Consider the following 57,671-nt stretch of genomic DNA (forward strand, 5'->3'; position numbering starts at 1 on the left):
CTAAATAAGGGGTAAGCTTCGCTTACCCCAAAACATATAAATTCTTATCTTTCCAAAAAAACGGCTGCGCCGTCCTTGAACCAGGACAGCGCAGCCGTTTGTGTGTGCAACAAATCTTACAGCAGAATCCGTTCCCGCCGGCGGGCAGAATCGAGGCAGGTCTCAATCAGCCGCATATTCAGCACCGGATCATCTGCAGCTACTCTGGGCTTAGCCCCTGAAACGGCTGCCGCAAAATTATCGGCCTGCCAGACATAAGGATTTGCGCCGGTGGCTTCGATCACCTTCGCTTCGCCGCCCGTATGCAGGATGAATTCCGCATCTTCAAATCTCGCATTGAACGGCATCGGAATTTCAATCCGGCCTTCCGTGCCGAGCACTTCCAGCAGCTGGCGGTTGTAGGCCCACATCCCGCAGTCGAAGATCAGGCTTACTCCGCCTGGAAACTCAACCAGACCCGAAGCCATCATATCCACATTATCATGCTCCGGGGAGAAAATCGCTTGTACCGTTACCGCTTCCGGCTCCGCAGCGAACAGCATACGCGCCGCGCTGAGCGGGTAACAACCGACATCGTACAAAGAGCCCCCGCCCCAAGCCGATTTAAACCGGATATTTGTCGTATCCCCGGCATCATTATATGTAAATGTTCCGCGGATCGAACGCAGTTCACCGATTTCTCCCCGGGCTATAATGTCCTGCAGCTCGGCAATCCGCGGATGATGCCGGTACATGTAGGCCTCAGCCAGATGAACACCGGCCTTCCGGCATGCATCTACCATCTCTGCCGCCTCAGCACTGTTAAGCGCAATAGGCTTCTCACAGAGCACATGCTTGCCAGCTTCCGCAGCGCGGATGACCCATTCCCGGTGAAGATGATTCGGAAGCGGAATATAGACCGCATCAATCTCCTGGTCCGCAAGCAGCTCCTCATAACTACCGTAGGCCTTCTCTATTCCAAACTCGGCAGCCACGGCACTGCTTTTCTCCAGTCCACGGCTCGCTACTGCTGCGATGATGCCGGATTCCGATTCCTGAATTGCCGGCATGACGGAATTTGTGGCAATCTGGGCACATCCCATAATTCCCCAACGAAGTTTCTGCACCATAGATGTACACCTTCCTTGTATTAGATTGTCTATTTATACCTATAGACACCATATCATAGAATAAGGTTTATCTCTATTTACAGAGGTAGGATGATGTTATGAGGTGATCCAAATATCCAGCACAACGGCCAGTCCAAGCACAATAACGCGAGCCATGCTCATCAGCACGAAATTTTTGACCGCCAGGATAAAGGTCGTCGCCTTCTCCTGCTTCTCATAAAACAGGGCAATATTGCGGCGCAGCGGGATCAGTGTCAGCAGCAGCAGCACAACCAGAACAGGATGGACGCCAAGCAGCAGCAGCACGATCAAATCCAGAAAGGAGACATAGTAGAGAAGCTTAAATAGCAGCAGCGCATTGCCGCGGCCGATGTAGACGGGCAGTGTATACCTGCGGTTCTCCATATCATCCTCAATGTCGCAGATGTTGTTCGCCAGCATGATTCCGGCAATTCCCAGAATCGCCGGCACCGAAAACCAGAATAGATACAGGACCTCCACAAAGTTGATATGCAGATCAATCCAGCCTTCCCGGAACAGCAGGGTAACAACACTCTGCTCGGAATGGATGTAAGCCGAAATGAAGATGATGACAAAGCCCATAAACAGGCCGGAGAACAGCTCACCCAGCGGCATCCGCGAGATCGGTATCGGCCCGAATGAATACAAGATCCCGATCAGGAAGGATAATCCGCCGAGCAGAAATATGATCAGACCGGTCTGGGAGACAAGCGCAATCCCGCCCCCGACCGCCAGCACCAGCAGGATGATAATCGTCGCCACCACAGTACTTTCTTTGAGCTTGTAATGAACAATGGCATTATGGGTCTCATAGCCGTAGCCGTGGGTTTTGGCCGCTTTTTTGAAATCGTAATAGTTGTTAATTGCCGTTGTCGCCATATCGAAGCTCAGCAGGGACACGAACATGAGCGCAAAACGCAGAAGATAAAAATCCTCAAACCGGTACAGGGCATACAATGACCCAAGCAGAAACGGGATAACACTAGCCACCTTGGTCGGCAGCTCTACAAATCTCAGAAAACTTTTTACATTCAAGGCGATCCACCCTCATCTGTCAAATAAGCACGGTTATTGTGCGGATGTTGTTATGGTCAGCGGAGACCACTCGGCGATGACTGTCTGGCCATGGGCGGACACACTGCCTTCGGGCGTGAGGTCTTTCTCGGTCATAATGCCCAGCGCTACAGTGAAGCTGTTGAATTTGATTGGCACATGCTGCTCGCGCCGCACCTCTTTGCCGTTGACATAGAACACAGCCTCATCGTTCCCGCGGTTATAGGTAATCTTATACGTGTTGAATTCACGCGGTTTGAAGTCCGTATCTTCCTTAAAAATGCAGAAGTATTTTGTGCCGCCGGTTTCAGGAACCTGCACGCCCGGGAAAGGCAGAACTCCGTAGACGCTGGCATATTTGTCGTTTCCGGCAAAGAAATCAAGCGCTGCCCCCGTCGTGAAATCAAGCAGATTCAGCGAAACATAACCGTCATACAGATCTCCGGGTGCCGTACCCTGCGTGCGGGCGCGAATCTGCAGCTCGAAGCTGATCTCTCCGCTCTCCGGCACCTCGACCGGCTGAGCCGAATAATACATATGCTTGGCATTGTCGAGAATCTGCACCTGGTTGTTCTGGCGGGACAGCTGGGCCCGCACATACAGGTAGCCATTGCGTACAATCACAACAGCCTCCGGCTCACGGTATGCCCAGAAAGAGCCGTCCGGCAAGGTGAACCCTCCGGTCTTCCAGACCTTGCCCTCCGACAATATAGTATGAAAGTCTCCGAGTACGACCGGGTTATTCTGTGCAGCCTGTGTATCTTCACTGCTTGTTTTATTCTTGTCCATGGGGTTCACTCTCTTTCTATCATCTAATCTTCAGCAATTTTTACATTAAGCCTTGAATCAGCAGTGCTACCGCCATAATTGCACCGCAGCGCACGGAGGCCTGCTGCGAGGCGCCCATCAGCGGCAGATAGGCTGGTGAGGCATTTTGCGGCTGCAGGCCACGGTATACATGCACAGGGGCAATCGCAGTGAGCAGTGCGAGCAGCGCATAAACCGGAAGCACGCCAAAGCCCACGCAGATGATCAGAGAAACGTAGGAAATATAAAGCAGCACACGTGAGAAGATCAGCGACTTGCGCTCTCCCCAGACGACAACAAGCGTACGCTTGCCTGCCTGCTCGTCCGCTTTCCAGTGCAGAAAATGATGGTTGAACAGCAGCAGCGTCGTCAGAAGCCCAACCGGAACCGAAAGCAGTACCGGCTTCAGGCTGAATTCGCCGGTCTGCACGAAATAAGAGCCGAGTACAGGCATAATGCCAAACGCAACGAAAATGGCGAATTCACTATAGCCCTTGCCCCGGTACCCAAAACGCAGCGGTGGAGCGACATAGAAATAGGCGATAAGTGCCCCTGCCGCTACAAACCAGAGAATCTCCCAGCCGCTATAAATACTGAGCACCGCGCCGCAAAGCACGGCGACTGCAAGCAAGCTCCAGGTCAATACTGCGAAAACGGTCTCCGAGAGCAGACCTCCGGACAAAAAACCGGAGTTTGTGGAAATCATCCCCGGTGTATTTTTTGCCTCCATATCGGTCCCGTTGCGAAAGTCCCATAAATCATTCACCATGTTGGAGAACAGATGCGCAGATATTGCACCGATGATCGTTATAACAAACAAAAACGGATGGAACTCTCCTCCCCATACATATGCCCCGACAGTTCCCAAGACAACCGGTATGAGCATAACTGGGATGGTTCCAAACCGTGTAGCTTTCTTAAAAAATATCCATTTGTTCATAACCAAGCTGGTCCCCTTCTATTATAATGTGATAATTATTATTGCTTATATATTATACATCAAATTTCGACAGCTAGGGTAGAAAAGCGCTGCAAAATATTCCCTAATCATGGTACACTGGTTTTAATGGTACTTATTTCCTATCAAGTCTAAAGATACTAAGGGGAACAACATGAAGCTGCGCAAAAAATTAGTGATCTTCATCTGTGTTGTTGCCCTATTCGGCTTAGGGCTGACTTATCTGCTCCTGCACCTGATACTGCTGGGCCGCTTCGAGAAGCTGGATGAAGCCGCACTTCGGTACAAGCTGGAGAATGCCGTCTCTTCTTATCAGAATGAGCTGCAGAGTATGAAGACCCAGTTGCTCAAATATTCGGTTTGGGATGAAACCTACCGGTTTGCGGAATCCACGGACCCCGCAGATTCTATTAGTGATGCCTACCTAAGCAGTAACTATAGCCGGACAACTTATGAGATTAACCATTTTGATATGATGGCCCTGCTGAACCCTTCGGGCACCCCCTTGTACGGTGGCACTTACAACCCGGACTCCCGCAGTATAACTCCGCTAACAACGGAGATTCTCGCCTTATTCAGGGATATTCATCAACGGCTGCCGGAATTTTCGGGCGCAGAGGACAGCACAAGCGGCATTGTATTACTGGATAAAGGGCCTATGCTGATCACCTTCACCCCTATTGTGAACAGCGACAAAACAAAACCGGTTATTGGAACTGCTGTAGCCGGCAGAATGCTGCTGCAGGAGCAGATCACACAAATCTGGAACGAGACACCGTCCACCATCCAGATCACTCCAGTGAACCCCGGCATACTCGCGGAGAGCAAAAGCAGCAATATCTGGATGAGCCCTGCCTCGAACAACGTGATGTCCATTCACACAACTATATATGACCTGTTCGGCAACCCCGGTGTGGTTCTCACCCTCAAGCATCCGCGGCAGATTTACTTAAGCGGCCTGCAGTCGATCACCAGCTTCCAGCGGTGTTTCTTTGCCGTCACTATGCTGATGTGTGTGGCCAGTCTCCTCTTCGTCAATCGCTCTATCCTCGGAAGAATGTCCTTGCTGACCCGGAATATCCGGGCTATCGGCAACAGCAAGGATTTATCCATCCGGATCGGCTCTTCCGGCAAAGACGAATTCAGCGATGTGGAGCATGAGTTCAACCGGATGATTGATTCCTTGGAACAGGCGCAGGAAGAGCTGCAGCTGCAAGCGATGCTTGACCCTCTGACTCAGCTGCCCAACCGTTCGCTGTTCTTCGCGAAGCTTAATGAAGCGATTGCTTCAATTAAGGGAACCGGCAGACAGATCGGGCTGGTATTTATTGATCTGGATCACTTCAAGACCGTAAACGATACACTCGGCCACGACTTCGGTGATGCCATGCTGAAAGAGATCGCTTTGCGGATTTCCCAAGTTATCGGACGTTATGATGTGGTGTCCCGTCTGGGCGGCGATGAGTTCACGATCCTGCTCGCCGACATCCCCGATTCAGACAGCATTTCCGAGCAGCTGCTGCGCATACGGGAGACGCTATCGCTGCCCCACCGCATACAGGGACATCTCCTCTATAATACGGCCAGCATCGGCGTCAGCATCTATCCGCAGAACGGTGAAGACGCCGACTTTCTGGTCAAACAGGCTGATCTGGCCATGTTCCATGTCAAAGAAACAGGCCGCAACAATATTTTTCAATACTCTGAGGATCTTGAAGAAAGTATCCGCCGCAAAAAAGTACTCTCCCAGCTGCTGCTGTCCGCAGCCGTTAATCATGAATTTGAAGTCCATTATCAGCCGATCCTCAGCTCCGGCAACCTGAAGGTTTCGAAGCTGGAGGCGCTGCTGCGCTGGACAAGTCCTGCATACGGCCTTATCTCTCCCGGTGAGTTTATCCCGCTCGCCGAAACCAGCGGCTCTATTGTAAACATCGGGAGCTGGGTGCTGCGGCAAGTCTGCTCCGATCTGCGTACTTTCCGGCAGAATGGGCTGGAGCTGACCGTGGCGGTCAACATTTCCGCCATGCAGCTGATGCAGCCGGGACTGTCTGAGCTGCTGCTGGAGCTACTTCATGAATACGGGCTGCCCAGCTCAAGCCTGGAGCTGGAGATTACGGAGAGCGTGCTGGTGTCGGGCGACAGCATTTTCCATTCGCTGCAACAGCTTAGGGGACATGGGTTCCGCATTTCCCTGGACGACTTTGGCACAGGTTTCTCTTCCCTCAGTTACCTGCGGCGTTTTCCCGTTGATGTAATCAAAATCGACCGTTCTTTTGTTTCCGAGATGACACTGGGCCCGCAGGGTGACGTGCTGATCAAGGCCATTATCGAGCTTAGCCACACCCTCGGACTGCAGGTAGTCTCCGAAGGGATCGAGCTGAAAGAGCAGTTCGACATCCTGCGCCACCTGGGCAGCGATGAGCTGCAGGGCTACTATATAAGCAGGCCGGTAAAATTCCAGGAGATCCCTGACTTTTTAACGCAAAATAATCTCCTTTACCACAGTAAATGAGCACTCTTTTTTTGTAGGCAAGCTCAAAACGATATGATATGATAGGCAAGCTGATCACAGCACCCATTTCCGGGTGCTGTGATCCTATGCGAACACTTATGAAAATTGGAGGCTTTAATTGCTATGTCAGCGCAACCGCAAACACAATCCGTCAAAATCGTCACTGCCGACCCCAGCGCCATCGGCTTGTTCGGATTGGCTATCGTCACCTTGGTCGCTTCTTCACAAAAGCTCGAAATTACAACAGGTCTCAGCTACTGTATTCCATGGGCTATATTCCTCGGAGCCTTCGCCCAGCTGTTCGCTTCTATCCAAGATGCCAAGCACAACAACACCTTCGGGATGACCGCTTTTGGCGCTTATGCGTTCTTCTGGTTCGGTATGGCCGCAAGCTGGCTGATCAAGCTGGGTGTATTCGGTACGGTTCTGGCGGAAGGCGTTGATCCCAAGCAGCTCGGCTTTGTTTTTGCGGGTTATTTGGTCTTCACGCTGTTCATGACCCTCGGCGCTGTGGAAGCCAATAGAGTGCTGCTTGTTATTTTTATACTGATCGATTTCCTGTTTCTCGGCTTGACCTTTGATGCGTTCGGAGTGGCTGCGGAATTCTTCCACAAGCTGGCTGCCGTATCGGAACTGGCCATTGGTATCGTATCACTGTACGGCTGCGGCGCATCCGTGCTCAACGCTCATTTCGGCCGGACGTTCCTGCCAATCGGCGCACCGCTGGGTATTTTCAAGAAATAATCCCGTCTCTTCACTTGCACAAAGTTCATAATGTACTCATTTCTAGAGCAACGGATAAATACAGGCTGCCTTTAGGCGGAACGTATTTATCCGTTTTGGATTTTATAGGGTTCTTGTTAGGTTTTCCCTTGCACAAAGGCGATAAAAATGACATGCTAAAGAAACACCCACGACATATCTCGACATTTTTCTGCGGTGCTGGAACAGCTTCTAATGAATTATAAATATAATGTTGAATTTCGGGTATCGGAGGCATTCCATGGCTTTCTTTAATAAAAAGCCTTTAACGATCATCCTCGGCTTCTTAGTCGCGCTGCAGCTCTCTCTGTTCTATTATTACTCCTTATCAGTGAACCGGGAATACCGGGCTGAAAAAGCCGACTTGTCCTCAAAGGCAGTCATGTTATCATCGAACATTGAAGAGAAGGTTTCGATTGTCAAAGGTGTTAGTTCTTTTATTCAAACGGTCGGCTTTGATGCTGAACCAGCGCTTATTAATCAATATTTAATGAAGGCTTATAACAATTCAAGCAATATTATGAATATTATGATCGCTCCGGACGGCCTCATCCGTTATCTCTATCCTCTCTCAGGCAATACAGCGATTCTTAATAAAAGTCTCCTGCTCGATCCCAACTTGTCCTCGCCCGGTTTGATTCAAGAAACGATCACTTCCCGGGGCATTACGGTGGACGGTCCCCGGATACTTGCCCAGGGCGCCCCCGGCATGGTGATCAGGCAAGCTATTTATAACGGCAACTCATTCTCCGGCATCGTTTCCGTCACACTGAAGATCGATGATATTGAGAACCAGCTGCTGCTTAAAGACTCCCCCATGTACGTAACTGATGAAGATCATACCTTTTTGTTTGGCAATCAAGCTCATGGGAACGAAGAGCAGGTCACGGTCCCCATTGAAATTAAAAATCAGCATTGGCTGATGGGAATCCCTTTTTCTTCGCACAAGAAATGGGAGATCTTCCGCAGCGTTCTGTGGATCGACATTTCCTTTCTGCTCGTTATGGCCTTTATTCTGTATATCTTCTGGCATCAGGCCCGGTTCAACCGTGAACTGGAGCGTGTGGTCAGTATCCGCACCCGGGATCTACGAATATCCAAACGGCTGTATGAAAAACTTGCCCATTACGACAGTTTGACGGAAATTCCGAACCGGCGTTACTTCATGGATGAATTCGGGCGGCTGCTGCAATGCGCCGAGCCTACGCAGACCTATACGCTGTTCTTTTTTGATCTGAACCGGTTTAAGGAGATCAATGATACCCTCGGCCACTCCACGGGCGATCAGGTCATCAAGACACTGGCCAGCCGGCTGAAGGACAGCGGTCTGCCCTTTAAGCTGTTCGCGCGCACCGGCGGCGATGAATTCGTGATGATCTTCTCCAATTTGCCGCGGGAGCAGATCCCGGAAATTGCCGGGCATATCAGCCTGCTGATCTCGGAAACACTGCTGATTGCCGGGGCATATTTAAGTCTATCGACCAGCATAGGGATCTCTCTTTATCCGGAACATTCCCTCCACAAGGAGGATTTGCTGAAATTCGCCGACATGTCCATGTATCAGGCGAAATCGCAGGAAGACAGCAATTATTTTGTGTTCGACTGGGAGCTGCGCGAGAAGCTTGAGCAGAAGACGATGATCTCCAAGTACCTGCATTCCGCGCTGGAACGTGAAGAATTTGTGCTCCATTATCAGCCGCAGATCAATGCCGTGACCGGCCAATTGGTTGGTATGGAGGCCTTGATCCGCTGGAATCATCCGGAGAAGGGGCTGATCGGGCCCGGAGCCTTCATCACTGCTGTGGAAGACGCCGGGCTAATGATTCAGCTCACCGACTGGGTGCTGCAGGAAGTATGCCGCCAGCTCTGCGAATGGAGAACGATGGGCATGCCGCTGCTGCGGACATCCATCAACATCTCCAACAGCTGGTTCTATAACCGGAATCTGATAGATAACCTGCTTGGCGTGCTTGAGCAATATGGGCTGGAGACAAATATGCTGGAATTCGAGATCACGGAAAGCACCGCCCTGCTGGAGGAGCATTATCCGCTGCTGCAGCAGATGCGCGACCATGGGATTGTCGTTTCGATTGACGACTTTGGCACCAAATATTCTTCACTGAACTATTTGAAGCATTTCCCTGTCAACAAGATCAAGATTGACCGCACCTTCATCACCGGCATAGGTGTCAGCTCCATTGATGAGACGATTATTAAGTCAATTGTTTATGTCGCCTCCCAGCTTGGTTATGACCTGATTGCGGAAGGCGTAGAGACGCCTGAACAGGCCCAGTTCCTGATTAAGCATGACTGCCCTTATATCCAGGGATTTCTTTATTTCCCTCCGCTTCCTGCGGATGAGATCTTCAAGCTTGCTTCCTGACGTTGCCCGGGAAGATACTGTACCGTATGTCTCAGGCTCCCTTTGGGGAGCTTTTTCTGTACTATATATAATAAGTAAGCACTACCGGAGGTGGGATTCTGTGAAAAATGAAAAGGCCTTAGGGGTGTATGGCTTCCGCTTTAGCGAGCCGGAGCAGTTGCCGCTCTGCAACCTCTTTGCAGTCGGGCATGAGATTGTGAGTGATGCTTCTTACCACTGGAATGGAATGGAGCGCCGTGACGGGCCCCTGTTACTCTTCCAATATACAGTTGATGGCGCAGGGGGATTCAGCACGGAACACGAGAGCTTCAAAATCAGCTCCGGACGGGCATTTCTGGCGGAAATCCCCAGCAGCCACAGCTATTATTATCCCGGCGGTTCCCAGCCGTGGGAGTTTTATTTCCTGCTCTTCAGACCGCAGCTGGTACAGCCCCTCTGGGAGGAGATCAAGGCCAAGCTCGGTCCGGCTCCGGTCATCGACGCGGGAAGCCTGCCCATCCGCATGCTGCGGGATATTACCCGGGAAGCCCATAGCGGAAAAATCACCGATCCTTACATTGCCTCCTCGCTGCTGTATCAATTCATGATGGAGCTCGGCAGACTGTCCTCCAGCGGGCCACGCCATGAAACGGAATGGCCGGCGGCGGTTAGGGATGCCGTTAATTTTATCGAAGGCCATTACAACTCCATGATTGGCCAGGAAGAGCTTGCGGAGAAGCTCGGACTTTCCAAATTTCATCTGCTGCGGACATTCAGCAAATATGTCGGTGTAACACCCAATGAATACCTGAACCGCATCCGCATCGAGCGGGCGGTGGACCTGCTGCGGACAACAGACCACAGTATTGAGGCCATCGCGGTTCAGGTCGGATATTCCACCGGAAGCTATTTCATCAAAGTGTTTCACAAGCTGACGGGACAAACACCTGGCAATTTCCGCACCGGAAACGGCAGCCTTCAGTATAACCGTTTGTTCTTCAGCTAAATTCCCGTTATGCGCAATTTTGTGCTATCCAGACAACTATTTTATTGTAGAAATAGGTTTTGAAAGTGTTTTATGATGGATCTATTAGAGCAAATTTATTCTACAACCCTCATCCGGGGGTTTAAGGAGCGAGATCATCATAATGAGCCACTTACAGTATGCGAAGACACCGCCTATGGGCTGGAACAGCTGGGATTGCTATGGAGCTGCAGTTACGGAACAGGAAATCCGCGGAAATGCTGAATATATGGCGGCGAACCTGAAGTCCTTCGGCTGGGAATATGTCGTTGTGGATATTCAGTGGTATGAGCCGGGGGCAATTTCTTCGCAGTACCGTCCTTTTGTTCCGCTGGAAATGGACGAATATTCCCGGCTGATGCCGGCAGTGAACCGTTTCCCCTCGGCAGAAGGCGGCAAGGGGTTTCTCCCTTTGTCTGATTATGTACACAGTCTGGGCCTTAAATTCGGCATTCATCTGATGCGCGGAATCCCAAGACAGGCGGCGCATGCCGCCACCCCGGTCAAAGGTTCAGCGGCGACCGCCCGGGACATCGCCCACCCCAACTCCATCTGCCCCTGGAACACCGATATGTATGGGGTTGATGCTGCCAAGGAAGGCGCCCAGGCGTACTACAATTCCCTATTTGAGCTGTATGCCGAATGGGGCGTAGACTTTGTGAAGGTGGATGATATTGCTGCGTCCAGACTGTACGATACACACCAGCCCGAGATTGAGCTGATCCAGAATGCGATCCGGCACTGCGGACGCCCGATGGTTCTAAGCCTCTCCCCGGGACCGGCACCGGTTTCTTATGGAGATTTCCTCGGCCAACACGCCAATATGTGGCGGATCACCGATGACTTCTGGGATCATTGGGACCTGCTCCTGGATATGTTTGACCGCTGTGAGGCGTGGGCAGGCAAAGCCGAAGCCGGCAGCTGGCCGGATTGCGACATGCTGCCGCTGGGCCATATCGGCATCCGCTCCGTAGACGGCGGCGGCGCTGACCGCTGGACTCGCTTCACGCCTGATGAGCAGGTCACCATGATGACCTTGTGGAGCATCTTCCGCTCGCCCCTGTTCTTCGGCGGCGAACTTCGCGATAACGACGCTTGGACCCTTTCCTTGCTGACCAACCCCGATGTACTGGAGATGCACCGCAACAGCAACGGTGCAGGCCTCATCAGCCGGGCAGGAGACCGCGTGGTCTGGACGGCGGAAGGAGACTCCGGGTGCCGCTATGCCGCGATGTTTAATACCGGTGAAAACACCCAGAAGGTCAGCGTAACTCTCGCGGAGCTGGGCCTTGAGAGACCAGTCACTGCCAGGGAGCTTTGGAGCGGGGCGGAGGTTGGCCCCGTGCAAGACCAGCTCGCTTGCGAGATTGCCCCGCATGGCACAGTGCTGTATCGTCTGGCGTAACTCTTGCTGCAGTGATAACAGGCAGGATGGAATAACAGTTGAATAAACCAAGTGATTCATCTTACGGCAGACCCGGATTAACGGGCCTGCCGTTTTGCTGCAAATATATGCCGACAAATCCAACCAGGCATAGCACATCCCCTCGCAGGACAGTCACAGAATAGATCCATTCGAGTCAATCCCCCACACGCTTAGCGGCATTTGGAACATCCTGTGACAGCAGGCATACTTCTCCTCGCAGCAACCATACTAAGGTCATTCTATGATGTGACGGAGGAATGCAGCGATGGGCAAAAAGATGAATCTGCTGATGTTCAGCGGGGAATATGACAAAGCGATGGCCGGGTTGATTCTGGCCAATACCGCAAGGGATATTGAGGTTGAGGTCACAATGTTTTTCGCCTTTTGGGGCCTTTTCCTGGTCCGCGACCCGGAGAAGATGACACTTGAGGATAAGACAATTTATGAAAAGCTGATGGATGTCATTACACCGAAGGGACCACAGCACCTCCCGCTTTCGCGGATGAACTTCAGCGGCCTTGGACGGATGATGCTGGAGGAAATGATGGAGGATCAGGGTGCGCCGAAGCTGATTCATTTTCTCAAGGGCGCCCGCAAAAAAAACATTAAATTCTACGCCTGCAAGCTGTCCGTAGAGATCATGGGCTTCAAGCCGGAGGAGTTTCTGCCCGAGGTGGAGATCATTGATGCGGCCACCTATCTGAAGGATGCGCTGGAAAGCGATATGCAGCTCTTTATTTAGAGGAGCCCCTCAATGAATGCAGACAATAGGCTTTAACCCATTGCCTCCACCGGGCATATACTGAGCCTGGGAATATAACCCCACTCTTAATTAGCAAGAAGAAACGGCCGTGCGTCCTTTGTGAGAGGGCGTGATCCGTATCTTGCGAGAAATCACCGGGCTGGAGGGATTGTCTGTGCTGAGCATCAACCACGCTTCTTCTGCGGAGGAGCCCGCTTCACTGCAAGAGCATTTCGCAACGTTTCGCGAGCATACCATCGGCAACCGGCATTCTATCTCCACACCTTATGGACGGCAGCCGCTGCTGTATGCCGACTGGACCGCCAGCGGGCGCTTGTATGAGCCGATTGAGCGCAAAATGCAGGAGACGTTCGGCCCCTATGTCAGCAATCCGCATACCGAGTCCAATACAACCGGTTTAACTATAACACTGGCCTATGCCGAGGCGCAGAACATCATTAAGCGGCATGTTCATGCCGGGCCGGGAGACGCCCTGCTCTTCTGCGGCAACGGCACAACCGGAGCAGTGAACAAGCTGCTGCGGCTGATGGGCCTAAAGCTGCCGGAATGGATGCGGGATCATTACCTCTGTCTTCCAGAGGAACGCCCGGTTATCTTCATCAGCCACATGGAGCATCATTCCAACCTGCTGCCTTGGCAGGAGGGCATCGGCGACGTGGTCACCGTACCGGCCGGGGCGGATGGAAGCATGGACCTCCGGGAACTGGAGGAGCTGCTGATCCGCTACCGGAACCGCCGCTTCAAGATCGGCTCCTTTACCGCCTGCTCCAACGTAACCGGCATACAGACCCCGTACCACAAGCTCGCTGCGGTGATGCACCGGCACGGAGGCCTCTGTTTTGTCGATTTTGCCGCCAGCGCGGCTTATGAAGAGATCGACATGCATCCTGCCTCCCCGCTGGAGAAGCTCGATGCCATCTTCTTCTCTCCCCATAAATTCCTTGGAGGCCCCGGTTCAAGCGGGGTGCTGGTATTCGATGCCGCGCTTTGCAGGGGCCAGCTCCCGGATGAGCCCGGCGGCGGCACGGTGGTCTGGGTCAATCCCTGGGGCGGACGCCGCTACATAGATGAAGTGGAGGTCCGCGAGGACGGTGGAACACCGGGGTTCCTGCAGGCCTTTCGCACAGCGCTCTGCCTGAAACTGAAGGAGAAGATGAATGGCAACGGACAGTTCATGATGCGGAGGGAACAGGAACTGTGCCGCCAGCTTCTGACCGGGCTTGCCGGAATCCCCGGATGTTACATCCTGGCGGGTGAGCATACCAAACGCCACGGCATCGTATCCTTTATCTTGAAGGACATCCATTATAATCTGGCCGTCAAGCTGCTGAATGACCGTTTTGGCATTCAGGCCCGCGGAGGCTGCTCCTGCGCCGGCCCCTACGGACATTATCTGCTTGGACTTGACGCCAAGCTCTCCCAGCATTTCATTCAGGCGATTCAGGCCGGAGACCAGTCTTTGAAGCCGGGTTGGATCCGCCTTTCGCTGCACCCCATCATGACAGACCGTGAAGTCCAAACGATCATCTCTGCAGTGCAGAGCATTGTCCGCCATATAGAGGAATGGAGACAGGATTACCGCTATAACGCCTCTACAAACAGCTGGGTTCATCTCAGCGGAAACCATGAGACCGATGCTGACATCAGCGGACTATTCGTGGTGTGAAGAATTCCCCGCGGCAAGCGGCTTCTCCTGTCCCCGCGCCGCCCGGGCAAACCGGGCCTCTATGGCCTTGACGCACCATAGGGAAATACCGATGAACAGCAGCACATAGATGATCTCCCACGGATTGCGGATAAACCGATCCAAGTCATTTCCGATATAGGAAACTGCAAACACCATGATGGCTTTGCCAGCACACAAAGCAAGCAGATAAGACCGCAGGCGCATGCCGGCAAGCCCGGCTGCCATATTGATGACCACAAAAGGCCCTACCGGAAATATACTGAGCAGAAAGACATAACTGAACCCGCTCTGGCGGACCCATGTCATGCTTCTCGCTACTTTTGGCCGCTGCGCCCACTTCCGCAGATAGCGGTGGGATGCAATTTTGCGGATAATCATAAACGTGGTCACACAACCGGCAACCAGCCCGATCCAGGAATACAGGAATCCGAGCCATAAGCCATAAACCGCACCGTTTAATCCCACAATCGCAATCGTAGGCAGCGGCGGTACAAAAGATTTCATAAAAGTCAGCCCGATCCCGGGCAGCGGCCCGAGCGAGCGGTACTGCTCCAGCAACAGCCGCAGACGTTCCTCTGTCAGCCATGATACCGTATCCAGAAAGTACATACCCTCCCGCACTCCTCATCCTTGCTAAATTTAGATCTGTTACATTTGTGGCACCGAGCCTCAATTATACAATACATTGACATAGGATGGCCTTTTCTGTTGGCAGCATCCTGTTCTTCTTGTACTATGTTGCTATGATTAACAATGTAAGGGGGAGAGATTCATGTTAATAACATCAGGGCTTCTGGATATACGGAAAACAGCGCTTCATGATTTGGATTTTGTCCTGGCTGCCGAGCAAGCCGAAACTAACCGCCGCTTTATCGGACAATGGAGCAGGGAACAGCATGATGCAGCACTACAGGACGGGGACATTCTGCATCTCATCATTGAGGATAAATCGGGGAAACAAGCAGGCTATGTGATTATAACGGGGCTGCAGGACCCTAATCTTAGTGTCTGCATTAAGCGGCTTGTCATACAAACCAAGGAACGAGGCTATGGGAAAACAACCCTCTCGATGCTGACGGATTGGATCTTCGCCCGAACCGAAACCCACCGGCTGTGGCTGGACGTTAAAGAACATAACTCCAGAGCCCGTCATGTCTATGAAGGTGCGGGGTTCACACTGGAAGGCACCCTTAGGGACTGTGTAAAGACTGGAGATTCTTTCGAGTCGCTGCACATCATGTCGATTCTGCGGTTCGAGTATTTGGACAAGCTATCGCTGCAGGCATAGTCTTCTTGGCGCCAATTCCCTCTGCAGCGCCCTTTAGCAGGGCAAGTTCTCTACATAAATCTGCCTGACTGCACAAAAAAGACTGCCGGATAGGAGCCAATGTTTCTTGGCCTACCGGCAGTCTTTTTCAGACAGGTGCGGGATGTGCAGATTTAAAATACCGCAACTATGGCTGCACCATATTTATCCCCGTTTTTTTTGACACGCGGACCCTGTATCTTAGAATTGTCGCGCCTTACGTATGCGTTTCCATGGGGGTGGCCGGTCTCTGACCCGATATAACCACCGTCGTCACATGCTTGCGCGCATCCGCCGTCAGCAGCTGCAGCTCCACCGGCACCCTGCCCGGGCTGCTGTGAATAAATTTTACTCTGGCACCGTCCAAATCCTCTTCAATACTGACGATGGAGTAGCCTTGCAGCAGCAAATCGTCAATCTCCTGCCGCTCTTGGTCAAACTCATCAAATGCAGACATCTCAGACCACTCCTCCGCTGATTTCCGCCTTGGCCGGACGCGGCGCTTCCGCTGCAAAGCGTTTGCGGTGCAGGTATTTGCCAGAACCCGCCTGGCCGACAAACTGCTTGTCGCGGATCACGAATTCACCCCGGCTGAGTACGGATACCGGTTCGCCTTTAACCTCAAAGCCTTCAAACGCATTGTAATCAACATTCATATGATGGGTTTCAGCAGAAAGTGTTCTTTCCACCGACGGGTCGAAAATCACGATGTCGGCGTCGCTGCCCACAGCTATGGTGCCCTTTTGTGGAAATAGGCCAAACAGCTTGGCGCTGGAGGTTGAGATGATATCCACGAATTTATTAAGCGAAATCCGTCCCTTCTGCACCCCTTCGGAGTAAAGCAGGCTGAACCGGTCTTCAATCGTCGGCCCGCCGTTCGGGATCTTGGAGAAGTCGCCCAGACCCAGATCCTTCTGCCCCTTAAAGTCAAAGGAGCACTGATCGGAACCGATCGTTTGCAGCGTGCCGCTCCACAGCGCATCCCACAGCACCTCCTGGTTCCACTGCTCACGCAGCGGCGGAGACCAGACATATTTGGCGCCTTCAAAATCAGGCTTCGCAAGCGCGGTTTGATCCAGCACCAGATATTGCGGGCAGGTTTCACCGTAGACACGAAGCCCTTTCTTGCGGGCTTCGGCAATCTTCCAGGCCGCTTCGGCGCAGGTGACATGCACGACATAGAGCTGCGAATCGGTCAGCTCCGTCAGGTAAGCAGCCCGGCCCGTGGCTTCGCCCTCCAGCTCCGGAGGGCGGGTCAGCGCATGGTAGATCGGATCGGTGTTGCCTGCGGCCAGAGCCTGCTCCACCAGATATTCGATCACATCGCCGTTCTCGGCATGGACCATAACGAGTGCACCTTCCCGCTTGGCCGCCTGCAGAGTCTTGTACAGTACGCCGTCATCGGCCTGAAAAGTGTTCTTGTAGGCCATGAACACCTTCAGCGAAGTGATGCCTTCGTCTTCAATAATTTGCGGCAGCTCGCCCAGCACCTTGTCATTCAGCTCCGAAACCATCAGGTGAAAGCTGTAATCAATCACCGCTTTATCCTGTGATTTGTTATGCCAGGCATCGACAGCCTGCTGAAGCGGCTGGCCTTTGGTCGTCAGGCAGAAGTCGATGACCGTTGTCGTTCCGCCATAGGCGGCGGCAATCGTGCCGGTCTCGAAGTCATCAGCCGTCACGGTTCCCCCGAAAGGCATATCCAGATGTGTATGGGGATCTATCCCTCCCGGAAAGACATAACAGCCGGAAGCGTCAATAATCTCCGCACCCGGCGCTTCCAGATTCAGCCCTATTCCGGTAATAATGCCGTCCTCAAACAGCACATCTCCCGTATAAGTATCCGCTGCGGTAACGATAATGCCATTTTTGATTATCTTCTTCATGCTAGACCACCTCCGCTTCTGAATACGAGCCGTTCAAGCCGCTGATGACCTTCTGACGCTGATTCCAGGTTAGAGGCGCCGCGCCGCTGTCCAGGGCAACCATATCAATGGCTCCGTCTGCCGGGCAGACAATGGAGCACAAATTGCAGCCCACACAGTCTTCTTCACGCACTTGCAGAATCGCCTTTCCTGCGGCATCCGTTAACATGTCGATACATTGATGCGAAGCATCCTCACAGGCAATATGGCATTTGTTGCAGTTGATGCAGTTCTCCTCGTTAATCCTTGCAACGACTTTATAGTTGAGGTCCAGATCACCCCAATTGGAGTACTTAGACACCGATTTACCGATCAGCTCAGTGACCGAAGCCAGCCCTTTATCATCCAGATAATTGTTCAGGCCGTCGATCATCTCCTCGACAATCCGGAAGCCGTGATGCATGACTGCCGTGCACACCTGAATGCCCGTAGAGCCCATTAGCATGAACTCAACTACATCCTGCCAGGTGGAAATGCCTCCAATTCCGGAGATCGGCACGCCAACCCCCCGGTCGCGGGCGCATTCGGCCACCATGCTGAGCGCAATCGGCTTCACCGCCGGGCCGCAATAACCGCCATGCGCGCCTTGGCCGCCGACATTCGGAATCGTGTTCCAGCTGTGAATGTCCACGCCAGCCAGGCTGTTGATTGTATTAATCAGGCTTATCGCATCGGCGCCGCCTTTGACGGCATGGCGGGCAACGACTGTAATATCCGTTATATTCGGGGTCAGTTTCACAATGACCGGCGTGGTCGCGACTTCTTTAACCCAGGTCGTCTGCGCCTGTACGAGGTCGGGCTGCTGGCCGGAGGCTGCGCCCATGCCGCGTTCCGCCATCCCATGCGGGCAGCCAAAGTTAAGCTCCAGGCCGTCTACGCCGACAGCCTCTACCCGTTTGACGATTTCATGCCATTTGTCCTGCCTCGGTTCGACCATCAGGGAGGCAATAATCGCATGACCCGGAAATTTTTTCTTCGTTTCATAGATCTCCTTCAGGTTCACCTCAAGCGGGCGGTCCGTAATCAGCTCGATATTGTTGAAGCCAGCTACACGCTGACCGTTGAAATGCACGGCCGCAAACCGGGAGGAGGTGTTAATAATCGGATCACCGAGTGTCTTCCACACCGCCCCTCCCCAGCCGGCCTCGAACGCCCGCTGCACTTGATAGCCTGTATTGGTGGGCGGCGCGGACGCCAGCCAGAATGGATTAGGTGACTTGATACCTGCAAGATCAATACTCAAATCTGCCATTATATTCCCTCCCTGTCATATAAAGTCCGGTTGAAGCCGCCGGTCTTGTATTGCTTGGCACTCCCCGTTTAGACAGCAGAACCCACCACGCTGTCCTGCAGGCCCGACAATTGCTTCACAATGGCATAAGCAGCATCTTTGCCCTGCTGGGCGGCGGATACGACCATCGCTTCGCCTTTGCCGGAACCAAACACAATATCACCGGCGGCATAAATCTGCGGATCGGACGTCCGTCCGGTCTTCTCATCAATTTTGACAACCCCATAGTTGTGCTCAAGACCGAGCGCTTCAATCAGGTCCAACCGCCGCTTCTGTCCGATCGCCACCACAACCGCATCCACCGGTATCAGGAATTCAGAGCCATCAACAGGCATCGGCGCAAGGCGGCCGTCTTTGCCGGTCTCCCCGGTCAGCTTCATCTGCACGCACTCCAGTGCCGTAACATTGCCGAGCTCGTCCCCGACAATGCGCTTCGGCAAAGTCAGCCAGTTGAATTCCACACCTTCCTGCTTGGCAAATTCATATTCGAAATCGTAGGCCGTCATCTCCGAGCGTGTACGGCGGTAGACCATCTTCACATTCGCTGCCCCCAGCCGCACCGAGCAGGTTGCCGCATCAATGGCCGTATTGCCTGCGCCGATGACAGCGACGCGCTGGCCCATCAGCTCCAGTGTCGGAATGCCTGTCTTGGTGGTTTCCACCAGCTCTATCGCATCGTATACCCCGGACAGCTTCTCGCCTTCAATCCCAAGCGGAGGAACATACCCCATCCCTGCAGCCAGCACAACGGCATCATACTCCGCCTTCAGCTCCTCCACGGAGACGTCAACGCCAACCTTTGTTCCGGTGCGGATCTCCACGCCCAGCTCCTCCACCTGCTCCACTTCCCACAGCGATATAGACTGCGGCAGCCGGAAAGAGACAATACCATGCGTATCCAGCCCGCCGGCGAGCGGCTTCGCCTCATAGATCACCACCTGGAAGCCTTCACGCGCCAGCTCTCTAGCCGCAGACAGCCCGGCAGGACCGCTCCCGATGACAGCGACCTTTTTGTCATTAGGAGCACCAGCTTTGAATAACTGAACACCGCTGTTTATAGCCCAGTCCGTGGCATAACGCTGCAGCAGTCCGATCTGGATCGGTGCCGAAGCATCATTCAGAACGCATGCGCCTTCGCACAACTCCTCGGTTGGACAGACACGGGCGCAACTGGCGCCTACAGGATTGGAGTCCATGATCGTCTGCGCCGAGCCTTTTAAATTATCGGTGGCGATCCGCTTAATAAAGGAAGGAATATTAATGCTGGTCGGGCAGGCTTTAATACAGGGGGCGTCATAACAATACAGACAACGGTTGGATTCTTCGATTGCACCTTTGCGGGTTAAACCCGGCTCAGCCTCGGCGAAGTTGCGCATGAACATATCAGGCGTAAACGTGGTTAACGGAGAAGAATGCTCCATCAGATCTCCCTCCTTCTGGACGAGTGGTGTTCCCAGGCATTGCCGGATAAAAAATAAACATTTTCATCATCGAAATCATTTTTGTGTTATATAATATAACATTATTTCAATGATCGCCTTAATATTTTACTTACTTATCAGGCTTAATGTAGTAAAATGGACAATAAATCAAAGAATCCATTCTATTTTCTTTCTGAACGAGTTATATTTCCTCACATATTATATTCAAACTATAGTCATTTTGATTTTTCGTTACATTAGACACATTGTCTAATTTCAAAAGTGTATTTTTTACCTGCCTGACGACATAGCGAGGGGGAAGCTTATGGATTGGGAACTTGTATTTACGGTCCGCGATGCGCTGAAAAGACCGCTGTTTGCGGAAGCGGAGCTTATCGGCGGAAAAAACGGCCTGAACCGGGCGATTCGCTGGGTGCATGTACTGGAAAGCGCCAGTTTTGAAAGGCTGATCCACGGGGAAGAGATGATATTGACTACGGGGATGGGTGTAAGTGTTGATTTGCCTTCCTCCTTATCGTTTATGCACAATTTGATCGATAAGAATGCCGCCTGTTTGTGCATCGAGCTGGGAGAGTATTTCTGCAAAATCCCCCAGGAGATGATCGACCTGGCGAACAGCCACGATTTCCCGCTGATTATTTTCACCCGTACGGTACGTTTCGTGGATATCACGCTTGATCTGCATTCCCTCATCATCAACCGCCATCACCGCATGCTGCAGGAGCTGGAGAGCATCTCCCGTGAATTCCACCGCCTGACGCTGACTTCCCAAGGGACCCTTAAGGTTCTGCAGCTATTATGTAAAAGCACCCGCACGCAAATTGTATATATGCAGCTGCAGGGCAAACCCCTGTTCTTCCCGGCGCTGCCGCCCGAGGATCAGGCCCCATTGCTTCAGTTCTTCGAAGCCTTCAGCGAGGAGATGGAGGGCGTACAACCCGATGCCGCACCTTACATCCGCGAATTCGGCCATAAGCTGATCGCGCTGAAGCCGGTGGGCGCGCTCGACCAGACCTGGGCTTATATCCTGATGGTCAGCAGCCACAAACCCCAGGAGTTCGACTGCCTGCTGCTGGATTCCGCCTCCCTGTCGATTGCCCAGGAGCTGCTGCGCACACGGTATATGGAGGAACGCAAGCTGTTCTCCGAGAACCTGTGGGTGGATGAGCTGATCAGCGGCCGCACCCAGGATGACAACCGGCTCAAGGGACTGGCAGGACCCGACTTCAATGTCGTGAATGAGCTGCCGTACCGCGTATGCCTGATTGAGATCGAGAATCCCCGCGATGTTAAATGGAACAGCTCGGAGAATGATTGGGAATCCATCACCTTCCATCTGTCGCTCATTCTCCGCTCCATTTTCGAGAAATACTCGCTGCGCCCGCTGATCACACTCAAGAACAACCGGCTCACTGTCATCGCGCTCGATATCCAGTCCAAGCTGCCCGGCAAGCTGCGGCTGCAGCAGGCGCTTGATTCCCTGCTACATATCCGCTCCGACGAGAAATTGAAGGACCTGCAGCTCGTTATTGGAGTCAGCAAGTCCCAAAGGGGCCTGAAACATGCCTATGCCGGTTATCAGGAAGCCGTACAAGCGTTGTCTCTCTATACTTGTTACCAGAAGTCTGTGTTGTTCTACGAAGAGCTCGGCGTATTCCAGCTGCTGCTGAACCTGAATGACGGCAAGACGCTGGAGAATTTCATCCGCAGCTATCTCGGCCCGCTGATCGATCACGACCAGTCTAAAGGGAGCGAGCTCCTGCTGACGCTGCGTGTCTATCTCGACCATGACGGCTCAAAGCAAATCGCCGCCCGCAATTTGTTCATCGTCAGACAATCGCTCTACTACCGGCTGGACAAAATCACCGAACTGCTGGGCGAAGACTTCATGCTGCCGGAGAACCGCATCTCCATTCAGGTCGCCCTCCGTGCCTACCAGTTCCTGTACCCGGAGAAATTCACTCTGCCCAGCTCCCGTTCAGCACAGCTTTGAACGTGTCGATTATAAACTGCACATCCTCATCGGTGGAGGATAACGGCGGTGCGAAGGTAAGCACATTATTGAATCCTGCCACCGTATCTCCGTTTTTGCCGATGATCAGCCCTTTGGATTTGCATTCGGCAATAATGCCTTTGACGACAGCCAGATCGGCAGGCTGCTTGGTGGTTTTATCTGCCACCAGCTCAATGCCGATGACCAGCCCAAAGCTGCGGACATCTCCTACCAGCTTGTGATCCCGTAACCCGAAAAATGCACCCGCCAGCCTTTGTCCGAGGATTTCAGCACGCTCCACCAAATGCTCCTGCTCCAGAATCTCCAGGTTGCGCAGCGCAAGCGCACAAGCCGCAGGGTTGCCGCCGAACGTATTCACATGGCGGAAATATCCGTAATCATCACTGTTGTCCTTGAAGACCTCATAAATATCCTTGCGCACCGCCGTTGCCGACAGCGGAAGATAGGCGCTGGTCAGCCCTTTGGCCATCGTCACTATATCAGGTTTGATGCCGAAATTGTGATGGCCGAAGTTGCGGCCGGAACGCCCGAAGCCGCAGATGACCTCATCAATAATCAGCAGTACTCCATGCTTGCGGCAGATTTCCTGCACCCGGTCCATATACACCTGATGCGGCACAATGACTCCGCCTCCGGTAATCACCGGCTCCATAATTACTGCCGCAACCGTCTCTGCCCCCTCCCAGACAATCGTATCCTCAATGGCCTGCGCACACTGGAGGTTGAACGCCTCCACGGTCATGCCGTCAGGACGGCGGTAGCTGTCGGGCGGTGCCACATGGAGGAATCCGCCGGTCAGTGGCTCATATTTATATTTGCGCTGCGCCTGGCCGGTCGCTGACAGGGCGCCGAGCGAGCTGCCATGATAACCGCGGTAGCGGGCAATGAATTTATGCCGGTAATGCTGGCCGATTTGCTGCTGGTATTGGCGGGCCATTTTGAAGGCCGCTTCGTTCGCTTCCGATCCGCTGTTGGAGAAGAAAATGACATAGTCGTCGCCCAGCCATTCATTCAACTTCTCGGCAAGCGCGATAGCCGGCCTATGGCTCTGCGTGAGCGGAAAATAAGGCAGGGTGAGCAGCTGCTGATAGGCCGCATCAGCCAGCTCCTTGCGCCCATATCCGACATTGACGCACCACAGCCCGGACATCCCGTCCAGAAATTTATTCCCGTCAATATCGGTAACCCATGATCCGCTTGCCGTCGCCGCGATCATCGGCGGATGGCTCTCGCTGTAAGGTGTAATGTTATGCCATAGATACTGCTGATCTTTCTTGACGGCCAGCTCGCTTTCGTTCTCCAGGCTCTGCACCGCAATCTCTCCTCTCAACATTCCATTCTGGTCAATAACGCGCAGTGATCATTTTCTTGCGGGTGTAGAATTCCACACCGTCACGGCCGTTGGCGTGCAGGTCTCCATAGAACGATTTCTTATAACCCGAGAAAGGGAAAAAGGCCATCGGCGCAGGCACACCGAGATTCACACCAAGCATTCCCGCATCAATCTCTTCCCGGAATTCCCGGACCGCCTTGGCGCTGTCCGTATAAATGCAGGCTCCATTGGCAAACGGGGACTGATTCGTTACGTTTATCGCCTCCGCCAGATCCTTGACACGCATCACAGACAGCAGCGGAGCAAAAATCTCATCGCGCCAGATCGTCATTCCCGGCTCTACACGGTCGAAGATGGTCGGCCCGAGAAAGTAGCCCTTGCCTCCCGCCGCTGCATCTTTCCGGCCGTCCCGCACCAGCTCCGCCTTCTCCTGTACACCTGCCTCAATATAAGCCAGCGTGCGGTCCTTGTTCGACTGGCGGATGACCGGTCCGAGAAATACTCCGGCTTCCCTGCCGTCGCCGATCTTCAGCCCGTCGGCCGCCTCAAGGAGACGGCGCACCAGTTCGTCGGCAATCGTCTCCTGCACGACGACCACCGAGCAGGCCATGCAACGCTCGCCCGCCGACCCGAAGGCAGCAGCGATAATATTCTTCACCGCATTGCCCAGATCGGCATCTTGAAGCACAATCGAATGGTTTTTGGCCCCGGCCAGTGCCTGCACCCGTTTGCCATGTGCAGTCCCTTGCTTATACACATATTCCGCTACCGGCTGTGAGCCGACAAAGGAAATCGCCTTCACCTCGTCGTGTTCAATTAATCCACCCACCACATCATGTGCTCCATGCACCACATTCAGCACACCCGGCGGAAACCCCGCTTCCGCAAACAGCTCAGCCAGCCGGTTCATCAGCAGCGGCGTCCGTTCGGAAGGCTTCAGCACAAAGGTATTGCCGCAGGCCACTGCCAGCGGAAACATCCAGCAGGGCACCATCATCGGGAAGTTAAAGGGCGCGATCCCGCCGATCACCCCCAGGGGGTAGCGGTACATGCCCGATTCAATTCCGGTGGCAATATCCGGCAGCTGGCTGCCCATCATCAGTGTGGGGATGCAGGAGGCAAACTCCACACATTCAATACCGCGCTGCACTTCGCCCAGCGCTTCCTCCAGGCTTTTGCCGTTCTCCAGCGTAATCAGCTCAGCCAGCTCATTCCAGTGCTGCACCAGCAGCTGCTGGTACTGGAAGAAATAGCGGGCCCTCCGCGGAACGGCAACCCTTTTCCATGAATGAAATGCCTCTGCCGCAGCTTGCACCGCAGTATCCAGCTCTTCGCGGCTGGAAATCGGCACATAAGCAATCACTTCTCCGGTTGCCGGGTTGAAAACTTCCTCCTCCCGCCCGGATGATGACGCCACCCAAACCCCGTTTATATAATTTCTGACCTTTTCAGTCTGCTTCGCCAGCAGAGACATAGCCCGCACCTCTTTCACTGTTTCTGGATGCCGATGATAATAGATGACCGCCAAAACGGGCGGCCATCTATCATCAATATGAGGAAAACCGCTTATTTTGCTGCCATTTCAACAATCTCGTTCGTATAGGCTTCCTCCACGTTGGCCGCCTCTTTGATTACACCGAATTTGAGCGCGATGTCTGCCGTCTGCTGGAATGCAGCTGCATCGGTATACCCCAGCTTGGAAACGTCAAAGCCCTCCGGCTGGATCAGCTTGGCAACCTCCGTCATCATCGTGAGCTGATGCTCTCTTGAAGTACTGCCTTCTTCAGCGAGCTTCATTACACTATCTACAGCCGCCTCAGGATCGGCGATAGCATCTTTCCAGCCCTTCAAGGAAGCGCGGACGAATTTGGCCGCTGTCTCCTTATTGTCTGCAAGCCATTCTTTATTGGCGAACAGATTGTCTTCGAGCATCGCCACGCCTTCATCATTCATATCAATCACATTCAGCTCTTCGGTCTTGATGCCCGATTCCAGCACAACCTGATATTCGTTATACGTCATCGCCGAAGCCGCGTCGATTTCGCCGCCAAGGAATTGGTCCATCGTGAAGCCCTGCTTCGTGAAGTTTAGGTCCTTATTGGAATCCAGCTTGTATTTATCAAAAAGTGCAAGGATTTCAAACTCGTTGCCACCCATCCAGTTGCCGACTTTTTTGCCTTTCAGATCCGCTGCACTGCTGATTCCCGCCTCCTTCTTGGATACCAGCACGAGTCCGCTCTTTTGGTAGATTTGCGCAATCTGCACCAGCGGCATTTCCTGTTCCTGGCTGGTCAGCAGACTCGCCACCCAATCCACGCCGATATCGGCTGAGCCGCCCGCGACCTGTTGTTCAGGCACTATATCCGGGCCGCCGGGCAGGATCTCCACATTAAGACCTTCTTCAGCATAGTACCCCTTGTCCCGGGCCAGGAAGTATCCGGCAAATTGGGCCTGCGGCACCCATTTCAGCTGGAGCTTGACCGTCACCGGCTCCGCAGCCGGTTCTGTGGCCGCCGCCGTTTCCGGTGAAGCCGAAGCTCCCGTGCCTGCCGTCGCTTCAGCCGCCGGAGCATTATTATTGTTATTACCTCCACAACCTGCCAGCAAAGAGATTGCCATGATCATTACCGCCATCAACAGCCCACCGTGAAATTTGCCTTTATTCCTTTTCATCACGCAGCTCCCCCTACCCATTTGAGTTTGTAGTTTGGTGTAACAGATTTAAGATGACGCACGCTGGGAGGAATGCCACTTGATGAATACCTTCTCCAGCCGCTCCACTACCAGATAGAAGATGACTCCGGCTATAGCTGCAAGTACGATGCAGGACCAGCCCAGCGGCATCTTGGCCACCTTGATCGAGTTGGATAGCAGGTAGCCAAGCCCTCTGGAGGAGAAGAAAAACTCTCCGACAATCGCTCCGATCATACTTGCGGTAGCGTTGATCTTCAGCGCCGTGAACACATACGGCAGACTGTTCTGAATCCGCAGATAGCGGAATACCGCCGGCTTGCCGGCTGCGTAGGAATGCATTAAATCCAGCGCCAGCGGATCGACTGATGCCATCCCTTTATAGGCATTGATAGCCATCGCCGCCATGGTCGTTGCCGTAACGATTGCGGCACGCGAGCCGATCCCGTCGCCGAACCACAGATTCATAATCGGTGCCAGCGCAACAATCGGCACAGCATTCAGTGCAGCGACCAGTGTCAGGCTGCCACCGCCCCAGCGGGGCCAGGCCGTTGCGACCAGGGCGATCAGGAAGCCGCAGGCCGAACCGATCTGCATTCCTACCACAGCTTCAGTCAGCGTATAGCCGGTATAGGACAAGAGCAGGCTGAAATTATCCCTTATTGCCTCCGCTATGGCCGATGGCAGCGGCAGCTGGTATTTTTTCAGATCGAACAGCTTGTGGAAAATTTGTGCTTCCCAGAGAACCAGAAAAAGCACACCGGCCAGCAGAGGCAGAATCACTCCAGCGTTCAGCCATCTCATAGAGCGGCGGCCAAACTTCCGCTTGCTCCGTCCGGTAAATACGCCATCCTTCGTTGTTATACGAGATGGTGCAGATCCCTCATTCCCTGCAGAAGCTATCAACGTTGCTTCACGCACAGCATTTCCCTCCATTAGCGGCGGCCCCCCTTCGGGCGGAATTCAGGCTGCCATGGCGCAACCAGGCGTTCGGCGAGACTCATCAGCCCGTAGCTCGCTACTCCGAGCAGAGCGCCGACAATTACCGTGGACCAGAACATATACGTATGGGAAGGACCATAATAGAGATTGCGCAGCATGATCACACCAATGCCGTGCTGCGCCCCCATAAGCTCTACCAGAATCGCACCGGTCACGGCAAGCGGGGCTGCGACCTTGAGGCCGCTGAACAGTGCCGGCAGTGCAGCCGGAAAGCGCAGCTTCCAGTACACCGCCCAAGGTTTGGCGGCATAAGAATGCATCAGCTCCAGCGCCGGCAGATCGACGCTGCGCAGACCGCGCAGCATGTTGAGCGCAACCGGGAAAAAGGTAATGTATCCGGAAATAATGATCCGGGACACCTGCTCATCACGTACAATACCGTAAATAATGGGCGCAAGCCCCAGAATCGGGATCATCTGCGAGGTAATGGCATACGGAAAGGCAAGCTGCTCGATCGTCTTCGACAGACTCATCAGCACAGCGAGAACCACTCCGGCAGAGGCACCGATTAGAAACCCGACTCCCGCATTACCAAAGGTAGCTCCCCCCTCCTTAACCAGTGTGCCGCTGTACTTCCATAAGGTAGCCGCCACTTCATGAACATAAGGCAGCTTCGACTGGGCCAGCGGCGTTTGTGCCACATGGAGCAGCATCCAGGAGCCAGCCTCCCACACCATCAGCAGCCCAAGGAGCCAGACGGACAGCGGCAGCACGCGGCTGCGCATAAACGCACTGTTCCCCTTCATCGTTACACCCCTTCAAAGCTGTCGCGGATCGTGGCGATCAGTTCAAAAAACTGCGGGCTGTTTCTCATTTCCGCCGTACGCGGACGCGGCAGCGGAATATCAACAATGGCCGACAGCCTTCCCGGATGCGGAGAAAGCACGAATACGCGGTCAGACAGAAAAATGGATTCAGGAATGCTGTGGGTGACAAAAACGATGGTGCTCTGCACCTTGCTCCAGACAGCCAGCAGCTCTTCATTCAGGCGCTCGCGGGTAAACTCATCCAGCGCGGAGAACGGTTCATCCATGAGCAGTATCTCCGGTTCCATCGACAGCGCTCTGGCAATTGCAACCCGCTGCTGCATGCCGCCGCTGAGCTGCCAGGGATATTTGTCCGCGAAGCCTTGCAGCCCGACGAGATCCAGCAGCTCCAGCGCCTTGTCCTCACGGATCGACTTCTTGACGCCCATCAGCTCCAGCGGCAGGGTAATGTTGTGTTTCACCTTGCGCCAGTCATAAAGTACCGGACTCTGGAAAACTATGCCGTACTTTTGGGCCAGTCTGGCTTCCTTGGCGCTCTTGCCAGCCACCGTAATGTTTCCGCCGGTTGGTGTAATAAGATCTGCCATCAATCTCAGCAGTGTGGTTTTGCCGCACCCCGATGGACCCAGCAGGGAGACGAATTCTCCTTTGGCAATATCAAGGCTCACCTGATGCAGTGCAAGTACGTCGGCAGTCTCCGCCACATAACGCATTTCAACGTTTTCCAGCTGTATTTCAGGAATTCTTGTCGCTACTAATGACATTTCCAGCTCCCCCTTCATCCCTGAGTCTGATCGTTTAATGTTAATTAACATAACGCAATTTCTCATGAAATGCTGACTTTCTTTTCGAAATGTAGTATTAACTAACATGGTACACTTTGCTCCCGGTACACTCACTAGACAAATAGTAAAATTGGATCTGTGAAATTCCGTCACTTTGTCTAGGAGGGACACTTTCATTGTTAACAATGAAGAAATATGCCGATAAAAGAAGGTAGCGGTATTCACGCTTCACTGCGTTCAATCCCGAATGTTATCCATGAAGATATGTGGTACTATTTATCTATATTCTTGCTGAAACAGGAGACAATACGTGATGTTTAATGCTTATAATAACGCCTCATGGCTATATGCCCCGTTGTCCCTGCTCCCATGGCCAACCTCGGCAGCCCGCACTACCTGGAGGCCCGGCCGATGGAATCTATGATCTCGAATTATATTATCATTGTCTCCATCTCCGGTGTGCTGAGCGCACTTCTCGCGCTGTTCGCCTATTACAGAAGAACGGATTTCTCCGGAATCAATGCCTTCATCCTCAGCTCCATCACTACCGCGATCTATACCTTTGGCTTCGCGCTGGAATTGTCGGGCAGCACCATGCAGGAGATTGGCTTTTGGGTCAAGGTGGAGTATCTGGGAATGCCCTATATCGCTCCTTCCAGCCTGATTATGATCATGCATTTCGTCGGCCTGGACCGGCTGGTTAAGAAAGGGCTGCTGACCGCGCTGTACTCCATCCCCTTAATCTCTACCGTGCTCGTATGGACCAACGATTATCACCATCTGTTCTATCAGTCGATGCATTTCCGGGAGGGTGCCCCCACCCCGCTGATCGACATCGTGATGGGACCTTGGTATATTGTGCAGGGCAGTTTGACCTTCGGCTGCATGCTTGCGGGAATGTGTCTCATTCTCTGGCAGTGGAACCGGATGAAGCGGGCCTACCGCCGGCAGATGCTGACGATCTTCATCGGACAGTTCCTCCCGGCTTTGGGAGCCTTCCTCTATTTAATGAACATGACCCCTTATGGAATGGACCCTGTGCCGGTGATTATGAGCGTGACTTCGACCCTCTATATTTGGGCAATTCTTTCCAGGGGCATGCTTACCGCGGCCCCCATCGCCCGGGAGAATTTGTTCGAGAGCATGCGTGACGGAGTGCTGGTCACGGACCGCAAAGATACGCTCGTCGACTATAACCGTGCTGCCACGGAAATGCTTGAAGGCCTGGATTCATCGGCCATCGGCAGACCGCTCGCCCAGCTGTTCCTGCCTGCGGGCAAAGACGCTGTAGATTATGTAATGAATTCCGACCCTCTGCTCAGCGAGGAACGCGAGCTGGCCTGGAATATCAATGGGGAGACCAGCTATTACCAGGTCAGATCCTCTCCGGTGCAGAAGCATGACGGTCATCTGGCCGGGCGGATGATTATGCTGATTGATGTGACAGAGCGGACACTGCTTCAGGCCAAGCTGCTGCAGCTTGCCACTGTCGACAGCCTGACCGGCATCTATAACCGTACGCACTTCATGGAGCGGAGCCGGTCTCTGCTGGAGGAAGCAGTTGGCAGCAAGCGCCCCTTGTGCATCATTCTGCTCGATATCGACTTTTTCAAGAGCATCAACGACCGCTACGGACATCAATATGGCGATATGGCGCTCCAGCATATAGTCGGCGTATGCAGCAAGCATGTGCGCGAAGGGGATATTTTCGGACGTTACGGAGGCGAAGAATTCGTCATTTGTCTGCCTGACACTTCCTTGAAGCAGGCGGCTCTGCTCTCCGAAGCTATCCGTGACAGCATTGAGCACAGCGAAGTCTACACCTCGTCCGGTCCGATCCATGTAACGGCAAGCTTCGGGGTGGCGGAGGCGTTCAGAGAACCTATTTCGCTTGAAGAGCTGCTCTCGGAAGCGGATCATGCGCTCTACAGCTCCAAACGCAACGGACGCAATACCGTACATTTGTCTAGCGGAGGATCGATCACCCCCTTTTCACCTGTTTAAACGAACAGCCCTGTTCTCCGGCACGAAGCCGATTAGAGAACAGGGCTGTTATCTCATCATTCTGCAACACAATGACCCCGCCAGTGCCTGGCAGGGTCTGAATATAATCAGTAGAAATTATGAATATTGCAGTTAACGCCGCTTCGCGCCTGCCATGAAATATTCCACACCCTGCAGCAAATCCCCAGGCAGCTCTTCAAGCTGCAGATAGGTCTTCAGCTCCAGCACCACCCGTTCCCGGTTGTGTCCGAACACATCGACGATCCGGGCCAGCCGTTCCCAGGGAGCCAGATCCTCCCGGAACTCCTGCCTGGTCATTGGCAGCCCATGCGACTCCACATACCAGTCCGCGTCATAGCGGTAGGCAATGTCCAGCAATCTTAAGAACCCGGTGCTGCTGTATTGGCGCGGTCCGCCATACACAGAAGGGCCTAGAGCATCGCCCAGAAAAAGCACCTTGTCTTCCTTAATGTAAAGCACGCAGGAGTCCGGCGAATGGTCACCGCCCACATGGACCACTTCACAGAAAACTCCGCCCAAATCGACCGTGAGGCTGCCGGTAAACACAATATCCGGCTTGACGACAGTTACCTCTCTTGCCTCGCCGTACTCCAGGCGGATATGTTCCGCACTTTCTTCACTGATCGTGCCACTCTTTACAAGCTTCTCCAAGCCTTCTTCTCCCCAGTTCAGCCCGGTCAGGCTCTCCAGCACTTTCGCCGTCTCTTCATGGGCAATAGCTGGGGACTTCCAGGATGAGAGTCCGAAGGTGTGATCCCAGTGCCAATGGGTCAGAACCAGCATGTCTGGCTGCCTGCAGCCGCGTCTAGCCAGTTCTTCCCGGAACAGCGCTGCATGGGCCGGCGAATTGCCGGCATCCATCAGAAGTGTACGCCGCTCCCCTATAATTGCTGCCAATACCGGACGATCCGTGTCATGCTCCGGATGCATAATCAGAATGTGACGGCTAAGCTGTTCGAACTTGTGCTCCATCTCGTGCTCCCCCTTGCAATATACATCAGACTGAAAATAGGCCGGACAACAAAGTATATCCGGACGTTCTTTTGGTGATAACAGCACCCATAGCGGTATTTCCGGCCTCGTTCGTTTCAGGCCATCTTTAATCTTCATGTTGCCTCAATTACGGACATTAATCAACAGCCCTTGTTTGCTATAGAGGGTTTTAAGTTTAATAAGAGTTAGCTGATCTGTTCGGGTCAGGTGCGGATATACTGACAAGGAGGAGATTCCATGATTAAGATCGGGCTAACCGGCTTCGGTGACCATGAAGAGCTTTACGGCAAAATCAAGCCCGCTGACCGGCTCCCTACCTATAGCGCGTATTTTCCGATTGTGGAGATTGACAGCTCCTTTTATGCCGTGCAGCCAGTCAGAAATTACGCCAAATGGGTGAGCCAGACGCCGGATGCCTTCCGGTTTATCGTTAAAGCCTATCAGGGAATGACCGGACATTTACGCGAGAAAAAGAATTATTACGACACTCCGGAGGAAATGTATCAGGCCTTCCATACCTCTATTGAGCCAGTCCGGGCAGCCGGGAAGCTTGCGATGGCCCTCTTCCAGTTTCCGCCGTGGTTCGACTGCACCAAAGAAAACGTGCAGTTTCTGCGCGAGGCCAAGCAGCGGATGCTGGATGTGCCTTCCGCCATCGAATTCCGCAATGATTCCTGGTACAGTCCGGAAATGCAGGCCAAAACCCTGCAGTTTCTGGAGCAGGAGGGCTGGATTCATACGGTGGCCGATGAACCTCAGGCCGGATCAGGCTCTGTTCCGATTGTGCCGGTGGCCACATCGCCGGATATCACTTACGTGCGGCTGCATGGCCGCAACGCCCAGGGCTGGAGCCAGAGCAGCCATCCGAATTGGCGGAGCCTGCGCTACTTGTACCGCTACAGCACAGAGGAGCTGACCGAGTGGCGGGACCGGCTGCTTGCGCTGGAGCAGTCCTGCCGGGAGCTGTACGTGGTCTTCAACAATAACTCCGGTGGTGACGCCACCGATAACGCCAAAGAGCTGCAAGCGCTGCTCGGAATCGACGGAGGACTGGCCCCGCGCCAGCTGGACTTATTTTCATGAGCACCAGATGTGTACATATCCTCTCTTCTGCTCCTTACTGAAGCACGACACCAATCGCACTTATCCATTCATATCATAATTTAAAGGAGGCCAAACGGGAATGAAGAGAAACCATACGATGATGCAGTTTTTCGAATGGCATGTCGCCGCGGACGGGAACCACTGGAAACGGCTGACTGATGCTGCCACCGAGCTGAAGGCCGCCTATATTGATTCTGTCTGGGTACCGCCGGTAACCAAGGCTGTCTCTGGCGAGGATACAGGCTATGGTGTCTATGATCTATACGATCTGGGCGAATTCGACCAAAAAGGGACCATCCGGACCAAATACGGCACCAAGCTGGAACTGGTGGAGGCGATTGCCGAATGCCAAAAGAACGGCATCGCCGTTTATGTGGATCTGGTGATGAATCATAAAGCGGGCGCCGACGAGACCGAAGTGTTCCAGGTGATCGAGGTTGATCCGAACGACCGCAACAAGGAGATTTCGAAACCGTTCGAGATTGAAGGCTGGACGAAATTCACCTTTCCCGGACGTGGAGACCAGTACTCCGCCTTTAAATGGAACCACACTCATTTTAACGGCACCGATTTCGATGCCAAGGAAGGCCGGACCGGCGTATTCAAGCTTGCCGCCGACAACAAGAGCTGGAACCCGAATGTGGATGACGAGTTCGGCAACTATGATTATCTGATGTTCGCTAACATCGACTACAGCCATGAGGAAGTTAAGCATGAGATGCTAGAATGGGGCAAATGGCTGGTCGACACGCTGCAGTGCAGCGGATACCGGCTGGACGCCATCAAGCATATCAATCATGAATTCATCAAAGAATTCGCTGCCGAAATGGGTAAAAAGCGCGGTGAAGACTTCTACATTGTCGGCGAATTCTGGAACTCGAATCTCGAAGCCTGCCGGGAATTCCTCAACACGGTGGATTATCAAATCGACCTGTTCGATGTATCGCTTCACTACAAGCTGTATTCGGCTGCACTGGAGGGCAGGGACTTTGATCTGACCCAAATCTTTAACGATACGCTCGTCCAGACCCACCCCGGCAATGCCGTAACTTTCGTTGACAATCATGATTCGCAGCCCCATGAAGCGCTGGAATCCTGGATCGGCGACTGGTTCAAGCAAAGCGCCTATGCCCTGATCCTGCTGCGGCGTGACGGATACCCGGTTGTCTTCTACGGTGATTATTATGGCATCGGCGGACCGACTCCGGTGGAAGGCAAGAAAGCCGCCATTGATCCGCTGCTCTACACCCGGTACCATAAGGCATACGGAGAGCAGGATGATTATTTCGACCACCCCAATACGATTGGCTGGGTGCGGCGCGGTGTGGAAGAAATCGAAGGCTCCGGCTGTGCCGTGGTCATCTCCAATGGAGATCAGGGGGAGAAGCGGATGTTCCTCGGCGAGGAACGCGCAGGCGAAGTTTGGAAGGATTTCACCCATAACCGTGAGGAAAATATAACCATCGGTGAGGATGGCTGGGCGGTTTTCCCGGTAAACGGCGGAAGTGTCTCTGTCTGGGCTCTGCCCGATAACGGCGACAAAGAACCCGATCCGGCATAAAGCATTGATTCAATAAAAGAGGTGAACTACGCGCCGTACCGGCAGCCGTTAGTTCACCTCTTTGCTATATACGTTGACGTCCCGGTTCAACTGAGTTTATAGCTCAGCATATATTCTGTAAGCGGTCCGTCAAGATCAAGCTGCGGATCATTAACAGTCCATTCCCCCGCAATGTCCAGTTCACGGCAGGCAAGCCCGAAATTGCAGGCGGCAATCCCGATATCAATCCGCTGCATCTCAAAGCCCAGCTTGTTGCCGCTGTAATTCGGCGTATGCTGCAGGTAGAAATGGGCCTGCTTCCGGTCCGGAGAGACTACCACTCTCCAAGGCTGTTTATTTGAAGCGGAAGGGCCGAGCCGGACCATTTCCAGCGGGGGCGCAAGCTTCCCGGCTGACTCGGGAGCGAGCATGTTGCCAAATTCGGTGTCGTAGAACAGATCCCGCCAAGGCTTCTTCTGATCAGCTTTGACGACATAGCGCATCGTGGCATCCAGCAGCCGCTGCTTCTCCCGTGCATACCCCAGCGGCGTGATGCAAGGAATAATCTCGCCCTGGGCAAGCTCGATTTCGCGGGCAAAGGTCTTGCGGTTGAACGTTCCGCCAAGCCAGCAGGTGCCAAGTCCCAGGCTGGTGGCATAGAGAATCAGCCTATGAAACACATACCCGAATTCCAGCAGCGCCAGTTTATCGTTCCTGACCTTGCCGACCAGATACGCCTGCGGATTCTGGATGATACCGTAAGCCCCCAGCTTCACGTTCTTTCCGTCCTCTGTCCCGCTTTTGGCCCAGACCCACTCAATTCCCGGCTTTCCGCCAAACGGCCCGTGCAGATTATCCTCCTGGCTCAGATAATCCATTATGGAAGCATGGACGGCCTCCCCGATCGGTGTGGCTTCATAAGTCCGTACAGATTTACGCTTCTCGATAATATCCATAACCGGAATTCCCATCTAATGTCCCTCCCCTTCATTATTTTAAAAAAGATGGCGCCTGCGGAAACAGGAGCCATCCAAGTGATGATGGATACTTATGATTGCTTATTGTGCGATCTTAGTAAGATCTTAAAAAGAGCAAAGGTTTAGTTAGCTATTTTTTTCACATACTAATATTAGCATTTTGAGACCATGCTGTATAGACGCAGAGCCCACCTTAGAGGGGATTTTCAATACGCCGGTAACGGCTATTTCTGCACCCAAAAAGAGGACTCCCTCACGGCAAAGGATGTCCTCTTTTTGGGTATGCTGTTTACTTGGCTTCGGCTGCGTACTTATACGCGGATGTCAAATCTTCCTTCGCTGTCCGTAGTGGCAGCAGCGATCTCCTGCGCGCTTGCCGCAGCAAGCGTATTGCTGTTTGCAGGTTTCTCAGGCGGTGTGCTGCTGTTGTTTGCGGAAGCGGAGCTGTTCTTGGATTTCTGGGCAATTTGCGCATCGATCTGCTTGATCTGCTGCTCAATTTGCTTGGTCTTGGTTTCCTTTGTCTTCTCGTCGTCCTTGCTGGCCCCGATCTTCTCCAGGTCGGCTTGCAGCTTCGCTTTTTGCTTCTCCAGCGCACTTGTATCGGTAGCACTGGAAGCAGTATAGGAAGCGGAAGATGTAGATGATGCGGATGAAATATTCATTCACGTTCCTCCTTTCACCTCTACACTATAATCCTTCCACCCGAAAGGAACGTTAAAATGCGCTGAAAGTTTGCTGAAAGTATTCGAAGCTATGAATTGGATTAGACCTTGCCCTGACCACTCTGTTCCACTGCCTGAGCCGTTTTTGGCCGGGTTTTGCGGTTGACCAGCGTTACGCTAAGCAGAATAATCGCCAGACCGGCAAGCGTATTGGCATAGACCGGTTCATTCAGGAAGATTACCCCCCATATCAGCCCGAACACGGGGACCAGAAAGGTAACGCTGACGGTCTTGACCGCGCCGACACTCTGGATCAGGTGAAAATACAAGAGATATGCCACGGAAGTGCAAATGAATGACAACCCGAGTACGGAAAAAACCGCTGCCGAAGACGGCAGCTCCCGGGGGGCAAAAATTACCGCCAGCGGCAGCAGCACTACAGCCGCCCCGAGCTGCTGGCCTGCAGCAAGCGCCAATGGCGCAAGGCCACGGCCCACGCGCGCAGCGTATAATCCCCCGAAGCCGTAGGCAAGTGCAGCTCCGAGAGAGAAAAACACGGACAACAGAACCTTGCCGGAGAGCGGCACCGGACTCCATCCGACCAGCACAGCTACGCCGAGCAAGCCGATCACGAGTCCTATAGACTTGGACAGTCCCGGCTTCTCCTGCTGCGTTCCCCAAGCCGCAAGTGCAGCGAACATCGGTGTGGTGGCATTAAGGATGGCTGCCAGCGAAGCGCTAAGATGCAGCTCAGCCATGCAGATCAGTGTGAAGGGCAGCGCGGCATTAATGGAGCCCAGCACAAGGAACTGCTTCCAATGCTGCCAGATCCCCAGCTTCCGCTTGGTGACCGCTGCAAAGAGCAGCAAGGTTGCAGCTGCCAGCGTAACGCGCAGCTCTGTCGTAACAACAGGTCCCAATTCGGGAGAGGCAATTCTCATAAACAGAAAGGAAGCGCCCCAGGAAAAGGCCAACAGCAAAAGAATGGAGAAATCCTTACGGCTCATTTCTTCTCCCCTCTCTTGCAGAGCAGCAGATAGGACAGGATAGAACAAACCCCGGCACCCGCGATCACGATTGCCATCGGCAGCGCCGTTTCGTCACCCCCAAGGCCAACCAGCGGAGCAACACAGCCGCCAAGCAGCAGCGGCAGCAGGCCCAGCAGTGCTGAAGCGCTGCCTGCGGTTTCTCCCTGATCCTGCATCGCCAGCGAGAAGCTGGTAGTGCCCACCATTCCCACACTGGAAACCACAGCGAACAGGCAAATCAGGATGGGAAGGAGACCGCCGCCCGCCAGAATAGTGACCAGCAGCAAAACACCTCCCAGTGTGCAGAGCAGGAGGCCGCTGGCCAGTAGCCTCGCTTCGCCCAGCCGTCCGGACAATCTTCCGGCAATCTGGCCGGACATAATAATCCCCAGCCCGTTAACGGCAAAGATCAGACTGTACATTTGCGGAGACACTCCAAAAATATTTTGCAGCACAAACGAAGAGCCGGAAATATAAGCGAACATCGCCGCTGTAACAAACCCTTGAGAGAGCGCATAACCTATAAACTTCCTGTTGCGGAGCAGATCACGGAAGGTGCGCAGCGTGCCTAGCAGCCCGCTTTTTACGCGCCGCTCCTTCGGCAGCGTCTCCGGCAGCCGCAGCAGAATGGTGGCGCAAAAGAGCAGCCCGGCTGCAAATAATACAATGAATACGCCCTGCCAGGTCGTTATTCTCAGCAGTTGCCCGCCGATAACGGGAGCGAATATGGGCCCCAGACCATTGACGATCATCAGCAGCGAGAAAAACTTCGTGAGTTCGGAGCCGCTGTACAGATCGCGGACCGCCGCCCGGGAGATGACCACCCCTACCGAGCCAGCCAGGCCCTGGATAAAGCGCAGCCCGACCAACAGCCCGATCGAGGGGCTGAAGGCGCAGAGCAGCGAGGATACCGCATAAATCAGCATGCCGATGAGCAGCGGACGGCGGCGCCCGTGGACATCACTCAGAGGCCCTGCCACAAGCTGCCCCAAGGCCAGCCCCAGCAAAAAGAAGGTCAGACTGAGCTGCACCAGCGCTGCGCTAGTGCCGAAATGTTCGCCAAGCGCGGGAAGCGCAGGCAAATACATATCGATGGACAGCGGACCAATGGTGGCAATAGCCCCCAGAATGATAGCAAGCTGAAGTCGCTGTTTCCGCGATGGGCCTTCTGCGGCCAGCGAATTCTTATCGTTTTGTATTTTGATCATGGTAAATTATCGTCAACCTTTCCGCAGCAGCCCTCAGGCAAGTTTTTTTGTATTCCTCATACTACCTGATGCGGGATATGTTGTTCAATGTTTTTTCCTATTTATTCCATAATCATAATGATAGGCAGTCCTGCATTATCTATGTACCTCAGAAGCAACGGCTTTCCGGTGCGGGTTGTATTCGGCATAGGCTCCGGTTATGTGTCTGTAATCCAGCGGGGCATCCTCGATGATCGCTTTGCGTTTGGCTTTCAATACAATTTGCTCGATATCGGCAAGGCTGCAGCCCGCCAGCAGTTCAGCCATCCGGCGGGACAGCTCCTGCGCCTCCGGTTCAGAACCGACAAACAGCCCAATATACTGAAGCCGGTCTTCCTCCGTCGGCAGCGAATACGTCATTTTCGTATCAAACCGCCGCCACACCGCGGGGTCCAGCTCTTCCTCCAGGTTGGTAGCGGCAACAAAAATACTTTCGCCATGAAACTCATCCAGGCATTGCAGCAGCGTGTTGACCACCCGTGCCATCTCCTTCACCTCATCGCCGGAATCACGCATTCGGCCCAGCACATCGAATTCGTCCAGAAAAAGCACACAAGGTGCAGCATTGGCATAGTCAAATACCTTCCGCACATTACTCCCGGTCTCACCAAGATGGCTGTGAATAATGGTATCCAGGCGAACCAGAACAAGCGGAAGCTCCAGGCGGTGCGCGATATAAAATGCGGTCAGCGTTTTGCCGGTGCCGGGAGGACCGAACATCACCATTTTGCTCGGCATAGGCACATCCTCCGCCTCAAATCTTTCTTTCATGCCCTGGATCGTAATAAATTCATCCACAATGGTCCGGTTCACCCCGTTCAGAATGATGCGTCGCACCTTGCGGCCGCATTCCTTTGGTGTATATACGGTTGCCATATCCAATCCCTTGGCCCGGGGCAGCCGGGCGGGGTTGCTATTCTTTTTGCTGCTGTTCACGTTGGGTAGACTCCTTACATTCATAATATTAAATAGTAATAATTACGATTAGAGTCCATAGTACCAAAAACCGGAGGAATTTGCTACACCCTTTGCTATCTGCAAGCAAAAACCAGAACGCTGCCGGAGGATTAGATGAATTTAGACAGAACATAAAGGGACGCACGAGTGTGCGCCCGTGTCCGGAAAGTGTATTCCTAGCTCTCAGCATAAACGGACCGAGTTGCACTTATTTTGGGCTTTTAGCCTGTTACAGTAGGGAAACGGACTCCAGTGCAGTTATTTCTCCCTGATGGCCGTTTTTAGATAGAATGCAGAGCAGATAAGGTCCACTGGGTCCGCAAAAGAAAATAAACAGGGGTTTTACTCTCCTTAGCGTCTCCTGAGTCCGGTACGAGTAAACGAACCCGCTGAGGGCTTTTAGGGACCCTATTTCTATACTAAATCCCTGCTTCCCCAGAGCCCTTCCACTTTGAAGACATGCTCTAGCAGGCAGGCTTGTTGCGCAATATCATTGCAGCAAAAACCGCCCGCAGGAGCTTCTAAGCAACATTACGTCACTTATCAGCGGCCCCGCAGGCGGTTGTAGTTGTAGCTTTCCTGAAATTATTTGCTGTTCCGGTTCAGCCAATCACGGGCTGCTTCAGCCTCGGCCGCGCTCAGGCGGTGTCCCTGATTACCCCAGTGGGAGGTAACTTCAGCTCCCGCCCCCTGCAGCAGCTGCTCCAGGTCCCGCGTTTCTTCTGCCCGGATCAGCGGGTCATTGGTGCCCGCACCGATGAAGACCGAAACGCCGTTAAGCGAAGGGATCGCAAGCCCCCGGAGCGGCACCATCGGATGCAGCAGCACTGCCGAACGGAACAGGTTTCCGTAATGAAATAGCAGGCTGCCGGCGATATTCGCTCCATTGGAGTAGCCGACGGCTACGAGATTGTCTGCATCGAAACCGTACTGCGCCGCAGCTACATCCAGGAACTGCTTCAGCTCATGGGTGCGGAAGATCAGGTCCTCTTCATCAAAGACACCTTCAGCCAGACGGCGGAAGTAACGCGGCATGCCGTTCTCCAGCACATTTCCCCGGATACCCAGTACAGAAGCGCCGGGAGCCAGCAGTTCCGCCAGCGGCAGCAAATCCTGCTCGTTTCCACCTGTGCCATGGAATAATACTAGTGTTGGTTGGTTGGCGTCTGTTCCTTTGTGATAGACATGAATCATCCCTGCTTCACCTCAATTTCACGAATTTCAAAAGGGCTCAAATTCTCTTCGATCACGGCACGATGCGGTTCAAACCATGCCGGAAGCATCAGCTTCTGGCCCAGCGCATCCGGAGCCTCGTCATTGGCGAACCCTGGAGGATCGGTAGCAATCTCGAACAGGATTCCGCCTTCTTCACGGAAGTAGATGGCATTGAAGTATTGGCGGTCCTGTACCGGAGTGGGCTGGTAGCCGTGGCTTTGAACATGGCGTCCCCATTCCAGCTGCTCGGCATCATCTTTAGCGCGCCAGGCGATATGATGAACGGTTCCCGAGCCTCCGGCTCCTTGCGGCACCGGCGAGTCTTTAAGATCTATAATATTGCCGAGATCGGCAGTAGAGCCGTAACGGATATAACCGTCTCCCTTGGCGATCAGCTCCATTCCGAGTGTGCGGGTAAGCGTATCGGCCGTTTTTTCGGGATTCGTACTGTAGAGCACAGCCCCGCCAAAACCTTTAATGGCATGCTCTGCAGTCACTCCGGCAAAGGACCAGGTACTCAGCGGACCTGCTTCGCGTTCCACCAGCTCAATCCGCAGTCCATCGTAATCGCTGAAAGACAGGTAAGACTCAGAGATCCGGGTTACATGGGTAACCGGAATCTGATATGCGGCAAGCCGCTGCTCCCAAAAAGCCATCGAACCAACCGGAATCGCGTAAGTGGTTACGCCAACCTGCCCGCCGCCAATCCGGCCTTTGCGTCCTGTCGACCAAGGAAAGAAGGTAATAATGGTGCCCGGTGCACCCTGCTCGTTCCCGAAGTAGAGGTGGTAAACCTCGGGGGCATCAAAGTTAATTGTCTTTTTTACAAGCCGCAGGCCGAGAATTCCGGCATAGAAATCGGCATTGCGCTGAGCATCTCCGACAAAAGCTGTAATATGGTGAATCCCTGCAGTTTGAAGTGTCATTATAAGTCATCTCCCTAAGATTTTTTTTAGATGATAAGTTTGAATAGATGAACATCTGGCGTATAATCCGATTTAGTTAAAAAACAGGGCATCCAGCGAAATCGAACCTGCTCCGGTCAAAGCCACACCTACTGCGACTACGAGCACCGTTAATGGAAACTCGATTCCGTTGGCCGTCGACCAAAATCCGTTCGGAGCATGAACCTTGATAATCGCGCCGAGCATCGTTGCGGCAATCAATACTGCGGCTACAGGAGTCAGGAGTCCGGCTGCGAACAGCAAGCCTCCGACAAGCTCCAGCACTCCTGCCAGCACGGCCATCGCGACACCCGGCTTAATGCCGATGGATTCCATCCAGCCGCCCGTACCCTTTGGACCATATCCTCCGAACCAGCCAAACAGCTTCTGTGCCCCATGTCCGATAAAAGCAATCCCGATCACCAATCTTATCAATAACAACCCTACACTAACCATTTTATACCCTCTCCATTCTCTTGAATTTAATTATCTTAACCTTAAGATATTAGCTAAAAAAATATAGTCGAACCTTGTACTTGTTGCTGGCCTGGTAAACGCTGATAAGCAAGCTTCCCGCCCCGTTCTTAGGAGAACGCCGCTAACCTAAATGCCTTTACCAAGCTTCTTTAGCAATTCTATTGCCTGTTCCTTCTCTTCCTGATTCAACCCGCCCATCATCCCGTGAATAGAAGAAACATGGCGGGGGAAAATATCGTCAAACAGCTCGCGGCCCGCTTCGGTAATTTCCGCATAAGTTACGCGCCGGTCATCGCTGCAGGGAACACGCTTCAGCAGTCCTCTCTTCTCCAGCTTGTCGATATTGTAAGTGATGCTCCCGCTGGTAACGAGAATCTTCTCACCGATCTGCTGCAGCGGAATCCGCGTTCTATGATAGAGCACCTCGAGGATCATAAACTCGGCAGAAGCTAAACCATGGCTCTTCATATCCTTTACTGCCAGATCCATCAGGCTCTTATACGCTTTGGACAAGACCACGAACAATTTCAGTGATGAAGCCTGCTCCTGATCCGATGCGCCAGCCGTCTTGCTGATCAACTCATTGTAGTCGCTCATATTGTATACCTCCAATGCATATCGCATTTATCTTTAAGTTAATTATCTTTAAGTTAAGATAAATATAATCCTGCGCAGGAAATTTGTCAACAGTTTTTATTTCCTTCAACTCTATAAAACAATCTTGATCTGCAGATGATCTCCTATTAACTCCGCACTGACAGTTCCGCGTAATCTATCTGTCAGTATTTTGACTATCGACAATCCTAATCCTGTACTTCCCGCGCTTCGTGATACATCTGAAGTATAGAAGCGGTCAAATAACCGCGCCGGATTAATGTCTTGTGAACGGGATATCGCATTTGTCAAAATCAATTCTGTTCTACCATTATTCAGAAGGGTAATCCTGATATCACTCATGGCATACCGCGCCGCATTGTCGAGCAAATTCTGTAAAATACGCCTCAGCATCTCTTCGTCAGTCCAAACAAATACGCTTTCTTCCGGGATTGATATCTGCGGATGCAAGCCCCTCTGCTCAAACATCGTTGCACATTCTGCAACGGTATCCATGATGACATTAGAGTAATTAACATTTCGAAACTCCGGTTGAATATGCTCTGAATCAAGTACAGCCAATTCATAAAATGACTTGATCAATGTTTGTAAATGATTTGCTTTTCGTAAAGTAATGACGATTTGCTCACGCTGCTCTAAAGTTACATGGCCTTTTTGCAAAAGCTGAAGGTAGCCGATCATTGAGGTTAGCGGTGTCCGCAGATCGTGGGAGATATTCGCTATGGATTCTTTCAAGTGTTTTCCGCTTCTGATCATATTAATCCGAAGTTCGCGCTGCTTGGTCAGATTCTTATTAATTTCTGCAGCCAGCAGGGTGACATCCTTATCAATCAATGAAATGTCCAGCTTCTTATCCATATTTCCGGCTGACAATTCTATCAATTGTTTAGTGATATTGCGTATTTGCTTTCTAAGCGAAAAGAGGCGGAACATAAGTGTTACAAGCATTATCGCTAATAGGTTAATAATATACAGCATCTATTATAGCGCCTCTTTCCCCGTTTTTATTTTAATTCACATGTATTGAATCTCTGAAATGAAAGTGAGATGAAAAAAAGCAGATATACCAGCCCTGAGAGTAAAATTTCTGAAACTTGTGCTGTGGAAAGCGAATAGGCCAATGATGTTCTAATTTGATTCATAGGTAAAAAACGCAACCAAGGCAACGAATCATACCACCCCATAGGTCCAGCATAGGCGATGCACATGGCACTTACAAAAAGAACGATCATAGAGACAGAAACTGTTCTAGCCGAGTCCCGGAATATGAATGCAAAAAAAATGCAAATAGAAAACACCGCACTATTAAGTAATACAGAAAAACCAACCACCCGCAGGATATACAATACATCATTATTCCAAGAGTCTCCCCATCCCAGCAGAAAAGACATTCGTATGCTTCCCACAATGGGACTTATCAGCATTAAAATGTTGAAAACGGCTAAATAAATGAGACATTTACTAATAAAGATTTTTATTCTGGAATGGCCTGCTACAACCTCCAAATGTATCGTTCGATTGGTGAAATCCTGTCCAATCAGCAAAGCTACGATAGCAGAGAACAAAACCAGCCAAATGGTGGAATCATAGACCATTGCAGTGAAGATACCTATAGCATCTACACGTGTAGTCAAATCGGCAACATATCCTTTGCTGGCGAATACTCCATAAATTATACTTAGCAGCGAACAACCGATGAAAAATTTATTATATTTTAAACGGTACCCTTCCATTTGCATAAGATTATTCATTGTATCCCCCCTTTAATGTAATTCTGAACGATTGAAAATCTTGCTTGCAGCGAAACACAAAACCGCAAGAAAAATCATCCCAACAAGCAGCGCTGCTCTTAATGATGAAGAATGCTCTATTAAAAGTCTCAACTGTCCCAAAGGAATAAACCTTGCAATCTCTTTTGCATGTGGACCATTCAGCAGGAATATAGTTAGAAAATAAAGCAACGCCGGGATTGATAATGTGTTCCCGACATCTTTACATGTAAAGGCTACTATTAGAGAAACTCCGCACATCGCAGCATTTAGTATAGCTGTTGTAAAAAATAAAGAAATTAGATAATCAAGATCCGGCCAGAAAGAAGGATGTCCCCATCCGTGAATAAACGTGTTTATAGAAATGATCAGAACCGGTTGCATTAATAGAATGATGTTTGATCCGGCTATAAATACTATGGCTTTGCTAAAAAACACATGATAGCGTTTATGCCCTGCACATATGGTCTGGTAAAGCGTATGGTCGGCAAGATCTTTTCCGATATAAAGCGCCCCGAATACACTTGTCAACAGCATTAATATGGGTGCGTTATACAAAGATGCAAAGATACTTTCATATCCGCTTAGTTCCCCTTGATCAAGCATAAGGAAGCTTCCAAGGACTATTGACAGTCCCAGCAGGACGAAAAAACTTCTATCATGCTTCAGCTTGTACATTTCAGCTTTAATGAGACAATACATTATTTTCTCCCCCAATACGGTGGAGGAAGTAACTTTCCAGCGTATCACCAGCCAGTGCCATTCCGGTTATCAGTACACCTTCCTTCATAAGCACCGCAGAGATAGCCTCCATGTCATCCAAGTGATCGTACAATTTAATAGTTCCATCAGGCATTACCTGATAATCTTTTATGCCCAGCTGACTCTCTAATGCGAGCAATGCATTCTCAACCTTATTGGTTTGCAGCGCAATATGGCGTTTACACTTTTCATTCAGCTGATTTTGCGTTAATTCTTCTATTAGGGTACCTCTATTAATCAATATGTATTGCGACACCGTTTGGTAAAGCTCATTAAGAATATGACTGGATATTAATATCGTTGTACCGCGTTCCTCATTTAAGCGCTTCAGTAGAATTCGCATTTCAGCAATCCCCATGGGGTCAAGGCCATTAATGGGTTCATCTAAAATGAGTAATTCAGGATCATGAAGTAATGCAATTGCAATACCCAACCGCTGGCGCATTCCCAAAGAAAAATTACGGACAGCCTTCCTTCCTATACTATTGTCATTCAGACCGACGAGCTCCAATGTTTCCTTGATTACCTGTTTATCAGGTATGCCACGCTGAATACGCTGAACCTCCAAATTTTGTACAGCAGTCATATTCGGGTAAAGCGCGGGTGTTTCGACCATGCAGCCTATTCGTTTACGTTGCTCTTGCAGAGCCTGTTTTCCTGTTTTCCCAAAAAGGTACAGCTCGCCACTTGTGGGAAAGGATAATCCTACAATCAAGCGAATCAACGTTGTTTTTCCTGCTCCGTTCTGACCCATGAAGCCATAAATTTTTCCCCGTTCAATACTTAAATTAATATTATCCAAGGCCAAAACATGATTGTATTTCTTGGTGAGGTTTTTGGTCATAAGGATGGTGTCATTCATCCCTGTCACACTCCTTATATAAAATAAGCTAAAGTACAGAAGCTTGTGGTTGCTGCCTATTTTAGAATAAAACCTTAAATAAATTCTTAAATCAAACCAGCGTATCTTAAAGAATCCATAAAGTCTTTGTTCGTGACTATGATTAAATTTAGTTTATGTAGTCTTATACAAGCGATAGCCAATTCCCCAGACAGTCTCAATGTATTGCTGGTCAGGGTTGATGACCTTCAACTTATTGCGTATGTTGCTAATATGGACATTAAGCGTATTATCCTCGCTCATATATTCTTCGTTCCATATACTCCTGAATAAGTTTGCTTTTGAATATATTTTGTCCGGATGCCTCATAAGCAGCGCCAAAATCCCATATTCTTTGGCAGTAAGTGCAAGTTCGCGCCCGGCAACCTCCACAAGATGATTAACATCATCCAGCTCAATATCTTTATAGATCAGACATTTGGAACCGGCAGTATTCATCTGCATTTTATTACGCCGCAAATTGCTTTCGATCCGGGCTAAAGTCTCGTCGAGATCAAAGGGTTTTGTGATGTAATCATCTGCTCCGATACGTAAAAGATCTATCTTGGTTTGTGTTGTATCTTTGGCAGAAATCACTATCACCGGAACTGCAGAATGTTTGCGCAGTTCAAGCAGAATCTGATCACCGCTTTTATACGGCAACATCAGGTCTAACAATATTAAATCAAAGGTCTCCGTTTGAATAAGCTGCAAGGCTTCTAATCCATCATATGTAGAGGTCGTTAAATAACCATGTCCGGATATAAAGCTGTGAAGCAATCCGTTTATTTCTTTCTCATCTTCGACAATCAGTATATGCTCCATTTCATCACACCTCTTGATTAACTTGAGATCCGGTTATTCTGCTCACAGCTAATTTACCGGATTTTTAGGGTATAAAATCTTCCTTTTCCCCTTTATTTTAACACTAAGCCTTGAAAATACGCTTACTATATAGACTGAACTTATAATTCTTCAATTTTGGGATTGGTCGTGACTGCAGAGAATGTTTGGACTTCCGGCCGCTGTTGTCCCCAGATTTCTTGATTTAACCCGCTATATGCGGTGGAAATCCGGTGACAAAGGCGGTCGCTATCGCTCCTACAGTTCCAAAATCCCCCTTCGCTACTTTTGCCCTTTTGGGTAGTGATTAAGTTCATTCTATATAGCATTATAATCAAATCATTTTTGTTTTCAGCTAACCTGTCTAGAAATTCCCCGGCGAATTTGACCTGCCTCCTAAAACGGCGTAGACTTTCAAAAGTGAGCAGAAACAATAAAAGACCAGGCCGCAACCAGCGGTTTATTTGTGCTATTTCAAGTTCATCTATAGAGAAGGAGGCTGAGCAATGAAGGCAGATCATACGTCAACCTCTACCGGCGAAGCCGTGGAGGAAGCCCTGCCGCGCGTGCTGATCGTAACCGCTGTCGAAGCCGAGCGGGAGGCGGTCCTGCGCGGCCTGAGGGGCAGCAGCAGGTTCCACGTCATTGCTGCGGGTGCCGGCACCGCTGCGGCAGCGGCGGGCACCGCCGCCGCTCTGGCAGCCGGAAGCTACGGCTGCGTCATCAGCGCCGGGATCGGCGGCGGGTTCCCCGGGCGGGCGCCCGTAGGCTCGCTGGCCGTCGCCAGCGAGATGATTGCCGCCGACCTCGGGGCGGAGACGCCGGAGGGCTTCCGCAGCGCGGCCGAGCTCGGCTTCGGCCGCGTGTCCGTGCCGGCCCACTCCGGCACGGTGCAGGCAGTTGCGGCCGCGCTCGCAGCGGCCGGGCTTACGGTAAGCACAGGCCCTGTGCTTACCGTGTCAACGGCGACCGGCACCGCCGGGACGGCCGCCGCTCTGGCCGCGCGGCATCCCGGTGCCGTCGCGGAGGCGATGGAAGGCCACGGGGTTGCCGTGGCCGCCCGGCACTTCGGGATCGCGGCGCTAGAGCTGCGCGCGATCTCGAACCCGGTCGGCCCGCGCGACCGGGCGGCGTGGAAAATCAATGAAGCCATGGATGCTCTCGCGGCCGCGGCTGCGATACTACTGGAGGTGCTGTAATGACAACCGAACTGAATATTGCCTTTTCCCCTTGCCCCAATGACACCTTTGTGTTCCATGCCTGGGCGCACGGGCTAGTAGAGGATATACCCAAGCTGAATGTTACCTTTGCAGATATTGATATTACGAACGGTCTGGCTGCTGATGGCGCCGGGCCTGAGGTGCTCAAAATTTCCTATGCTGCCCTTCCCTGGGTGCTGGAGCGGTACAAGCTGCTGCCTTGCGGCGGCGCACTTGGCCGGGGCTGCGGACCGCTGGTGCTGACCCACAAAGGGCCGGGCGCCATCAAGCATCCCAAGGAGCTGTCGGGCCGCAGAATCGCTGTACCCAGCGAGCGCTCCACCGCCTATCTGCTGTTCCGGCTGTGGGCTGCGCAGCAGGTGCCGGGCGGTCCATCCGAAATCGTCGTTATGCCTTTCGATGAGATTATGCCTGCTGTGCGTGACGGGCAGATTGATGCCGGACTGGTGATTCACGAAGCCCGGTTCACTTATCCTTCCTACGGTCTCCACATGCTGACCGATCTTGGCAACTGGTGGGAAAGCGATACCGGACTGCCTATACCGCTTGGGGCAATTATCGCCCGCCGCGATCTGGACAGCGAGGCCATCTCCGGCTGGATACGCAGTTCGCTGCAGTACGCCTGGGATCATCCTACAGCAAGCAGAGATTATGTCCTGGACCACGCCCAGGAGCTGTCTCCGGAAGTCGCCAAATCACATATTGATCTTTACGTGAATGAATTCTCGATGAATCTCGGGGAAGACGGCTACGCAGCAATCTCTGCTCTGCTGAACCGCGCCGCGGCCGAGGGTCTCGTGCCTGCCGTTGATCCTGAGCTGCTTCGTTAGAGCTTGAAACAGATGACTTCGGAAGCTTTTAAATTTACAATGAAGCTAAAGATCAGTGATGGGAGAGGATTCAATGATTCCTGCAGGCAACAGCAAGCAAAACATCGACCGCTTCTTGGGATTTCAGGACGAATACGACCGTTACCGCCCGGAAGCCCCGCAAATGGTTACCGAATTGCTGACGAATTACTTGGGCAGTCGCCCTGCCCTCGTGGCCGACATAGGCTGCGGAACAGGACTGTCCACCTTTCTGTGGAGAGAGAGTGCCGACTCTGTAGTCGGCATAGAACCTAACCCCGACATGCTGGCCAAAGCGCTTGACAAGCTTGCCCGGCAAGGACAGCAACAATCCCTGTCCTTTGTCCAAGGATACTCCAACCAGCTGCCCTTTGACTCTGGCAGTGTTGATATCATTACCTGCTCCCAGTCGTTTCACTGGATGGAGCCGGTAAGCACGCTGCAGGAAATCTCCCGCTGCCTGCGCCAAGGCGGGGTGTTCGCCGCTTATGACTGCGATTGGCCGCTCGTACTACAGGCGGATATTGAAATCCGCTACAAGCAGCTGATATCCGCCGCCGATGAACTGCTTGATCTACTCCAGCCAGCCGGCGAACAGGCGCATAAATGGGATAAAGAAGGACATCTTGGCCGGATAGAGGCCAGCGGCTGCTTCTCCTTTGCCCGGGAAATCGTTTTTCATAATACAGAAGAATGTGATGCCGAACGTTATGTCGGGCTGGCACTCAGTCAAGGCGGCATTCAAACCGTTCTGAAGCTCGGCTCTTCCGCACTGGAGCAGCTTATTTCCGATTTCTCCGCAGCGGTGGAGCAGTATTTTCAGGGCCGGACCCTGCCGGTACACATCAGCTACCGGATGAGAGTCGGGATCAAATAATGCGTGATACAGCTATCTGCTCTATATAGAACCCAAAAAACTGATTTCTGAGTTTATCAGAGTGCATTTTCTCTTCAATTTAAGACTCCCATCTTTTCACCGCCCAACAAAAAAGCGCCCAAATACGGAGTTTCCGCATTTGGGCGCTTTCTACTGGCTATGACTAACTGGCATGTTATGGTTATACCACCAGCTTATTTCTTGTTCATCTTGAACTTCAGGAACAGCTCGTTGTAATGGGCGAGCATCCGCTTGCCGAGGTTGTCGTAAACCTCCAGCCGGTCGGTAATTTCAGCCGGCGGATAGAAGCGGGTATCTCCGGAAATATCCTCCGGCAGCAGCGCAAGCCCCGGAACGTTAGGTGTAGAATAACCGACATACTCTGCATTCTTCGCCGCCACATCGGGACGGAGCATGAAGTCGATGAACTTATGCGCCCCTTCCACATTGGCTGCCGTGCGCGGAATGACCATGTTGTCGAACCATTTGTTCGAGCCTTCCTCCGGCACCACATAATCGAGCTTGTCGTTCTCATCCATAATTTCCGAGGCATCGCCGGACCATACGATTCCGACGGCTGCCTCTTCGTTCGCCAGCAGCATTTTGACCTCGTCACCGACAATAGCCTTCACATTGGGAGACAGCTTGTTCAGCTTGGCCAACGCTTCCTGCAGGTGATCCTCATTCCGGTCGTTGACGGAATAATGCAGGCTGTTCAGCGCCATCCCCATGACCTCACGGGCCCCGTCAACCAGGAAGATACTATTGTTCAGCCTGCTGTCCCACAGGGAATCCCAGCTGCTGAAATCAATCCCCTCCGTCATTTCCGGATTGTAGATAATGCCTACTGTTCCCCAGAAATACGGCACCGAATACAGATTTCCCGGATCGAAGGAAAGATCCATGAACTGCGGGTCAATATTGGCCAGATTCGGAATCTTGCTGTGATCCAGCGGAAGCAGCAGCTTCTCTTCCCGCATCTTGGCGATAGCATAGTCTGAAGGCACAACAACATCAAAGGTTGTCCCGCCCTGCTCGACCTTGGTCAGCATCGCCTCATTGGAATCAAAGGTCTGGTAGATGACCGTAATCCCGGTCTCTTCCTCAAACTGCTTCAGCAGTTCAGGTTCGATATAATCGCCCCAGTTATAGATGGTCAGCGTATTGCCGCCTGTATAGCCCTCAGCCGAATTCAGCCTGGAAGCCAGGAACATCAGCCCAAATGCGACGATGAGAATCGCCAGAAAAGAATTCACCAGCTGCTTCATCTAGGCACCCCCACTTCAGCAGCCGGCTCTGCGATATGAACCGCCGGTCGTTGCTTCCGGCGGTTCAGGAAATAATAACCGACGACAAGCAAGATGGTGAAGAGGAAGATCAGCGTGGACAACGCGTTAATCGACAGGGATACACCTTGCCGCGCCCGGGAATAGATTTCCACCGAGAGCGTCGAATACCCGTTGCCTGTCACGAAGAATGTCACCGCGAAATCATCCAGTGAATAGGTAAGGGCCATAAAGAAGCCGCTGAAGATCCCGGGTTTAATAATCGGCAGAATCACCTTGGTCAGCACATCGCGGCGGCTGGCCCCAAGATCACGTGCAGCATCGGTCAGCGTCGGGCTCATGTCCTGCAGATGCGGCAGGATCATCAGCACGGCAATCGGCACGCTGAATGCGACATGCGAGAGCAGGACCGACACGAAGCCTAGTTTGATCCCGGCAATCGTGAACAGGATCAGGAAAGACGCACCGATAATGACATCGGGACTGACAATCAGCACGTTGTTCAGTGAGAGCAGTGTATTCTTGGCCCTCCGGCTGCGGATGCGCTGAATGGCCAGCGCCCCGATGATCGCAATCAGCGTAGCAATCGCCGAAGACAGCAAGGCGATCACCAATGTGTTAATCATAATAATCATCAGTCGCGTATCCTGCACAACCTCACGGTAATAATCCAGCGTGAAGCCTTCGAAGCCATGCATCGTCCCGCCGCTGTTGAAGGAATAGTACATCAGGTAGAAGATAGGTGCGTACAGCACGGCAAAGACCAGCACCAGGTACAGATTTGAAATCCCATTCTTATTACTTCTCATGCCGCACCCCTTTCCGCGAGCTGCCCGACAGAATCATGAACAGCGCCATGATAACAATCAGGAAGACGGCAACTGTAGAGCCCATGCCCCAGTCCTGAGTGACCAGAAAATGCTGCTCAATGGCGGTGCCCAGCGTAATGACCCGGTTGCCGGCGATAAGGCGGGTAATCATAAACAGCGACAGCGCCGGAATAAATACCGCCATGCAGCCGGAGCGCACGCCGGAGATGGTCAGCGGGAAAATGACCCGCCGGAACGTCGTCCACCCGGAGGCACCCAGATCGCGGGCCGCATCTACAAGGGACAGGTTCAGCTCGTCCAGAGCGCTGAAGATCGGCAGGATCATGAACGGGATAAAGATATATACCGAGACAAAGACAAAGCTGAAACCCGTAAAGAGGATTTGCTGCTCTCCAATGCCCAGCAGGTCAAAGACATTGTTGATCGGCCCGAAGGTCCCAAAGATACCGATAAAGGCATACGTCTTCAGCAGCAGATTAATCCATGTCGGCAGGATAATCAGCAGCAGCCACAGCTGCTTATGCTTCGTCCGGGTCAGCAGATACGCCGCCGGATAAGCCACCAGCAGCGAGAACAGCGTAATCAGGATCGCGTACCAGAAGGAGTTGAGCATCATTTTCATATATACCGGTGTAAAGAAGTTCACGTAGTTGTCCAGTGTAAGATGCCCGTCCAGATCAAACAGGGAGTAGTAGACAACCAGCAGCACCGGCGCTATGACGAACAGGGCGATCCATAAGTAATAAGGGATGAGGAAATACGAGCGGCCCTTACTCTTCATGGCTCTCCACCTCGGCGTAAGCTTCCAGACGTCTGTCGAATTCTTCCTCCGTTTCCCCGAAACGCATAACATGAATCGCTTCCGGATCGAAATACAGCCCGATCTCGCTGCCGACCTCCGCCTTGCGCGTGGAATGAACCAGCCATTCGTGGCCGGACCCGTCGTAGCAGCTGATCTCGTAATGTACGCCGCGGAACAGCTGGGAATCCACGCGGACGCGCAGTTTGCCTTGTTCAACGGCAGCAATCTCCAGATCCTCCGGACGGATCACGATCTCCACCGCTTCATTCGGCTTCAGCCCCGCATCCACACATTCAAAGCGGTGGCCGTTAAATTCAACGATATAATCCTCAATCATCACACCGGGCACAATGTTCGACTCGCCGATGAAATCAGCCACGAAGCGGTTGATCGGCTCATCATAAATATCGTTAGGCGTTCCGCTCTGCTCAATGCGTCCGCCGTTCATGACAAAAATCCAGTCGGACATGGCCAGCGCTTCCTCCTGGTCATGGGTAACGAAGATAAAGGTGATGCCCAGCCGCTGCTGCATTTCCCGCAGAATGTACTGCATTTCCGTGCGCAGCTTCAGATCAAGTGCCGAAAGAGGCTCGTCGAGCAGCAGCACCTGCGGTTCATTGACGATGGCCCGGGCAATCGCTACACGCTGCCTCTGTCCGCCGGACATTTCATTAATGGCCCGCTGATCGTAGCCTACAAGGTTGACGAAGCGCAGCGCTTCCTGCACCTTTTGCGTGATGACCTCTTTCTTAAGCTTCTTGATCCGCAGTCCAAAGGCCACATTCTCAAATACGTTCAGGTGCGGAAACAAGGCATAGTCCTGAAATACCGTATTGACCTGCCGTTCGTTGGCGGGAATGTGGTTGATGATTTTGCCGTTCAAATAAATGGAACCTTCCGTTGGTTCAGCAAACCCGGCGATCAGACGCAGGATTGTCGTCTTTCCGCAGCCCGAGGGTCCCAGCAGTGTATAGAATTTGCCGCGTTCGATCTCGAAGCTGACTCCTTTTAACACGGCTTCTTCATCGTCGTATTGTTTGGTAACCTGGTCAAAAGAAATAATAGTGCCTTCCAGGGTAGTTATGGCTAACGACCTCCCTTACCTTATGTAGTACAACCTATTTTACCCGCTTCTCGCAGGGAACAATCTAAAGTGGCATGCTCAGCGCTGATAAGCGACAATTCCTCCCTTCCTTCGACACACTTCAATATATATAGCATATAGGATTAATGCAATATATGCGATAGCTTACAATGTTAACTGCAGTGCAGAAACTTAACAAGTTCGTAAAAACTGTACCCGTTATTGTTGTTTTTGAGTGCTATAATGAAAATTGCTGAAAACCTAAAAATGTTCTCTTATTGATGTGAAAGAAGATGACTAACATGAACGAGGGGTTGCAGGACCGCCTTGAAAAATTCGGATTATCTCTATATATGATACGCGTTACGATTGCTGCTTCACTCTCCTGGCTTGCGGTTCACAGCCTGCACGGCGACAGTTATTTATACTTTGCACCGCTTGCCGCAATTCTTATCACCCAAGGAAGCGTCAAGGCTTCGCTGGAAAAAGGGATTTACCGTCTGATGGGCGTTGTGCTCGGTGGAATTGTCAGCCTGCTCGTGGGCCATTTCTTCGACGTGGGGGCACTGTCTATTCTGCTGATGCTGCTGATCGGCATCGGTGTGGCCACCGCCTGCCGGATTAACATTCAAGCCGTTTCCCAGGTCGGTGTGACCTCCGTGCTGGCATTGACCTTTTATCAGGACCCTTATATCGTGTGGAGAGTCGCGGAGACCTTAATCGGCGTGCTGATTGCCTTAATAATAAATATGATTATCGTTCCCCCCGGGGGGTTCGTCAAGGTTAAACGCCTGGCACTGGAAGGGACCCTGCTGCTGGCCGATGCCTTGACCGGACTCGCCGCAGAGAGCAGCAGTTCTAAGCAGGCTCCGGAGAGGCTGGTGCGTTCCGGACAACTGCTGGCGAAGAGCGACAAGCAGCAGAAAGAGCTGCACTATACGTTATCCCATTATCAATGCCGCAGCGGATTGCGGTCATTGACACAGGCAACCTCGCATCTGCAAAAGGTTCACCGCTACGTCAAGGAGATCGCCGAGGAGATTTCCCTCCTGCCTGCACATTATGCCGCAGCTGACTGGATGACAGAGGTCGTAACGGCAACCGCAGACTGCATCGCCCTGTATGGAACCAAGACTTTGTCCGATGCCGAATGCACCCGTTCGCTTCCCGAAGCGCTGCGCCGCGCCCGGGATCTGCAGTTCGCCTGGTTCTCCGAGCTGCAGGGTCAATGCTCATTGACAGCAGTCCGTGATCTCGGAGCCGTCTTCTCCCATCTTAACCGGGTGCTGGAGGAAATTGAACGGGCCGATTATGCAGCCACAGTTATACCGGCACCAGTCTCCGTCCGGGCCGGAAGCGCACGCGCCGTGCACCTTGTCAAAAGAGGGCTCTCCCACAAGCTATAAGCTTGGGAGCGTCCTTTTTTTCGCAAAAACGACTCTGTCCTTTGAGAAAAGGCAGGGTCGTTTTTGCTTGTAATATCGTTTGGACTTTAACCCGCTTCCCTTTTAAAGGGATACCGGAGGGATTGTTATTATTAAGTTGAAAATTTAATACTAAAGTACTAGAATTAAGCTTGTTTGTAGAATTATTTTGGCAACCACTCCAGTATTGAACATTCCCTGTCGATTTGAGTCGATTAAATGACCTCATGCTGAATGTATATCATTGATCTATTTTTTTAAAGGCAAACTTCCCGAAAGGGCAGGACGCAAAGCGATGGGCCTAAGAATGTGAGACTATCCATTCATGGTCGCCAGGCTGCCAATTGAGATGTGACTTGGGTACCGGTAGGTGAAGGCAACCTATCATAGTCCATGATGCTCTTTTCTGTACAGATGCCATTGATTATACGAAGAAGCGAGGTTAGAGTAATGCCACAGCATATCATCGAGAAATTCGGGCATGTATTTCATACCACAACGCCAATCGGGAACCCCGATCTTCCGGCTCTGCCCTCTGTGCAGGCTAAGCCGCTCCGTGGGGGAGATGAGGATAAGAACGGACGTATTATCGTACAGAACAACCAAATATTCATTACTCCTCCTCTGCCCGGCGGCAAACCCGCTGTCATTTCCTCCGTTCACCCTGTGGTGTTGAATATTAACCGGAAGACGGTGACAGATCCTACGGAAGTAACCCCCACAGACCGTATCACCTGGGAGATTTGCGAGAAGCCGCAGTATCAGATCACCGTATCCGAAGATAAACTGAAGGTCTACTTCACGCTCTACCGTGCAGAAAAGTACGCCTGGAAGCTCGCCAGCTCCCCGGCTGCAGCAGATGTCACAGTCCGGGCGCAACCGAATTGCGGCCTGCTGCTGTCCACCCTTACGGTGGACCAGATTATCGCCGGCTTCAAGAAAAGCTCCATTATGCGCGATCTCAACATTCCGGCTCTTTATGCAGAGCTGAACAACCCTACCTATCTCCCGGTCTGCATCGCAGAGGGTAAAGCCCCTATTCCCGGCAAGAATGCCCGGCTGGAGCTGTTATTTGCTGAGGACAGGGAATATGAATTCATTCGGACTGCCGATCCTGCAGATTTCCTGAACCATCCAAGGGTTCCTTTTGTCCAGGAGGGAGAGGTCATTGCCCGTAAGCTGCCTGCGGAAGAGGGAGTGCCCGGCATCGACGTGTATGGCGGAATTATTCCCTCCCCGCCGCCGCAAGACATTCAGCTGGTCACCAAAGAATGTACAACCCTGCTGGCGGACGGCGGGATCGCTTCCCTCCGCCAGGGAAGGCCCCGCTTAACGGGATGCGGTCTGAACCGCAAGGTTTTTGATTTCCCCCAGACATATCTTGTTCCCGGGGATATGAACCCCGAAGCCGCCAAAATGATGTTCCCGGGTGATGTGGTCGCCACCAATGATATCGGAAACCAGACCATCCTTGAAGCGTTGGGGAATGTATACATATACGGCGACGTTACACATGCAACAATCACAGCTACAGGCAGCATTTTTGTCCAGGGCAAGGTTGTCGGCAGCCAATTGTACTCCGGGCACTATGGAGCCAGACATAACCGCCTCTGCATGTACTCCGCTCTCTTGATGGAGGAAGTGACCAGTCTGAGAGAAGCGTCGCAGCAGTTGGCGAATACCGTCCAATCACGCCAGCAAACCGTAAAATACGGTCTGGTGGTTATGCTGCTGCTGGAAAGCAAATATGACCATCTCCCCGGCCTGATCAGTGATCTCCAGGATGTTATTGCCGGGATGAATCCCGATTATCCTATCGACACCGGGCAATTAAGACATATGCTGGAGGTATTCCTGCACCCGGGGCAGTTCACCGATTTCTTCACGGATGCTGTTCTTAGCACGTTTCTGAGGCTGTTGCAGGATTTGCATGACGCCATATCCGGGATGCAGGAGGAGAATACACGGATCGACATCGCCTCGTCACAGCATAGCATTATTAAATCCGGCGGAGATCTCCATGTTCATAAGGAGGGTAGTCTGCACAGCCAGCTGTTCTCTTCCGGCAATGTCCGTTTCGTAATGAAGGAAGCGGTGTGCACGGACTCCACAATCGAGGCGGCAGGCTCCATCAGCGCACAGACTGTAGGGAAGCAGTCCTCCGAGAAATCGGTGCTTACCGCCGGCAAAAATATTACAGTCCGCAAAATCTGCAACAG

51 protein-coding genes and 1 riboswitch (1 of these 52 running past the window's edge) are annotated in these 57,671 nt (G+C 52.4%); of the genes, 17 read left to right on the forward strand and 34 right to left on the reverse strand.

What is annotated here, in order from left to right; all coding sequences use genetic code 11:
- Positions 1–116: 116 nt before the first annotated feature.
- The 4 genes from ACQ76X_RS23540 to ACQ76X_RS23555 form a co-directional block, all read right to left on the reverse strand.
- Positions 117–1,109: a Gfo/Idh/MocA family protein gene (locus ACQ76X_RS23540; protein ID WP_438496173.1), complete on the reverse strand. Its 993-nt coding sequence runs from the start codon at positions 1,107–1,109 to the stop codon at positions 117–119.
- Between the two features lie 96 nt (positions 1,110–1,205).
- Positions 1,206–2,165, reverse strand: a complete 960-nt coding sequence (locus tag ACQ76X_RS23545) for a 1,4-dihydroxy-2-naphthoate polyprenyltransferase (RefSeq protein ID WP_340896150.1) — start codon at positions 2,163–2,165, stop codon at positions 1,206–1,208.
- A 33-nt stretch (positions 2,166–2,198) separates the two neighbouring features.
- Positions 2,199–2,972 carry a DUF6081 family protein gene (locus ACQ76X_RS23550; RefSeq protein ID WP_076109713.1) on the reverse strand — a complete coding sequence of 258 codons (774 nt, stop codon included), beginning with the start codon at positions 2,970–2,972 and terminating at the stop codon, positions 2,199–2,201.
- Positions 2,973–3,012: 40 nt separating this feature from the next.
- Positions 3,013–3,930, reverse strand: a complete 918-nt coding sequence (locus tag ACQ76X_RS23555) for a prenyltransferase (RefSeq protein WP_341119216.1) — start codon at positions 3,928–3,930, stop codon at positions 3,013–3,015.
- A 172-nt stretch (positions 3,931–4,102) separates the two neighbouring features.
- On the opposite strand from ACQ76X_RS23555, the gene ACQ76X_RS23560 reads away from it, so the two are divergent.
- From ACQ76X_RS23560 to ACQ76X_RS23590, 7 genes are all read left to right on the forward strand, one after another.
- Complete coding sequence (locus tag ACQ76X_RS23560; RefSeq protein ID WP_438496174.1) at positions 4,103–6,460, forward strand: EAL domain-containing protein; 2,358 nt, start codon at positions 4,103–4,105, stop codon at positions 6,458–6,460.
- A 123-nt stretch (positions 6,461–6,583) separates the two neighbouring features.
- The gene (locus tag ACQ76X_RS23565; RefSeq protein ID WP_038597625.1) at positions 6,584–7,204 is read left to right on the forward strand and encodes an acetate uptake transporter; all 621 of its coding nucleotides are present in this window, start codon (positions 6,584–6,586) and stop codon (positions 7,202–7,204) included.
- Between the two features lie 259 nt (positions 7,205–7,463).
- Entirely contained in the window at positions 7,464–9,605 is a 2,142-nt protein-coding gene (locus ACQ76X_RS23570) for a bifunctional diguanylate cyclase/phosphodiesterase (protein WP_438496175.1), read from the forward strand.
- 100 nt (positions 9,606–9,705) lie between these two features.
- Positions 9,706–10,590 carry a helix-turn-helix domain-containing protein gene (locus tag ACQ76X_RS23575; protein WP_438496176.1) on the forward strand — a complete coding sequence of 295 codons (885 nt, stop codon included), beginning with the start codon at positions 9,706–9,708 and terminating at the stop codon, positions 10,588–10,590.
- 142 nt (positions 10,591–10,732) lie between these two features.
- Entirely contained in the window at positions 10,733–12,013 is a 1,281-nt protein-coding gene (locus ACQ76X_RS23580) for a glycoside hydrolase family 27 protein (RefSeq protein WP_438496177.1), read from the forward strand.
- A 286-nt stretch (positions 12,014–12,299) separates the two neighbouring features.
- Positions 12,300–12,776 (forward strand): DsrE/DsrF/DrsH-like family protein, encoded by a 477-nt coding sequence (locus tag ACQ76X_RS23585; RefSeq protein WP_038597634.1) that lies wholly within the window; start codon positions 12,300–12,302, stop codon positions 12,774–12,776.
- 175 nt (positions 12,777–12,951) lie between these two features.
- Complete coding sequence (locus tag ACQ76X_RS23590; protein ID WP_438496178.1) at positions 12,952–14,463, forward strand: aminotransferase class V-fold PLP-dependent enzyme; 1,512 nt, start codon at positions 12,952–12,954, stop codon at positions 14,461–14,463.
- On the opposite strand, the gene ACQ76X_RS23595 is transcribed toward ACQ76X_RS23590, so the two are convergent.
- Positions 14,449–15,093, reverse strand: coding sequence for a TVP38/TMEM64 family protein (locus tag ACQ76X_RS23595; protein ID WP_438496179.1), 645 nt, complete (start codon positions 15,091–15,093; stop codon positions 14,449–14,451). The two genes, ACQ76X_RS23590 and ACQ76X_RS23595, sit on opposite strands and share 15 nt — an antisense overlap.
- Before the next feature lie 163 nt (positions 15,094–15,256).
- Between ACQ76X_RS23595 and ACQ76X_RS23600 the strand changes: the two genes are divergently transcribed.
- Positions 15,257–15,772, forward strand: a complete 516-nt coding sequence (locus ACQ76X_RS23600) for a GNAT family N-acetyltransferase (protein WP_438496180.1) — start codon at positions 15,257–15,259, stop codon at positions 15,770–15,772.
- Positions 15,773–16,007: 235 nt separating this feature from the next.
- Here ACQ76X_RS23600 and ACQ76X_RS23605 read toward each other — a convergent pair whose 3' ends face one another.
- The 4 genes from ACQ76X_RS23605 to ACQ76X_RS23620 form a co-directional block, all read right to left on the reverse strand.
- A complete protein-coding gene (locus tag ACQ76X_RS23605) occupies positions 16,008–16,247 on the reverse strand; it encodes a hypothetical protein (protein ID WP_438496181.1) in 240 nt (79 codons plus the stop codon).
- A gap of 1 nt (position 16,248) precedes the next feature.
- Complete coding sequence (hydA, locus tag ACQ76X_RS23610) at positions 16,249–17,676, reverse strand: dihydropyrimidinase (RefSeq protein WP_438496182.1); 1,428 nt, start codon at positions 17,674–17,676, stop codon at positions 16,249–16,251.
- Position 17,677: 1 nt separating this feature from the next.
- Entirely contained in the window at positions 17,678–18,967 is a 1,290-nt protein-coding gene (preA, locus tag ACQ76X_RS23615; RefSeq protein WP_038597650.1) for an NAD-dependent dihydropyrimidine dehydrogenase subunit PreA, read from the reverse strand.
- A 68-nt stretch (positions 18,968–19,035) separates the two neighbouring features.
- Positions 19,036–20,427 (reverse strand): NAD(P)-dependent oxidoreductase, encoded by a 1,392-nt coding sequence (locus ACQ76X_RS23620; RefSeq protein ID WP_438496183.1) that lies wholly within the window; start codon positions 20,425–20,427, stop codon positions 19,036–19,038.
- A 325-nt stretch (positions 20,428–20,752) separates the two neighbouring features.
- On the opposite strand from ACQ76X_RS23620, the gene ACQ76X_RS23625 reads away from it, so the two are divergent.
- Entirely contained in the window at positions 20,753–22,441 is a 1,689-nt protein-coding gene (locus ACQ76X_RS23625; protein ID WP_438496184.1) for a PucR family transcriptional regulator, read from the forward strand.
- Here ACQ76X_RS23625 and ACQ76X_RS23630 read toward each other — a convergent pair.
- The 6 genes from ACQ76X_RS23630 to ACQ76X_RS23655 form a co-directional block, all read right to left on the reverse strand.
- Complete coding sequence (locus tag ACQ76X_RS23630) at positions 22,407–23,774, reverse strand: aspartate aminotransferase family protein (RefSeq protein WP_438496185.1); 1,368 nt, start codon at positions 23,772–23,774, stop codon at positions 22,407–22,409. The genes ACQ76X_RS23625 and ACQ76X_RS23630 overlap by 35 nt on opposite strands.
- Before the next feature lie 31 nt (positions 23,775–23,805).
- Entirely contained in the window at positions 23,806–25,269 is a 1,464-nt protein-coding gene (locus ACQ76X_RS23635; RefSeq protein ID WP_438496186.1) for a CoA-acylating methylmalonate-semialdehyde dehydrogenase, read from the reverse strand.
- A 92-nt stretch (positions 25,270–25,361) separates the two neighbouring features.
- Positions 25,362–26,468, reverse strand: coding sequence for an ABC transporter substrate-binding protein (locus ACQ76X_RS23640; protein WP_438496187.1), 1,107 nt, complete (start codon positions 26,466–26,468; stop codon positions 25,362–25,364).
- Positions 26,469–26,516: 48 nt separating this feature from the next.
- The gene (locus ACQ76X_RS23645) at positions 26,517–27,422 is read right to left on the reverse strand and encodes an ABC transporter permease (RefSeq protein ID WP_438496188.1); all 906 of its coding nucleotides are present in this window, start codon (positions 27,420–27,422) and stop codon (positions 26,517–26,519) included.
- Positions 27,422–28,234 (reverse strand): ABC transporter permease, encoded by an 813-nt coding sequence (locus ACQ76X_RS23650; protein ID WP_438496189.1) that lies wholly within the window; start codon positions 28,232–28,234, stop codon positions 27,422–27,424. Before ACQ76X_RS23650 ends, ACQ76X_RS23645 begins: the two co-directional genes overlap by 1 nt.
- Positions 28,235–28,236: 2 nt before the next feature.
- Positions 28,237–29,019, reverse strand: coding sequence for an ABC transporter ATP-binding protein (locus tag ACQ76X_RS23655; RefSeq protein WP_438496190.1), 783 nt, complete (start codon positions 29,017–29,019; stop codon positions 28,237–28,239).
- 432 nt (positions 29,020–29,451) lie between these two features.
- Between ACQ76X_RS23655 and ACQ76X_RS23660 the strand changes: the two genes are divergently transcribed.
- On the forward strand, positions 29,452–31,044 hold the full coding sequence (locus ACQ76X_RS23660) for a histidine kinase N-terminal 7TM domain-containing protein (RefSeq protein ID WP_438496191.1): 1,593 nt from the start codon (positions 29,452–29,454) through the stop codon (positions 31,042–31,044).
- 132 nt (positions 31,045–31,176) lie between these two features.
- Here the strand turns inward: ACQ76X_RS23660 and ACQ76X_RS23665 are convergent, their stop codons facing one another.
- Entirely contained in the window at positions 31,177–32,037 is an 861-nt protein-coding gene (locus tag ACQ76X_RS23665) for an MBL fold metallo-hydrolase (protein ID WP_438496192.1), read from the reverse strand.
- A 258-nt stretch (positions 32,038–32,295) separates the two neighbouring features.
- Between ACQ76X_RS23665 and ACQ76X_RS23670 the strand changes: the two genes are divergently transcribed.
- Entirely contained in the window at positions 32,296–33,141 is an 846-nt protein-coding gene (locus ACQ76X_RS23670; RefSeq protein WP_438496193.1) for a DUF72 domain-containing protein, read from the forward strand.
- 100 nt (positions 33,142–33,241) lie between these two features.
- Positions 33,242–34,723 carry an alpha-amylase gene (locus ACQ76X_RS23675; RefSeq protein ID WP_438496194.1) on the forward strand — a complete coding sequence of 494 codons (1,482 nt, stop codon included), beginning with the start codon at positions 33,242–33,244 and terminating at the stop codon, positions 34,721–34,723.
- An 86-nt stretch (positions 34,724–34,809) separates the two neighbouring features.
- Here the strand turns inward: ACQ76X_RS23675 and ACQ76X_RS23680 are convergent, their stop codons facing one another.
- The 14 genes from ACQ76X_RS23680 to ACQ76X_RS23745 all read right to left on the reverse strand — a co-directional run bounded on the left by ACQ76X_RS23680 (position 34,810) and on the right by ACQ76X_RS23745 (position 47,063).
- Positions 34,810–35,673 carry a nitroreductase family protein gene (locus ACQ76X_RS23680; RefSeq protein ID WP_038597682.1) on the reverse strand — a complete coding sequence of 288 codons (864 nt, stop codon included), beginning with the start codon at positions 35,671–35,673 and terminating at the stop codon, positions 34,810–34,812.
- A gap of 317 nt (positions 35,674–35,990) precedes the next feature.
- The gene (locus ACQ76X_RS23685; RefSeq protein ID WP_438496195.1) at positions 35,991–36,344 is read right to left on the reverse strand and encodes a FlxA-like family protein; all 354 of its coding nucleotides are present in this window, start codon (positions 36,342–36,344) and stop codon (positions 35,991–35,993) included.
- Positions 36,345–36,445: 101 nt separating this feature from the next.
- Positions 36,446–37,351, reverse strand: a complete 906-nt coding sequence (locus ACQ76X_RS23690) for a DMT family transporter (RefSeq protein ID WP_438496196.1) — start codon at positions 37,349–37,351, stop codon at positions 36,446–36,448.
- Positions 37,348–38,580, reverse strand: a complete 1,233-nt coding sequence (locus ACQ76X_RS23695) for a multidrug effflux MFS transporter (protein WP_438496197.1) — start codon at positions 38,578–38,580, stop codon at positions 37,348–37,350. The genes ACQ76X_RS23690 and ACQ76X_RS23695 overlap by 4 nt, the downstream gene beginning before the upstream one ends.
- 135 nt (positions 38,581–38,715) lie before the next feature.
- Positions 38,716–39,495: an AAA family ATPase gene (locus ACQ76X_RS23700; RefSeq protein ID WP_379145791.1), complete on the reverse strand. Its 780-nt coding sequence runs from the start codon at positions 39,493–39,495 to the stop codon at positions 38,716–38,718.
- Between the two features lie 666 nt (positions 39,496–40,161).
- On the reverse strand, positions 40,162–40,770 hold the full coding sequence (locus ACQ76X_RS23705) for an alpha/beta hydrolase (protein ID WP_438496198.1): 609 nt from the start codon (positions 40,768–40,770) through the stop codon (positions 40,162–40,164).
- Positions 40,767–41,717, reverse strand: coding sequence for a ring-cleaving dioxygenase (locus ACQ76X_RS23710; protein WP_438496199.1), 951 nt, complete (start codon positions 41,715–41,717; stop codon positions 40,767–40,769). The genes ACQ76X_RS23705 and ACQ76X_RS23710 overlap by 4 nt, the downstream gene beginning before the upstream one ends.
- Positions 41,718–41,789: 72 nt before the next feature.
- Positions 41,790–42,191, reverse strand: coding sequence for a DoxX family protein (locus ACQ76X_RS23715; protein WP_438496200.1), 402 nt, complete (start codon positions 42,189–42,191; stop codon positions 41,790–41,792).
- Between the two features lie 147 nt (positions 42,192–42,338).
- A complete protein-coding gene (locus tag ACQ76X_RS23720) occupies positions 42,339–42,809 on the reverse strand; it encodes a MarR family winged helix-turn-helix transcriptional regulator (RefSeq protein ID WP_052092372.1) in 471 nt (156 codons plus the stop codon).
- A gap of 111 nt (positions 42,810–42,920) precedes the next feature.
- Positions 42,921–43,805: a sensor histidine kinase gene (locus ACQ76X_RS23725; RefSeq protein WP_438496201.1), complete on the reverse strand. Its 885-nt coding sequence runs from the start codon at positions 43,803–43,805 to the stop codon at positions 42,921–42,923.
- 26 nt (positions 43,806–43,831) lie between these two features.
- Positions 43,832–44,578 (reverse strand): hypothetical protein, encoded by a 747-nt coding sequence (locus ACQ76X_RS23730; RefSeq protein ID WP_438496202.1) that lies wholly within the window; start codon positions 44,576–44,578, stop codon positions 43,832–43,834.
- A 12-nt stretch (positions 44,579–44,590) separates the two neighbouring features.
- Positions 44,591–45,202: a hypothetical protein gene (locus ACQ76X_RS23735; RefSeq protein ID WP_438496203.1), complete on the reverse strand. Its 612-nt coding sequence runs from the start codon at positions 45,200–45,202 to the stop codon at positions 44,591–44,593.
- A 79-nt stretch (positions 45,203–45,281) separates the two neighbouring features.
- Positions 45,282–46,220, reverse strand: a complete 939-nt coding sequence (locus tag ACQ76X_RS23740) for an ABC transporter ATP-binding protein (RefSeq protein WP_438496204.1) — start codon at positions 46,218–46,220, stop codon at positions 45,282–45,284.
- Between the two features lie 153 nt (positions 46,221–46,373).
- Positions 46,374–47,063: a response regulator transcription factor gene (locus tag ACQ76X_RS23745; protein ID WP_438496205.1), complete on the reverse strand. Its 690-nt coding sequence runs from the start codon at positions 47,061–47,063 to the stop codon at positions 46,374–46,376.
- A gap of 524 nt (positions 47,064–47,587) precedes the next feature.
- Between ACQ76X_RS23745 and ACQ76X_RS23750 the strand changes: the two genes are divergently transcribed.
- The 3 genes from ACQ76X_RS23750 (at position 47,588) to ACQ76X_RS23760 (ending at position 50,026) form a co-directional block, all read left to right on the forward strand.
- The gene (locus ACQ76X_RS23750; protein WP_438496206.1) at positions 47,588–48,280 is read left to right on the forward strand and encodes a futalosine hydrolase; all 693 of its coding nucleotides are present in this window, start codon (positions 47,588–47,590) and stop codon (positions 48,278–48,280) included.
- Between the two features lie 11 nt (positions 48,281–48,291).
- Complete coding sequence (locus tag ACQ76X_RS23755; RefSeq protein WP_438496240.1) at positions 48,292–49,131, forward strand: 1,4-dihydroxy-6-naphthoate synthase; 840 nt, start codon at positions 48,292–48,294, stop codon at positions 49,129–49,131.
- Between the two features lie 73 nt (positions 49,132–49,204).
- Positions 49,205–50,026, forward strand: coding sequence for a methyltransferase domain-containing protein (locus ACQ76X_RS23760; protein ID WP_438496207.1), 822 nt, complete (start codon positions 49,205–49,207; stop codon positions 50,024–50,026).
- A 194-nt stretch (positions 50,027–50,220) separates the two neighbouring features.
- Here ACQ76X_RS23760 and ACQ76X_RS23765 read toward each other — a convergent pair whose 3' ends face one another.
- The 4 genes from ACQ76X_RS23765 to ACQ76X_RS23780 are packed head-to-tail and all read right to left on the reverse strand — an operon-like array spanning position 50,221 to position 54,019.
- Positions 50,221–51,294: an ABC transporter substrate-binding protein gene (locus ACQ76X_RS23765; protein ID WP_438496208.1), complete on the reverse strand. Its 1,074-nt coding sequence runs from the start codon at positions 51,292–51,294 to the stop codon at positions 50,221–50,223.
- Positions 51,291–52,121 carry an ABC transporter permease gene (locus ACQ76X_RS23770; protein WP_038597726.1) on the reverse strand — a complete coding sequence of 277 codons (831 nt, stop codon included), beginning with the start codon at positions 52,119–52,121 and terminating at the stop codon, positions 51,291–51,293. Before ACQ76X_RS23770 ends, ACQ76X_RS23765 begins: the two co-directional genes overlap by 4 nt.
- Positions 52,111–52,923, reverse strand: a complete 813-nt coding sequence (locus ACQ76X_RS23775) for an ABC transporter permease (RefSeq protein ID WP_438496209.1) — start codon at positions 52,921–52,923, stop codon at positions 52,111–52,113. Before ACQ76X_RS23775 ends, ACQ76X_RS23770 begins: the two co-directional genes overlap by 11 nt.
- Positions 52,913–54,019: an ABC transporter ATP-binding protein gene (locus ACQ76X_RS23780; protein ID WP_438496241.1), complete on the reverse strand. Its 1,107-nt coding sequence runs from the start codon at positions 54,017–54,019 to the stop codon at positions 52,913–52,915. Before ACQ76X_RS23780 ends, ACQ76X_RS23775 begins: the two co-directional genes overlap by 11 nt.
- A gap of 311 nt (positions 54,020–54,330) precedes the next feature.
- Here ACQ76X_RS23780 and ACQ76X_RS23785 point away from each other — a divergent pair, with 311 nt between their 5' ends.
- Both ACQ76X_RS23785 and ACQ76X_RS23790 read left to right on the forward strand, forming a co-directional pair.
- The gene (locus ACQ76X_RS23785; protein ID WP_438496210.1) at positions 54,331–55,434 is read left to right on the forward strand and encodes an FUSC family protein; all 1,104 of its coding nucleotides are present in this window, start codon (positions 54,331–54,333) and stop codon (positions 55,432–55,434) included.
- Positions 55,435–55,704: 270 nt separating this feature from the next.
- Positions 55,705–55,797, forward strand: a riboswitch (cyclic di-GMP riboswitch).
- 105 nt (positions 55,798–55,902) lie between these two features.
- On the forward strand, positions 55,903–57,671 hold the 5' portion of the coding sequence (locus tag ACQ76X_RS23790; RefSeq protein WP_438496211.1) for a flagellar assembly protein A. The gene runs 100 nt beyond the window's last position; 1,769 of the gene's 1,869 nt are visible here — the first part of the coding sequence; it begins with the start codon at positions 55,903–55,905; the stop codon falls past the right edge of the window.

Origin of the sequence: Paenibacillus sp. IHBB 3054 (genome assembly GCF_051594305.1) — a bacterium.
Lineage (GTDB): Bacteria > Bacillota > Bacilli > Paenibacillales > Paenibacillaceae > Paenibacillus_AQ.

Coding starts and splice junctions, on each gene's coding strand:
- ACQ76X_RS23540 (WP_438496173.1), bottom strand. CDS start 1,109: ATGGTGCAGAAACTTCGTTGGGGAATTATGGGATGTGCCCAGATTGCC.
- ACQ76X_RS23550 (WP_076109713.1), bottom strand. CDS start 2,972: ATGGACAAGAATAAAACAAGCAGTGAAGATACACAGGCTGCACAGAAT.
- ACQ76X_RS23555 (WP_341119216.1), bottom strand. CDS start 3,930: ATGAACAAATGGATATTTTTTAAGAAAGCTACACGGTTTGGAACCATC.
- ACQ76X_RS23560 (WP_438496174.1), top strand. CDS start 4,103: ATGAAGCTGCGCAAAAAATTAGTGATCTTCATCTGTGTTGTTGCCCTA.
- ACQ76X_RS23565 (WP_038597625.1), top strand. CDS start 6,584: ATGTCAGCGCAACCGCAAACACAATCCGTCAAAATCGTCACTGCCGAC.
- ACQ76X_RS23570 (WP_438496175.1), top strand. CDS start 7,464: ATGGCTTTCTTTAATAAAAAGCCTTTAACGATCATCCTCGGCTTCTTA.
- ACQ76X_RS23580 (WP_438496177.1), top strand. CDS start 10,733: ATGAGCCACTTACAGTATGCGAAGACACCGCCTATGGGCTGGAACAGC.
- ACQ76X_RS23585 (WP_038597634.1), top strand. CDS start 12,300: ATGGGCAAAAAGATGAATCTGCTGATGTTCAGCGGGGAATATGACAAA.
- ACQ76X_RS23595 (WP_438496179.1), bottom strand. CDS start 15,093: ATGTACTTTCTGGATACGGTATCATGGCTGACAGAGGAACGTCTGCGG.
- ACQ76X_RS23600 (WP_438496180.1), top strand. CDS start 15,257: ATGTTAATAACATCAGGGCTTCTGGATATACGGAAAACAGCGCTTCAT.
- ACQ76X_RS23605 (WP_438496181.1), bottom strand. CDS start 16,247: ATGTCTGCATTTGATGAGTTTGACCAAGAGCGGCAGGAGATTGACGAT.
- hydA (WP_438496182.1), bottom strand. CDS start 17,676: ATGAAGAAGATAATCAAAAATGGCATTATCGTTACCGCAGCGGATACT.
- preA (WP_038597650.1), bottom strand. CDS start 18,967: ATGGCAGATTTGAGTATTGATCTTGCAGGTATCAAGTCACCTAATCCA.
- ACQ76X_RS23620 (WP_438496183.1), bottom strand. CDS start 20,427: ATGGAGCATTCTTCTCCGTTAACCACGTTTACGCCTGATATGTTCATG.
- ACQ76X_RS23625 (WP_438496184.1), top strand. CDS start 20,753: ATGGATTGGGAACTTGTATTTACGGTCCGCGATGCGCTGAAAAGACCG.
- ACQ76X_RS23635 (WP_438496186.1), bottom strand. CDS start 25,269: ATGTCTCTGCTGGCGAAGCAGACTGAAAAGGTCAGAAATTATATAAAC.
- ACQ76X_RS23640 (WP_438496187.1), bottom strand. CDS start 26,468: ATGAAAAGGAATAAAGGCAAATTTCACGGTGGGCTGTTGATGGCGGTA.
- ACQ76X_RS23645 (WP_438496188.1), bottom strand. CDS start 27,422: ATGGAGGGAAATGCTGTGCGTGAAGCAACGTTGATAGCTTCTGCAGGG.
- ACQ76X_RS23650 (WP_438496189.1), bottom strand. CDS start 28,234: ATGAAGGGGAACAGTGCGTTTATGCGCAGCCGCGTGCTGCCGCTGTCC.
- ACQ76X_RS23655 (WP_438496190.1), bottom strand. CDS start 29,019: ATGTCATTAGTAGCGACAAGAATTCCTGAAATACAGCTGGAAAACGTT.
- ACQ76X_RS23660 (WP_438496191.1), top strand. CDS start 29,452: ATGGAATCTATGATCTCGAATTATATTATCATTGTCTCCATCTCCGGT.
- ACQ76X_RS23665 (WP_438496192.1), bottom strand. CDS start 32,037: ATGGAGCACAAGTTCGAACAGCTTAGCCGTCACATTCTGATTATGCAT.
- ACQ76X_RS23670 (WP_438496193.1), top strand. CDS start 32,296: ATGATTAAGATCGGGCTAACCGGCTTCGGTGACCATGAAGAGCTTTAC.
- ACQ76X_RS23675 (WP_438496194.1), top strand. CDS start 33,242: ATGAAGAGAAACCATACGATGATGCAGTTTTTCGAATGGCATGTCGCC.
- ACQ76X_RS23680 (WP_038597682.1), bottom strand. CDS start 35,673: ATGGGAATTCCGGTTATGGATATTATCGAGAAGCGTAAATCTGTACGG.
- ACQ76X_RS23685 (WP_438496195.1), bottom strand. CDS start 36,344: ATGAATATTTCATCCGCATCATCTACATCTTCCGCTTCCTATACTGCT.
- ACQ76X_RS23690 (WP_438496196.1), bottom strand. CDS start 37,351: ATGAGCCGTAAGGATTTCTCCATTCTTTTGCTGTTGGCCTTTTCCTGG.
- ACQ76X_RS23695 (WP_438496197.1), bottom strand. CDS start 38,580: ATGATCAAAATACAAAACGATAAGAATTCGCTGGCCGCAGAAGGCCCA.
- ACQ76X_RS23700 (WP_379145791.1), bottom strand. CDS start 39,495: ATGGCAACCGTATATACACCAAAGGAATGCGGCCGCAAGGTGCGACGC.
- ACQ76X_RS23705 (WP_438496198.1), bottom strand. CDS start 40,770: ATGATTCATGTCTATCACAAAGGAACAGACGCCAACCAACCAACACTA.
- ACQ76X_RS23710 (WP_438496199.1), bottom strand. CDS start 41,717: ATGACACTTCAAACTGCAGGGATTCACCATATTACAGCTTTTGTCGGA.
- ACQ76X_RS23715 (WP_438496200.1), bottom strand. CDS start 42,191: ATGGTTAGTGTAGGGTTGTTATTGATAAGATTGGTGATCGGGATTGCT.
- ACQ76X_RS23720 (WP_052092372.1), bottom strand. CDS start 42,809: ATGAGCGACTACAATGAGTTGATCAGCAAGACGGCTGGCGCATCGGAT.
- ACQ76X_RS23725 (WP_438496201.1), bottom strand. CDS start 43,805: ATGCTGTATATTATTAACCTATTAGCGATAATGCTTGTAACACTTATG.
- ACQ76X_RS23730 (WP_438496202.1), bottom strand. CDS start 44,578: ATGAATAATCTTATGCAAATGGAAGGGTACCGTTTAAAATATAATAAA.
- ACQ76X_RS23735 (WP_438496203.1), bottom strand. CDS start 45,202: ATGCTTGATCAAGGGGAACTAAGCGGATATGAAAGTATCTTTGCATCT.
- ACQ76X_RS23740 (WP_438496204.1), bottom strand. CDS start 46,220: ATGAATGACACCATCCTTATGACCAAAAACCTCACCAAGAAATACAAT.
- ACQ76X_RS23745 (WP_438496205.1), bottom strand. CDS start 47,063: ATGGAGCATATACTGATTGTCGAAGATGAGAAAGAAATAAACGGATTG.
- ACQ76X_RS23750 (WP_438496206.1), top strand. CDS start 47,588: ATGAAGGCAGATCATACGTCAACCTCTACCGGCGAAGCCGTGGAGGAA.
- ACQ76X_RS23760 (WP_438496207.1), top strand. CDS start 49,205: ATGATTCCTGCAGGCAACAGCAAGCAAAACATCGACCGCTTCTTGGGA.
- ACQ76X_RS23765 (WP_438496208.1), bottom strand. CDS start 51,294: ATGAAGCAGCTGGTGAATTCTTTTCTGGCGATTCTCATCGTCGCATTT.
- ACQ76X_RS23770 (WP_038597726.1), bottom strand. CDS start 52,121: ATGAGAAGTAATAAGAATGGGATTTCAAATCTGTACCTGGTGCTGGTC.
- ACQ76X_RS23775 (WP_438496209.1), bottom strand. CDS start 52,923: ATGAAGAGTAAGGGCCGCTCGTATTTCCTCATCCCTTATTACTTATGG.
- ACQ76X_RS23785 (WP_438496210.1), top strand. CDS start 54,331: ATGAACGAGGGGTTGCAGGACCGCCTTGAAAAATTCGGATTATCTCTA.